This is a genomic window from Paenibacillus sp. ACRRX, from assembly GCF_022346885.1.
GTDB lineage: Bacteria > Bacillota > Bacilli > Paenibacillales > Paenibacillaceae > Paenibacillus_B.
This window is the reverse complement of record NZ_JAKRNK010000002.1, coordinates 288357-346027: the sequence shown is the minus strand read 5'-3', so window position 1 is coordinate 346027 and position 57671 is coordinate 288357. Positions and strand designations below refer to the sequence as shown.

Below are 57671 nucleotides of genomic sequence, written 5' to 3'. Positions count from 1 at the left end.
TGCTGTTCGTTATGTTGACCCCATGCTGCAGCAACGAGCTGTTATTAACTATCCGGTAAATGCTGAAGTCATGGCATTGATTGAGAAAGACCCTAATATAGTTAAGACCTCCAGTGCGGTATTGTCGGCCCAATCTCGTCGTGTATTGGAGTCCCACTTGGATAAGTTGCGAGTAGTTGAACCTGAGCGAAGTAACTTCTCTAACGGGCAAGCGAGTGCTTATGAAGGCAGCCCGAATCCATTCTCGTCCACTCCCAGCAAGATCAGTCAGACTCCAAATGTTCTACCGCTGTCACCATTTACAGGTCATGATTCTATTATGGAATACGATTCTCCATTTACAGGGCAGCAGAAGGATAACACGCTAAATGTGTCTGAAGAAGCCGGGGGCCCTTCCGCAGCTTCCCAGCATCCGAATATACCGCGACAACCCGTTGCTAAACCGAAAACTTCAAATGATGCTGGTCCACACGTACCCAATTCAACTAATAATGAAGTTAGTAAATTAGCGCCGGAGCTTGAAATGAAACAATCTCAATAAGTCTACAAGGAGCTGTAAACTTGATGAAGCTTTCTTATTTTGTGGGTGCATGTGATAAGAGTGACATGCTGCTCGGTATATGTACACTGCTGAGCAGATTGAATCGGCGAGTGTTGTTAGTAGACGCAATGTCGTCACCATGGCTAAAGTATCGCAATCAAACTTGGTTAACGAAAGAAAAATGGTCTCATTGGAATGGTATCGATACGGTGTCTGCCGTGATGAATTGGGATGAGCTTGAAGAATTAGCTAGTGGGTACAATATTCAACTTAGTGAATATGATGATATTTTTATCGATACGGATCGTGTTGCATTTAGTGAAGCTAACCTATTTATAGAGGCACATGCTAGATATATTGTGCAGACGGTTGAAAGTCATTCGTTGCACAGGAACCTGGAATGGTTGACTACTTTTAGCTTGCTGCACGACACAAAGTTGGATGGCAAGCTGCAGTTTATCATTCTGCATGCAGTAGACAAGGAGCAGGATCAGTTATACGTAGAGGGACTTTTACATACTTCAGGTTATCATTCTGTCAGTGAAAGTGTTGTCATACCTTACGATGAATCTGATTGGACAGCAAAGATGCACAACGAAACTGAGGATATGATCAATGTATCGATATACGCACGAGCTACCAAGTTGGCATGGCGAAAGATTGTGGAATCGAATTTCGGACCCCTTGCCGACAAAGTGTGGCGTCATTGCATGAAGCAGCCTCAGAAAGGGACGTGGTTACATAATGCCATGTAAGCATTGGTGTTTATCTACTGCATCTCGCCATGTATTCGGGCAGTCGACTATGGCATCCATCATTGCGGTTAGGTTGGCTGTTCAACACGGGATGCGCGTGTTAATCGTACATAATGACGAGTTAAATAGTGGGTCAGAGCAACTGCTGTGCAGCTCAAAACTTCATTCGAGACACATGATAGCGTCCACTGAGCGATATGGGGATGTGCCTGATGGTTGGACTGCGGTACAACGATATTTAAGGTCACATCAGTTAAATTCCGAGCTGCTTGTGTCGTGTACGACTCCAGTAATTCCAAAGTTGGACATTATTCGAGTTACAGGTCTTGTTCAACCAAGGAAAGAAGATTCAAATGAAACGAATGAGCTTATGCCGAGTTGTATTCAATGGATGACAATTGCTTATGACATTATAATATGGGACTTGAATGTCCGAGACATTCTTATATCTTCTGTAACGAAGAAGGAAGAAGATGAGAGCAGCATATTAAATCAATGTAACTTATTTAACTGGTTTACAGAGGAAACGTACGGCCTAATTCAGATCATGAGTCAGGTGCGTACCGACAAGGACAAAGCTGCGCATGTACTTCGTCTAGATCCAGATCCCTTGGAGCGTGTATCACCAATGAAGTACCGATTAGGCTTAATAAACATGTATGATCCGGAATTGTTAATAAACTTAACGCATATAAGGCGAAAATACAAGTCGCAACCAGTGTTTGCAGTTCCTTACGATTCAGCACTTCGAAATAGCAGTGCGGGTGGCACATTATTACCATATTTAATGAGGCTAAGCTATCGCATGGGGCAAGGAGAGCAAGTACCTTTATTAAGAGGAATCGATAAAGTTGTTGAACATATCATCCTCTGTTCCAATACAGTAGGACGCCAGTCATGGGATGGTGCAAGGCAGTGGGGATAATATTGGGGCCATATGGGGTGCTCTTGATTGTTACTACGACATTGCTTATAACAATTCTCATCATTCGACTGATTCGACGGAAATGGATGCGGAAGCACGAAGCTTACCATTCCCCTACAACAATGTGGAACTGGGAGGAACTGGCCCAATTTGTACGTGAGACGGTCCAGCAATGGACGAGTGATCCACTGCTGGACCATTACGACAGTGATGAGACGTATCGTAGGGTATATACAAGGCGAGAATCTTTGCGTCGTGCATTGCGTGTATGTAATAGCGGGGATCGAACTCAGAAGGAGTTCGTAAAGGATATGATTTCAGAGCTGATCACTACACATGTTGTTTGGTCAGAAGAGCAGTACAATATTTTAATTCCATTCCAGAAGCCATCCGAAATGTGCATTAAAGATAAATTTGATATTTTATTGTTTGTATATATAGATCGATTCGGTGCAGATGCCATGCATGAGCTCATCCAGAAATATAAATGGGATCAAATGAGGCGCCGCTATAGCTCAAGTGGACAATGGGAACCATCTTATGAAATTAGCGAAGAGGATATTAATGATGCTTTTCGTCAAGAACGGTTTCATTTACAGGATGAAATGCGAATTCGCCTTATTTCTCAGCGTATTTACGAACAATATAAAGGTTTGTCCGTAATAGATGAGCTGCGTGATCAACGTGTAGATGGCATATCTGGAGGAGTTAGCGGAATGTCCACCTCAACATTTGAGCAAGTATATGCTAGTGGCTTCCATGTAAACGAGATAGACGGGAAGCAACCTCGTTCAGTTGTTTCACTCTCTTATGACAGTGTGTGGTTGTTCTATAAAGGAAAGTCTATTCGAATGTCATTTTTAAGCTTTGGTAATGAAGCAGAACTTAGACGTGTATGCCATAACATTTACAAGTACCGAACACCAGGGCCTTTAACAGAAGCAGACGGTTATCGAGTTAATGATTTGAAGGATGGCTCAAGGATTGTGGTCATGCGTCCTCCTTTCTCAGAGTCGTGGGCATTTTTCTTAAGAAAGTTTGACCGGACGAACCCTTCTCTGGAGAAGCTTATCCCTGATAAAGGCTCACAGGACGTAATTCAATTGCTGCGATATTTGATGAAGGGAGCTTGCGTAACGGCGATAACTGGCGCGCAAGGCTCAGGTAAGACAACGCTTTTGATGGCAATAGTGGAAGCCATCTATCCATTTTACCCGCTTCGTGTACAAGAACAGGCATTTGAGCTTCATTTGCGTCAACTATACCCGGAGCGCAACATTTTGACATTACGAGAGACGGAACGTATTAGTGGGCAAGCTGGTCTAGACGTTCAAAAGAAGACGGATGGATCTGTTCATATATTAGGCGAGGTGTCTACTGATCCAATTGCGGCATGGATGATTCAGATGGCCCAAGTAGCCAGTTTATTTACTGTGTTCACGCATCATGCCAAGACGTTTCCAGACCTGATAATGTCTTTGCGGAATTCATTGCTGAAGACAGGAATGTTTCATGACGAAAGAATTGCGGAACAACAAGTGGCTTCAATTATTCATGTTAATGTACATTTGGGAAGAGACACTTCAGGCAAGCGTTATATTGAACGTATTACGGAGTGCATTCCACTATCAAAGAGAGGACATACTGCTTCTTTGTTAGATGGAGCTGCAGAGGAAATAACTAGGAACTCTCCGATCAACAGCTGGTCGCCTTTTATTGAGGTGGCAAGCAACTATTACAAACAGTGTTTAAATCAAAATTTGTATGATTATCGTAACATTGTGGAATTTAAGAATGACCAATACATATGGGTGAATGGTTTGACGGAGCAATTAACAACGAACATGCTTAAGGAAATGACAGAGGAAGATAATCAGGCATGCCAAGATTGGTTATCTTCAAGGGGGAAGTCACGTGTCTCTTAACTTAATATTAGTTGTCATCCTCTTATTAAGTAGTATGTGTGCCCTGGTAATGTGGATTAAGATCAAAAGGTTAGAGCGGTCGCCGTGGAATAAGTCTATTTATTTCCAACACCGAACAGAAGTTTCAAGTATACGAAGAGTGATTCGGAAAAGTTATCGTTATTTGTGCCGTATTCCCTTACTTAAGTTCAAAGTAAGAAGTGTACGTCTGAGGCTGAGTGGGTTATATGGTTACAATGAGTTGCTTTTGCGAGAACAGACGGCAAAAGTTATCTGGGGCGTTCTTGGAACTATTGCTGCTGTAATTATTGTGTTCTGTATGTTCGATCAGGACTGGATTTCAATATTGATGCTTCTAATCATACTTAGTGTGGCTGAGAGCTTATATATAGATTTAGTTATAGATAAGGCGGAAAGGAAATTGCTTCATCAATCCATCGGCATGTTATCTTATGTTCGGCATGCCTATCATCGGCATCGTATGATTGAGCTTTCCATTGAAGAGGCGTTACAACGTGCGGCCCCACTAATAAGACCTCATGGCGAGAGGCTATTGCATTGTATAGTCGATACGGAGGATGAGTCTGCATTGGCGGCTTATGATGAAGCGGCGCCGCATCGATACTTTAGATTATTTGCCCGGTTGAGCAGAATGGTCTCCGAATATGGCGATCCTGTGGACGAACATCGATCTGTTTTCTTGCAAGGTATCTCGATGCTGATTCGCGAGATGCACACGGAACAACTTTTGCGTCATAAACTTAACATGCACATGAGTGGACTTAAGGTAATCGCAGTCATCCCTGTACTTTTTGCATCACCAATCGAGCAGTGGGCCAGAACTTGTTTTCCTTCAATGAATGAATTTTATACCAGTAAGTGGGGATGGTTTGTGAAAGTTATTGTAATAGCAATTGTATTAGCATGCCATCGCTTACTTGGAGAGCTGCAATATCACAAAGCTACTACTGTCCGTACACCTTACAAAGTTTTTTCCGCTAAACGCATCCCACAGGCAAGGTGGGTCACTAGTTTTGTCCTAAGTTGGATAGGACACATTCCGAGCCGAACACTTCAGGCAAATGTGCGCTCGCTGCAGGAGTCAAATATAGGGATATCTATCGTTGCGTGGTACAAGCGCCGCCTGCTTACATCAGTTATTTGTCTCGCCGTCAGTTCGATAATATGTATTGGCATCCATGTGAGTATTGACTATGAATTTTGGAATAAGGACAGGAGGTGGACAGCCTTGTTGCCAACAACAACTGCACTTTCGGGATGGCAACCGCCAGTGTCAAGCGTAAACGGCGAAAGTAAACTTACGGATGAAGACAGACAACGTATAAAACAATTCAAACACTTGGTGAAGGACGCAAAACCGTCTTCCTTTACAAATAGTGGGCAGCAACAAGCGCTGCAAGAGCAGATAGCCGTACAATACCCGCAATGGAGTCAGCAGGCGGTAAACAGGCTTAGCGAACGCCTTGTAGAAATGACTACTGAACTTATACGCAACGGATTTAAGTGGTGGGAAGTGCTGCTAGTTATAGCTGCTAGCGGAATGGGTTATTATTTTCCAAGTGTACAGCTTGTTCTTAAAAAGCGTATACGCACGATGGACATTCGTATTGAATTAAGTCAATTTTACTCTTTGACGATGTTATTAAGATCGTTTGAGCGAATGACGGCAGAACAATTAATTGATTGGATGGCCCGAAGCTCAAGCAGTTGCCGTGGGGCTTTGTTACATTGTCAGATCATGTGGGAAAGTGGTGCAGAAGAAGCGCTTAATACGCTTCGGCGTGATATTCCGTACCCCGAATTTGTAAGGTTTGTTGATCAATTGGAAGCGGCGTATGAGCACGTACCATTAAAAGAAGCTTTTGATGATGTGGAGCAGAATTGGCTATTTGACCAAGAGTGGAGACGTCAACAGGAAGAGCAAAGTGTAGAGGTGAAAGCAGTCTGGGGCCAGTGGCTTGGATTTGCTCCGATGTATGCAATTACGTTTTTATATTTAGTACTTCCATTGGTATGGATAAGCGCACGACAGATGAATCAGTCTTTCACACAAATTCAACATCTTTAGGGGATGATGTAAATGAATAATGCACAATCGGCACTTAAAGTGGCGGCAGGCATATTTTTGACTATTGCATTGATTACGATCGTTGTACTGTTGTTTGTTTCAGCACAAGAAGCGACAAAGACAGCACAGAACGAGTTCTCTTCCATACAGACAGAATTAAGCAAAGCTTCATTTACTGTTTATGACAATACAACTGTAAGTGGCTCGCAGGTCGTTAACGCAATTCGAAAATTTAATCAAAAGGAACAGTTCGGTATACGTGTAATTACGGGCAAAAACAAAGTTACTAATGCAGGCCACCCTGGAATCTCCTATGGTTACGATGTAAACCTAGACGGTACGATTAACAATACCATTAATCCGAATAGTACGATGTTGCTGGCAACTACAGAATCATTAGATACATACGTAAATCCAAGCGGTAAATTTAAAGCAAGTCTAATCGTTGATTCATCAAATGTAACTAGAGGAATTGTATTTGAACAACGTTAATATAGACGAGTGGAGTGATTTATGGGTTCTAATGGTAGAGATGCGGTGGAATTGTCTGTTGCTGTGCTGCTGTTTGTATTCTCCTTAATACACGCGTTGTCCTGCGCACAGACATCAGCAAGAACATTTCAGCAATTAAGTGCAGCTAATACAAACAAAGATCACACAGTTCATTCCACAATCGGAATGGTATCTGAGTCAACCTTGACAGGAGCTGACATCGTGATGTCCCTTGCTTTCTTACAGGAGGAAACAATTGAAATAGTCATTGGAAATGAGGTAGTACAGTTAAATGCCAAGGACCTTGAGGAGGTTAATGTATCTATGATCAAGCTGAATAAATCATATAGTGAGACAACATATCGTGATCGTTCAGGCCGGATTGTTCGTATACGTTATTTGTAAGGTGACATGTGATGGTTGATGCATTGTCAAAACTGCTAGGAATCATCATAGCCATTCTTCTCCTATTTATATTTCCATTGCAAGAGTCGTACGCAAGGCAGGCGGATATTCAGTACTTAAATGTGTTTAAGAGTACGACTGAATTTACGGATGCAATCCGGGATAAGGGCTATATTACACCGCGAATGTGGTTAGATTTTCAGGACGAGATTACGCAGCTTGGTATGATGATGGATATTAACATGGAGCATTTTTCGAAGCAGTATGATCCAATTTACGATGATCCATTAGAGCCAGCCACCTTTCACGAGGAATTCCTTGTACGCCACGAAATTACAAATACAGCAGGCATTATGGAGGTGTTATTTCCGAATAATACGGAACCGAAAGAAGCATTAACTCGCCGATACCTGCTGAAGATAGGCGATTATGTACAAGTAATCGTTCATAACCGGCAACAAACAGCAGCTGATGTTATGTTGGAGTGGCTGACGTCCTCATTTGCTGAATGGAAGCGAATTGACGTCTCAGTTGGAGGAATGGTTCGAAATGAAGATTATTAAGCTCGCTCTCCTTATGGTAGCCATCAGTTTTCCGTGGTTTTGGAATAATCGTTTACAGGCCGAGGAGCAGTTACGGCACTTACGTACCGTACAGTCGTATAATTATTTTCTAGACACTGCCGTCGATGATGCGGCGGCAAGCCTCCACGCAAATCCAACTGACATCGATAAGCAAATGGGTTACGAATCACCGAAGCTAATTTCAATTAATAAGGAAGCTGCATTAAGAGCGTTCTTGGAAACGCTTTTCATAAATATTAATATTGTGGATGATCGAATTAGCCAAGATATGCTTATGTCTTATATCCCGGCAATAGCTATTGTGAACTATGATGGACTCGATATCTGGACAGAGGAGGAATATGTTGATAGTACGGGGAAATCACATTTAAAACATGTATGGCTTCCTAAAATCCCCTTTACCTACACCGATCAAAACGGTTACGTTTATGCTTTCACATTAGACGATTATGTTACGGTGTACTTACCGAAGTTGAAGTTATGGATTAAAGGTTATCAGCGAGAGCTTATGCAGCATACAGCGTTACCCCTGTTAAGGGATGGAACCCTATTTGAATCCGTTCGGCGCACGACGATTGTGAATAAGGTGCAGGACGAGCTTGCCTATCGAATAAACAGGCATAATTATTATTCGAAACGGATAGGTACGGCATACAATTTTACGTTTCCTACTATATCAGAAGAGGAATGGAACAATTCTATAAACGATGTTGGTGTGCTGGCTTTCGTACAGGATCTTCCAATGGGTGCTTATAAGTACAACAATTATGCTATTGGTGGTGCGCGGTTAATAAGAAAGGATTTATTATATGGAACCATGCGGGATGGGATTAAGATAGCCCTTCCGGAGAAATGTAAACCACTTGTTGTGGAAGAGGTGCTGTCTAATTCTAGAGAAGCTGTGAAGCGAGGCTATTACGTAAAGTATTGTTCATAACTGCCACGTGTGACCACGACGTACGAGGGCATGTCTCTTTCCAAAATATAAGTTTCGTGATAAACTAGCGTAGCAATCAAATTATTGTCATAGTTATCCATCACTAGGGGGGCCGTATATCGGCTGAGATGAAGCGTAAGCTTCGGACCCTTAGCACCTGATCTGGATCATGCCAGCGTAGGGAAGTGTGGATTGGAATTCTTCAAGTGAATCATGGTGACACTCCGAATTAATGATATTTAGTTGGATAAATATCCCGTTCGAAGTGTATTAGTGCAAACTAATAACTACCTGATTTCACTAGGTGTTCGTTACTTCCAATTGGATTGGGAGTAGGAACCTGAATGAGGCCAATCTTCAACCACTCTCTACGTGAGAGTGGTTTTTTTGTGTTAGTTCATGTGTTGACACTCGGGTAAAAGAAGAGGTGAGAATCGTGTGATTGTGCCATGGCTTCATATTGTTACTCCTGAAGGAGTGTCTGCGAAGGTCATCGTTCAGACCGTGAAGTTAATTGCTCACGAGGTAGATGCTGTTCATCTGCGACAGAAAAAGTGGAGTGCCAATCAAATGTGGAATGTTCTAGAAACAGCGAGATTAGAGGGTATCCCCATGCATAAGTGGATTGTGAACGATCGTGCGGATGTGGCCGCTTCCTGTGGTGTGAGAGGTGTCCATTTAGCGTATCACAGCTTACCTGTCTATACAATTAGACCACTATATCCGCAGCTGACAGTCGGGGTATCTGTTCATAGTCCGGCAGAGATTATGTCTTGTGCGAAGGGCGGCGCTGATTATGCGATGTACGGACATATTTACGAGACGACATGCAAGCAAGGTTTGGCTGGTCGTGGGCTTACGGGATTAATATCATGCAGGCAGCAGAGTGATATTCCTATTATTGCTATTGGTGGAATTACACCGGAGCGAGTTACAAGCGTGATAAACGCAGGGGCATCTGGAGTTGCTGTCATGTCACCAATATGGGAAGCATCATCACCTTTGAATATGGTGCGGCGTTACAGAGATGCCATGCATTCTCTTGTTCATTGAGTAACTATAGATTCCATGATGACCATTGAAAGGAGTGATACACATGCCAGCATCTGTACTTGCAGCTTCAACCATGAGCATAAATCATGCTGATTTGATTGTTGTAGGAGGGGGAGTGATTGGTTGTGCGATCGCTTATGAGGCAGCATTAAATGGGCTGAAGGTAGCTGTATTGGAGAAGGACCGGATCGGAGAAGGAGCTTCTAGGGCTGCAGCAGGGATGCTGGCTCCTGTTGCAGAGCGTATCCAACATGATGAACTCGCGCAATTTGCTTGTACTAGTCATGATCTATTCCCAGGGTGGAGTGAACAGTTGTGGGAACTATCGCAAGTCGATCTTGAACTGCGTTTGAGAGGGATTCATGTTCCTGTGATGAAAGGAAGTGACTGTACAGCAATTGGTCTTCAGCTGCGCAAAGCAGTCGAATCACATCCAAATGGAATTAATTATGGGCTGGAGTGGATCGATAATTCGAGGCTTCAAGCCCTGCCTTATTATCACGACTCCGCCATTGAGGGGGTGTATATGCTTCCTAAAGAAGGCCATCTATCTCCTATAAAATTGATGGAAGCTTTGTTCACAGCCAGTAAAAAACTAGGTGTCCAGTTCCATGAACATGAACAGGTGGTTGACTTCTTAATTGAAAATGGGCGTATCCAAGGAGTTCGTACTGGATCCGGCAGCTGGTACAGCGATCATGTGCTGATCTGTTCAGGATTGGATAGCAATATGTTAACTGATAAATGTGGAATTAGTCTTCCTCTCCACCCAGTGAAAGGTGAATTGGCTGTTGTTCGGTCCAAGTTAACCATGTCTAGTGTGATGTATGGAGATGGTGTATACATTGTTCCAAAGGGTAGGGGACGAATATTTATCGGTGCAACCTCTTATCCAAATCGTTATGACAAGATTGTTGAAGTCGGTTCCGTCATGAAGCTTATGGAAAAGGCGTGTCGTTGCATTCCTGAGCTGGAGCATTCGGAGTGGGAACAAGCTTGGTCTGGTCTTCGACCTGCAACGGCAGATGGACTTCCATTTATGGGACCAATATCTCATATTAAAGGCCTTTGGATAGCGGCAGGCCACTTTCGTAACGGGATTTTGTTAAGTGCCGCTACAGCTATCGGTATGACGAGGTGGCTATTAAAAGGTGAGGTGCCATGGATGTGGATGGAAGCGTTTAATCCTGAACGTAGCAAGGCCACGCAGCTGGTGGGAACGAGTAATTATTAGATAAGGTGGGATTTACGATGGAGCTAAGGGTCAATGGCCATGATATGGAATTATCGATGCAGGAGGCGCATATCCAGCATCTGATTGAACATTTGCATATGACACACAGGATTGTAATTGTGGAACATAACGGCACGATTGTACCAAAACATAAATACGAGGCGACTACTATCATGAACGGTGATCGTATCGAAATTGTACACTTTGTTGGAGGAGGCTGACTAGAAGATGAAAACATCACATTTACAAATAGGATCCCATTGCTTTCAATCACGTTTGCTGTTAGGTACGGGGAAGTTTTCAAGTTTTGAAGTACAGCAGCAAGCGGTTGAAGTATCGGAGACTCAAATATTAACATTTGCCGTACGTCGAATGAACGTGTTTGACCCCAATCAACCTAATTTCCTAGAACAGCTTGATCTTTCCAAATATTCATTGCTGCCTAATACCGCAGGAGCATCCAATGCAGAAGAAGCGGTTCGCATTGCTCGTCTTGCACAAGCTTCGGGATTGTGTGACATGATTAAAGTTGAGGTGATCGGAGATGCAAAGACACTCCTGCCAGATCCGATCGAGACCTATCGCGCATGTGAGATATTGCTGGAAGAAGGCTTTACTGTACTCCCTTACATATCAGACGATGTTATTTTGGCTAAAAGACTGCAAGAGCTAGGGGTTCATGCTATTATGCCGGGTGCCTCTCCTATCGGAACTGGGTTGGGTTTGCTTAATCCTCATTACTTATCGTTTATTATGGAGCAAGCGACTGTCCCAATCATTATTGATGCAGGAATAGGTACTCCCGGAGATGCAGCCAAGGCAATGGAGCTTGGTGCAGATGGTGTATTGTTGAATACGGCTGTGGCGGGAGCGACTGATCCGGTTAAGATGGCGGAGGCGATGAAGCTAGCTGTTCAAGCTGGGCGACTTGGTTACATTGCTGGTCGAATTCCGATGAAACGATATGCATCGGCAAGTAGTCCTGTAGAAGGATTGCCCGTATGATTGTTGTATCTAAAGATGCTCCACACCTCAATGAAAGGACATTATTTGAAGCTGTACAGGATCAAGCGCCGTTTGATGGGGTGGCACAGAGGATTAAAATGGAGAAGTCAGGGTCTTTTGACGCATCTCATTTGTCACTTACGTGTGTTCCGCGAACACTTACAATAGCGGGCTCGGATAGCAGCGGTGGCGCGGGAATACAGGCGGATATTAAGACCTTTCAAGAGTGTGGAGCTTATGGCATGTCAGTCGTTACGGCAATAACTTCCCAAAATACGTATGGGGTTCGAAATGTTCATCCTATACCGCTTGAACATATCACTTCACAAATCGATGCTGTTCAAGAGGATATTGTCCCGGATGCAGTCAAAACGGGCATGCTGGTGGATGAGTTAACGATTCGTATAATCAGCGATAGAATGAGAACCTATGGATGGTCAAATGTAGTGGTAGACCCTGTCATGATCGCGAAGGGTGGGTCCACACTTTTGAGTATTTCAGCAATTGATACGCTGAGAAGGGAGCTACTGCCCCTGACCACAATAGTGACACCAAATATTCCTGAGGCAGAAGCGCTGGCTGAAATGAGGATTCACACATTCGAAGATCGAATTCAGGCGGCTGAGCGTATCCACGCAAATGGGGTTCAATATGTGTATATCAAGGGAGGACACGACAACAAGTTGTCCACTTGCGATGACTTGCTTTACGATGGTTACACAACTTGGTGGTTCTCCAGTGAGAGAAGAATAACGCCTCATACACATGGAACAGGCTGCACGTTATCAGCAGCGATGGCTGCATTTCTTGCAGGTGGCGCGTCCGTTGCTCAGGCAGTATTTCATGCAAAACAGTTTGTGTACGCTGCAATCAGTGAACCGCTGGAGATCGGTCATGGCCAGGGGCCAGTGAATCACTGGGCACATCGACAAAGGTATGCAAAGGAGGGGGATCATGATAAACAAAACAATGAGTAGTGAGCGAACCCTTCGTCATCAATTAAAGCTAATGTTTGTGGCCGGTACTGCCAACTGTCCATTAGGCTTGGAGCATACACTGCTGGCTGCTTTGAAGGGAGGCATAACATCGTTTCAATGGCGGGAGAAAAGTTACGAGTCTGAACTGACAGCAAAGCAGAGAACACTCTTGGGACGTCGTATTCGTAAATGGTGTACAGCTCACAAAGTTATGTTTATTGTAAATGATGATGTGAACATGGCTGTAGAGCTGGAGGCAGACGGTGTTCATCTGGGACAAGAAGATATGTCGGTCTTTCGTGCGAGACAAATATTACCACGGCATGTTATTATCGGAATGTCCGCGCATAATGTTGAAGAAGCAAGACAGGCCGTCGCAGATGGGGCTAATTATTTAGGTGTGGGACCGATGTTTCATACACTTACAAAACCGGACATTCAGCAGGTTTCAGGACCGTCTGTTATTTCCTCCATCCGTGCTGCCAAGCTGACTATACCGATTGTCGGTATAGGTGGCATTCGCAGGGAAAGAGTGAAACAGGTCATGGATGCTGGCGCAGATGGGATTGCGGTAGTACAGGCGATCACGGCAGCAGGAGAAATAGAGCTGGAAGTGGGCGCATTGTACACTTGTGTAAGTAGTATTGGGTAGCGATGTCTCGTTAGAGGAGGAATATGAAGTGTCACTTAGGTGGCGTGCAATAGGTGGAGTATTTGTTACAGCATTAAAACTAGGGTTAACATCTTTTGGCGGACCAGTAGCACATATCGGCTTCTTTCATAAAGAATATGTTGAACGTCTAAAATGGATAAATGAGACGCAGTTCGGTAATTTAAATGCCTTGTGTCAAATTATGCCTGGGCCTTCCAGCAGCCAGCTTGGGATTGGAATCGGTATGCTAAGAGCTGGATGGCTAGGAGGGGCCGCGGCTTGGCTAGGCTTTACATTGCCTTCAGCTCTCTTGTTGATGTCGTTTGCACTTGGTCTAGAATCATGGAGCTCGGGCCAGACCGGATGGCTTCAGGGCCTTTTGTTGGTAGCTGTGGCAGTGGTTGCGCATGCGGTATGGGGAATGGCGAGACACTTTACTCCCGATCGGGAACGGATGAGTATAGCAGTTGCTGCGTTAGCTGCAAGTTATTTCTTTGCTTCGCCCTATACTGGAGTGGTTATTATGATCTTAGCAGCATGTGCTGGCTGTTGGCTCTACCGACATGAAGCAATAACAGTGTCACCTGTTGATAATCATATGATCGCCCCCTTGATATCTCGAAAAAGTGGTCTTGTAAGTTTAATAGTACTTATTAGCGGGTTATGTCTGCTTCCGTGGCTGGTTTCTTTGTTCTCAGGCATAGCTTTAAGTTTGTTTGATATGATGTTTAGAACAGGATCGCTTGTATTTGGCGGAGGACATGTCGTATTGCCACTGATTAAGAGTGAACTTGCTCATATGGGATGGCTGACGGAAGAGACCATTGTTGCCGGTTACGGCGCAGCCCAAGCGGTACCAGGACCACTGTTTACTTATGCGGGGTATATAGGAGCCTCCATCGGAGAAGGGGCTCAAGCAGTTATGTTCGGAAGTATTGCGTTAGTTGCTATCTTCCTTCCTTCTTATCTGATGATGGGAGCAGCGCTTCCTTTTATAGAGAACATTTATCGTATCGTCTGGATCTCTAGGGCGCTGAAAGGCGCGAATGCCGCAGTGGTAGGACTATTGATTGCAGCGTGGTACGACCCTATATTCACTTCGGCGGTTCAGACGCCGCTACAGTTTGTCGTTGCGGTTACAGCATTAGTATTACTCGTATACTGGAAATTACCTCCGTGGAGCATTGTGTTTGTTTCTGCTATAGCTGGATCACTGCTCTTTACACCATAAGCAGTTTTGCAATGATGTTAAGCCAACATTCAGTTAGATGATGGCTGTATAAATCTATCAATAATGTACACAATAGGTGCACGTAGACATTGTAATGTTTATCTCTTATTTTAGAAGATAAGCAGTAAGGGAATATGAATGAAAACGGAACCTGTTGAGGTATGGATACTTGATGATGGAACAGAGCTCGCTGACGAGGCCGCTCTATGGCTCGAGCAATCGGGTACAGATGTGACTCGAATCAAGGAATGGAACGCAAATCTCATTTGTGAGCAGCTTGAGATTGATTTTAACTTATCAGGCGATACAAGCAGCAATTTGATGGTGAAGAGGCGTGTTTTGTTGTTTGTAGAAGGAGCAGGATCGTTATCCTGTCAATGGAAGCAGGTGATCACGGAAATCTCTTCATTATATACAGCGAGAATGAGTACAAGACTGACTTGCAGACAACTTCTAATATGTATGCTGTTTGTGCCTCATCAACCCGAACCGGAAAGTTATACATTTTTACTTTTGGGTGGTGATGATGTCATACAGTTCCCATGTTCCCGCATGGAATGGGAGTGCAGATTACAGCGTACGCAGCTGAATGTATTGACGCAAGACGATGATTCCACAAATATATATCAGATTGGCGATCTGATTATTAATCCGCAATCGCGCACAGTAAGACGGGGCACAACAGAATTGCAACTGACTGCGCGCGAATATGAACTTTTGGTTATTTTGGCTCAGCATCATAGTCGGCCTGTCAGTCGCAAGTTCTTGATGGCACATGTATGGAGCATAGACTTCGATACAACAACCAATATTGTCGATGTATATATTCGATATTTACGGCGCAAGATCGATAAAGGCCGGAACCCTAAGCTAATCCATACCGTAAGAGGCTACGGTTATCAACTTAAAGATCCGACCAGGTAACTTGTTTTCCATCTGCTCAACTAGCGATTTTTGGCATGATTAATTATAGTAATTAGATTCAGGTGTATGAATGATATGTGGATTGTTGTGCAGCAACACGCGGCGCGCAGTTACATATCGATCACTCCACGTATCTGAGTTTAAGTTGGAGTAAGTAACTCCAGGCTTCCCGAAAGTATGCAGGATCTTATTGTTACCTGCATAAATAGCAACGTGAGTGATCTTTCCTTTGCCAGGGCGACCACTAGAGAAAAAGATCAGATCTCCTTTTTGTAGCGCTGATCGTTTAATGTGAGTACCTTTTTTAGCCTGCTCGTAGGAAGTCCGGGGCAGGTCAACACCCTCTTGATTAAATAAGTATTGAACCAGAGAAGAACAGTCAAAGCTGCGCGTCTGGAAGCTTTTCGCACCAAAGACGTAACGTGTTCCTAAGTATTTTTCACCTTTTCTAAGGATATTGCTAGCGGCTTGTGCAGTATAAGTGTTAGTTGTATAGGTTGCTTGTGTCTGCTGCGCTTCAGTATTAGAATCCGTTTGTTGAGTCTGTCTAGTTGAAGTGATGCTTCCGCTATTAGCTGAGTCGGCTAATGCTGTATGTTCAGGCAACATACCTGTAAGAGCAACTGTCATAATGGCGACGACTGCGATGCGGCGATATGTTAAAAGTGTCATCTTTGTCATCCTTTCGTTACTTTTTTGTCAACAAAAGTATAACAAAGTGTATTTACTATGTTTATATACTAAAATATACTAAATGTTCGCAATCTCTTGCCCATTAATATAGTAAGCGTTTACATTAAAAATTGATGAGTGCCATTACTGCGCTTTCATATCCAAATAGGGGCATGCCTTGAGTCGTAAGGACGTTCATGGAGAGCTCTTTTTATCATACTTGTAAAGACCTTTTGTAGAAACCTAAAGAAGCCACCTTGATGGAAAAGCAGTGTCTGCAATCACAGAGAAGGGTGGCTTCTTTTGATATATTACTTACATGACGTTAGACCTACAAATTGATGGGATGGAATCTAATCGTTGCTGCAAATGACAAGCAGCAGACCTTCTCTGATGGACACACTGCCTTCCTCGGCTATCCATTTGTTGCTAATGCCCAGAGATTGACCGATAACAAGTGACGCATCGTGCAATGGATACTGAAACCCAATCAGGTTAATACCATGTACTTCCAACGACAGTGGGAGTAAGGATAAATAGGTGTAATGCTCTTTTTTAACCGTTAACTGTCGATCCGCAAGACGAATGCAGTTATGTCCATCTATAATACGCATGTCGATTTGTAATTCAAGAGCTCGTTTTAACAAGTGAATATTGGCCAACGTGTGATCCAGTCTTGTTCCAGTGCCTGCACATAAAGTGATGGAAGTTGCCTGATGTTCAAGGGCCGCTAGAAAGGCAAGCTCCGTATCCGTATAATTTTTGTCAATGGCATCACAGCCTATGTAGTGATGACTGGAAGTTTGAATATGATCGCGTTCCCATTCGTGAACGGAATCAAAATCACCAAGCGCAAGGTCAGGCGTATATCCAAGTGCAAGAATAACGGCAGCTCCGCGGTCAGCACCAATGATATAATCAGCTTGTGCCAATACAGTAGCGATGTCTGCATCTGGGCTTCCACCCGATACGATTACAATCTCACGCTGATGTGGATCTCTGTGTTGTTTCATTAGTAGACCTTCCTTTAATCCAAAGTTCTTACATTTCTTATCGTAGGAATGTTACATCTTAGTATATCTTGTTCTGCTGGATGTACCAAGAGTTGAAACAGAAATGAACAAACGTTACAATAAAGAAGCTGCTTGTTGAGGGGGAATTGAGATGATCTCTGTACTTTTTGTGTGCTTGGGCAATATATGTCGTTCGCCAATGGCCGAAGCTGTGATGCGTCATCAGGTAGAGGAGGCAGAGTTGTCTACACATATTCAAGTAGACAGCGCTGGAACAGGGGATTGGCATATCGGCCATTCGCCGCATGAAGGAACTCGCCAGATGCTTGATCAAGTGAGAATTTCATATGCAGGAATGAAAGCAAGACAGGTAGAAGAAAATGATTTCACGAATTTTACTTATATAGTGTGTATGGATGAAAATAATGAACGGAATGTTATGGCATGGAAGGGTGCTCATGATCGAACAGCTGAAGTGCTTCGTTTTATGTCGCTGCTGCCTGAAGAGCCGATAACAGACGTGCCAGACCCTTATTATACAGGCAACTTTGATGAAGTATATCGTCTGGTGTCAGAAGGTTGCAAGCAGCTGTTGGCTAAGATTGTTCGTGAACATCACTTGTCAGTTTGAGAACTCATTGCGTTTTGAGAGTTGGTTCTATTGATCGTATTGTAAGTACGGGTTATGACGATATCGATCACAATCGCCATTTAATAAAGAAGTGACATACATCCTTGTATGTCACTTCTTTCATTTGTTTCAATAAGAAGGAACACCATTTGAGAATAGGCACATGTTATTCCAGGAAAAATCGAAGTGCCTGCGGGATATGCTGCTGCCAGAAACCCCATTGGTGTTTCCCGTCGAGCTCCTCGTAGTGGAAATTAGCTGCTCTGTCAGCAAACAAGCTTCTTGCCTGACGGTTCAATTCCACAAAGTTAAAAGTGCCGCGGTCTGTATCAAATGCTGTTTCCTGCAAACCAACAATCATAAACAGATGCAGCCAACTCAGGTCGCGTTGTTCAGTAATGATCGCCTGCGATGCAGCATAGTAGGCACCAGAGAGTGAGATGATTTGTCTAAATTTCTCAGGGTAAAGCAGCGCCAGATGAAGAGATACCGTACCACCAAGTGAATCACCTGCCACGATGATGTTGGTCCAATCGGTACGAACGGGATACAGTTTCTCAATGGCTGGTACGATATATTCAGCAAATGATCGCGTATATGATTCAAACAGCTCTCCATCTGGTGAATATTCCTCTGTTCGTATTTTTTTGTCGACATCGACTCCTACTATAATAAAGGGTTCAATATCTTCATCTAATATAAGCTTGTTGGCGATTGTCGCAATTCGGCCAAAATTAAAGAAGTCTTCTCCATCCTGACAATAGACAACAGGATAGCTGAGTACTGCTTGATATCCTGGAGGTAAATAGACGCGAACGGGACGGCTGCCGCTTGCTAATAGCGGACAGGCTATTTCATGTTTAACGACAGTACGCTTGAGATAAGCAGAATCAGTCATGTTAAGCACCACCTATGCAATATTTTATCCAAATTAGGAAACACTATCGCAGTATGATGTACATACCGCTTGTAATTAAAGGGTTGAAAACATGTGAAAAGGATGAATAAGATTTCAACTATTTTTCACAACTTAGACAATTTTGTAGTACTCTGTTATAGTATTTAAATACGCCTGTTATAACAACAATTCTCAAAATATTCACTTTTTTCGCGATATGTTTTGACCAAACGACTAAAACAGGTGTATAATAATTCTATAACAGAGAAACAAATTCTTCAAACTTTTATTGAGGTGAAAATGATGAGCAAGTTCCCATTTGAAGTTCAGACGGAAGATGTACAACCATTGTCCGTGTTGTCTCCGGAAGGCGAAGTCATCAATCCAGACATGATGCCTGAATTGACTGACGAGCAATTAAAAGAAGTTATGTACCGTATGGTATTTACACGCGCATGGGATGATCGTGCGATTAACTTAGGTCGTCAAGGCCGCTTGGGCTTCTACGCGCCAGTATCTGGTCAAGAAGCTTCCATGGTAGGTAGCGTGTATCCGCTCCAAAAGGAAGACTTTGTTGTTCCTGCATACCGTGACATGCCTCAGATCGTATGGCATGGTTTGCCGCTGTATCAAGCATTCTTGTATTCCCGCGGTCATCAGCACGGCGGACAGATTCCAGAAGGCGTTAATGTTCTTATGCCGCAAATCATCATTGGTGCGCAAATTTTGCATGCCATGGGTATTGCGAAGGGCTTTAAGTTAAGAAAACAGCCACAAGTTGCAATTACGTATACAGGTGACGGTGGATCTTCCGAAGGCGACTTCTACGAAGGCTTGAACTTCGCAGGCGCATTCCAATTGCCTGTTATTTTCTTTGTACAAAATAACGGTTATGCCATCACAACGCCATTTGCTAAGCAAACTGCAGCTAAGTCTATCGCTCACAAAGCGGTTGCAGCTGGTATTCACGGCATGCAAATCGACGGTATGGACGTATTGGCTGTTATCAAAGCCGTTCAAATGGCTGCTGAACGTGGACGTAAAGGCGAAGGTGCTACACTGATCGAGGCGTTGACTTACCGTTTCCGTCCTCACTCCATGGCGGACGATACAACCAAGTATCGTACGAAAGACGAAGAAGCAGAATGGTCGATCAAAGATCCAATCGTTCGTTTCGGTAAGTTCCTGGAGAAAAAAGGTCTGTGGACTGAAGAAGAAACAGCTCGCGTAAAAGACGAAGCGAAAGCGAAAGTCAATGAAGAAATCAAACGCGCTGAGCAAACAGAAAAAATGACAATTGCGGGTCTGATCGACACAATGTTCGAAAAGACACCACAACATTTAGAAGAACAAAAAGCGGATTTTAAATAAATTTCAGAAGCTGATACAGCTTGAACGGGACTGCAAAGCATAAGGACTTTGCGATAACGGTAAGGAGGAAACGAAGCAATGGCTCAAATGAATATGAAAGAAGCGATTCGTGACGCAATGCGCGTAGAATTGAAACGTGACCCTAACGTAATCTTGTTCGGTGAAGACGTAGGTCATGTGGGCGGGGTATTCCGTGCAACAGAAGGTTTGCAAAAAGAATTTGGTGAGGATCGCGTATTTGATACGCCGTTGGCAGAGTCCGCTATTGGCGGTATGGCAGTAGGTCTTGGCGTACAAGGATTCCGTCCAATCGCTGAAATCCAATTCGTAGGCTTTATTTATGAAGCTCTCGACCAAATGTGCGTACAAGCTGCACGTATGCGTTACCGTTCCGGTGGTCGTTACAATTCACCAATCGTTTTCCGTACACCTTTTGGTGGCGGTGTAAAAGCGGCTGAATTGCATACAGACTCCTTGGAAGGTTTGTTGGTGCAAACTCCAGGTATCAAAGTTGTAATTCCTTCGAATCCATATGATGCAAAAGGCTTGCTCATCTCTGCGATTCGTGACAATGACCCTGTCTTCTTCATGGAACATTTGAACTTGTACCATGCTTTCCGTGATGAAGTACCTGAAGGCGAATATACAGTAGAACTAGGCAAAGCTAACGTTGTGCGTGAAGGTAAAGACGTAACGATCCTCTCTTACGGCTTAATGGTTCATACATCAATGAAAGCTGCTGCTGAGCTCGAAAAACAAGGCATCGAAGCAGAAGTAATTGATTTGCGCACATTGATGCCGCTTGATATCGATACAATCGTTGCTTCTATTAAGAAGACAAACCGTTGCATTATCGTGCAAGAAGCGCAAAAAACATCCGGTGTTGCTGCTGAAGTTATTGCCCAAATCAACGAGAAAGCGATTCTTCACCTTGAAGCTCCAGTACTTCGTGTTGCAGGTCCTGATACGGTGTATCCATACGCACAGATCGAAGATCAATGGCTTCCGACTCCAGCGCGTATCGTAGAATCTGTTAACAAAGTTTTGAACTTCTAATATAGAACCGCAACAGATAGAGGAGGTAATTTGCAGTGGCAAAATTTGAATACCGCTTCCCTGAGCTTGGCGAGGGATTGCACGAAGGCGAAATTATTAAAATGCTTATTAAACCAGGTGATAAAGTTACGGACGACGATATCATCATGGAAGTACAAAACGATAAAGCAATCGTAGAGGTGCCATGTCCTGTTAACGGTACAGTACTTGAAGTGCTGGCTAAAGACGGTCAAGTTATGCACATGGGCGAAGTTGTAGCTATTATCGATGCTGAAGGCGACGTGCCTGAGCAAGCTGCACCAGCAGCAGAAGCGGAAGCAGCTAAAGGTGGAGCTGACACAACGGCTTCTCCAGCAGCAGAAGCACCTAAAGCTGATGCTCAAGCAGCGGCACCTGCTGCACCTAATCATGAAGTGTTGGCGACACCTAGCGTGCGCAAACTGGCTCGTGAATTGGGTGTTAACATTGCTGAAGTTCCTGGCACAGGCAACAACGGCAAAGTATCCCGCGAAGATGTAGAAGCATTTGCTAAAGGCGGAGCTCCAGCACCTAAAGCAGAAGCTAACACTTCCGAAGCAGCACCTGCAGCTAAAGCAGCTGCTCCTGTGGCTGCTGCAGATCGCAACGTTGAAGAAGAGCGTGTACCATTTAAAGGTATCCGTAAAGCGATTTCCAACGCAATGGTTAAATCGGCTTATACAGCTCCTCACGTTACGATTATGGATGAAGTGGACGTTACGGATCTCGTAGCATTCCGTACTCGCTTGAAACCGATCATGGAGAAGAAAGGTACAAAAGTAACTTACTTGCCATTTATCGTTAAAGCATTGGTAGCAGCTTGCCGTCAGTTCCCAGCTATGAACGCAATGATCGACGAAGCAGCCCAAGAAATCGTCTACAAAAAATACTACAACATCGGTATCGCAACAGACACAGACAATGGTCTTATCGTACCGGTTATTAAAGACGCAGATCGTCGCAGCATCTGGATGATCGCGGATGATATTAAAGACCTTGCTGGTCGCGGTCGTGACGGCAAATTGGGTCCTAACGAATTAAAAGGCAGCACAATCACGATTACAAACATCGGTTCTGCTGGCGGTATGTTCTTTACTCCAATCATCAACTATCCAGAAGTTGCTATTTTGGGTACAGGCCGTATTTCCGAGAAAGCCGTTGTTAAAAATGGTGAAATCGTTGCAGCACCAGTGATGGCTCTGTCCTTGAGCTTTGACCACCGTCTCATTGATGGCGCAACAGCACAAAACTTTATGAACTATCTCAAGCAATTGCTGGCTAATCCTGAATTGCTTGTAATGGAGGTGTAACCAAATGGTAGTGGGAGACGCATCTTTAAATATTGATACTTTGGTTATTGGCGCAGGTCCTGGCGGTTACGTAGCAGCTATTCGTGCTGCACAGCTGGGTCAAAGCGTAATGATCGTTGATAAGTCCGAAGTTGGCGGCGTATGTTTGAACCGTGGTTGTATTCCATCCAAGGCTCTCATCAGCGCAGCTCATCAATATGAAGTAACACAGCACGCTTCAGCAATTGGTATTACGGCTGAGAACGTAACCGTTGACTTCTCCAAAGTCCAATCGTTCAAAGCAGGCGTAGTTAAAAAATTGACTGGCGGCGTAGGCGCGCTCTTAAAAGCAAACAAAGTTCAAGTTTTCAAAGGTGAAGCAATGTTCATCAATGAGACAGAAGCTCGTTTGTTTAATGACCAAGAAGCACCACGTTACAAGTTCAACAACTGTATCATCGCTACAGGTTCCCGTCCGATTGAATTGAAGGCATTCCCGTTTAGCGGCCGTATCTTGTCCTCGACAGAAGCGCTTGAATTGCCTGAAATTCCAAAAAGCATGATCGTTATCGGCGGTGGATATATCGGCGCTGAGCTTGGTCAAATGTACTCCAAGTTCGGAACAAAAGTAACAGTTATCGAGGGCGCTGACATGGTATTGCCAGGCTTCGATAAAGATATGACACAAATCGTATCCAAAAACATGAAGAAAACTAACGTTGAAATCTTTACGGGTGCTAAAGCGGAGTCCGCTACGCAAACAGACAAAGACGTTACAGTTAAATTCTCTGTTGGCGGAGAAACAAAAGAAGTAACTGCTGAATACCTGTTGGTTACGGTAGGCCGTCGTCCAAACACAGACGGAGAGCTTGGTCTTGACATGATCGGCGTGAAAATGACGGATCGTGGTTTGATCGAAGTTGATCACCAAGGTCGCACAAGTATTCCACACATCTACGCGATTGGCGACATCGTACCTGGTCTTGCGCTTGCGCATAAAGCTTCGTACGAAGGTAAAGTAGCTGCGGAAGCTATTTCCGGAATGTCTAGCGTTGTGGATTATAAAGCGATGCCGGCTGTATGCTTTACAGATCCAGAGTGTGCAAGCGTAGGCTTGTCTGAGTCTGAAGCAAAAGGCAAAGGCTTAAACGTGAAGTCGGGTAAATTCCCGTATGCGGGTAACGGACGTGCGTTGTCCCTTGGCGGCAGCGTTGATGGCTTTGTGAAGATCGTTGCTGACGCTGAGACAGGTGTAGTAATTGGTGCCCAAATCGTTGGACCAGAAGCCTCCAACTTGATCGCTGAGCTCGGCTTGGCAGTAGAGATGGCAGCTACATTGGAAGACTTGGCATTGACTGTACATGCGCATCCAACTCTTGGTGAAATCGTAATGGAAGCGGCTGAGGTTGTGCTTGGCCACCCGATTCACACTGTAAAATAATTGTCTCACTCTTTCTGTAAGGTTCTGTTTGAATTCTGTTTACGGTTCTATATATAATGCTGATACCCCCGGGCTCTGGAGCTGCGGGGGATTTTTTTATCAGACGCCTGTTAAGTGCATGATCAAAGCGTTAATGCAGCATAGTCAATAGCAAAAGTGATTAATTGTTTTTATAGCGGCTACCAAATATACGATTCGTCCAGATTGGTGACTTTTTGAGGTCACCAATGTTAAAATGAAACTCAACCTTGAGGAATTAGAACGGAGTGAAATGTAGAAATGAAAGCTTACTTGGAATTGCTGCAGGATGTGTTGGACAATGGCGTACATAAAGAGGACCGAACCGGAACCGGGACGGTATCCGTATTTGGACGGCAGCTACGCTTTGATTTGCAGCAAGGATTCCCGCTTGTAACGACTAAGCGTCTGCACCTAAAATCAATCGTGCACGAACTGCTCTGGTTTCTTAGCGGAGAGACTAACATTCGTTACCTGAAAGAGAATGGCGTTCGGATTTGGGATGAGTGGGCAGATGAGAACGGCGACCTTGGTCCCGTGTATGGCTCGCAATGGCGACATTGGGAAACAAAGGACGGCAGGGTCATTGATCAGATTACAAACGTAATAGAGCAGATCAAAACGAATCCGGATTCGCGGCGATTGCTTGTGTCTGCCTGGAACGTTGGTGAGGTGGAACATATGAAATTGCCTCCTTGCCATTATGTATTTCAGTTTTATGTGGCAAACGGAAAGCTGAGCTGTATGCTGAATATGCGTTCTGTTGATACGTTTTTAGGGCTTCCATTTAATATCGCAAGCTATGCGCTGCTTACCCATATGGTAGCCCAGCAGTGCGGACTGGATGTTGGAGAGTTTGTTTGGACAGGTGGAGATGTTCATATTTACTCCAATCATATGGAGCAGGTGCACACCCAACTTGCACGAGAACCGTTCCAACTACCTAAGCTTGTGATCAAGCGTCAGCCTGCTTCTATATTTGATTATAAGTTTGAAGACTTTGAGTTTGAGGGATATGAGTACCATCCCACAATTAAAGCCATTGTGGCGGTGTGATAGCATTTTAGGTATATAACTCGTGATTGAGACCACTTCAATCGGATAACGATACTAAGTAGGGAAGGAGGTATCTAGATATGGGTATTAGTATGATATGGGCCATGGATAGTCACCGTCTGATTGGTAAGGACAATGGGCTTCCGTGGCACCTACCGAATGATATGGCGTTTTTTCGTGCGCATACGCGGGGCAAGACGATTGTGATGGGACGAAAGACGTTTGATTCTATTGGTGGCAAGCCGCTTCCGAAACGGCCAAATATCGTGATGACACGCAATTTGGATTGGTCTCACGAAGGAGTAGAGATCGTTCATGGCGTTCAAGACGTGGTTGATAAGGCAGCAGGAGATGAAGAGATTATGGTCATTGGGGGGGCGGAGATTTACCGTCTGATGATGCCTTATGCCGATAAGTTATATGTAACACGGATTGAACATGAATTTGAAGGTGATGATTATTTTCCTGATTACGATGAATCAGAGTGGGAATTAGTAGAGGATATACCTGGTGTAGTTGATGAGTTGAACCGATATGCTCATCGATTTACAATATATCAGCGGAAATGCTAACTCAATGAGCTGTATTCATTGCCGAACGATTCGATGATTATATGCGTATTTCATTCGTCATTTAGTGCAAATGTTAGGACGTTTACTCTATGTCCAATCTACTGTGCTTCTAATAAGATATTGTGAAATAGACTGTCGAAAATCACATAAAATATTGTTGCACAGTGACGCGGTAAGTATATATGGTTAGATAAATTTACATGGGAATAGAGATACGGACAGACGGATGGAGGATAAATACGATGTCAACACCTACTGGCTTTATGGAATATACAAGACAAATCCCGGCTGATCGGGATCCATTGGAACGATTAAAGGACTGGGAAGAGTTTCACAAGCATATGAACGAAGAAGAGCTTCGACTTCAAGGAGCTCGTTGTATGGACTGCGGAACACCTTATTGTCATACCGGTATTGAGATTACGGGTGGAACCTCAGGCTGCCCGATCAACAATCTAATCCCAGAGTGGAACAGTTTGGTTTACCGAGGTCTATGGCGTGAAGCGTTGGAACGCTTGCATAAGACAAATAACTTTCCCGAGTTTACAGGCAGAGTATGTCCAGCCCCTTGTGAAGGCTCATGTACAGTGGGTTTGATTGGCAAGCCCGTCACGATTAAGACAATCGAACAAGAGATTATCGATCGCGGATTTGACGAAGGATGGGTGCGCCCTGAGCCGCCGAAACAGCGGACCGGCAAGAAAGTAGCTGTAGTAGGATCTGGGCCCGCAGGGCTAGCCTGCGCTGCACAGTTGAACAAAGCAGGACATCTAGTTACAGTGTACGAACGCGCAGATCGAATTGGCGGATTGCTGACTTACGGAATTCCGACGATGAAGTTGGAGAAGGATGTCGTTCAACGTCGTGTAGATTTGCTCGAAGCGGAAGGGATTCAATTCATTACGAACACGGAGATCGGCAAGGATATTGCTTCGGAACAACTTACGCAAGATTTTGACGCCGTCGTACTCTGCGGGGGTGCTACCAAGCCAAGGGAGTTCAACATCGAGGGTAGAGAGCTGAAAGGTATCCACTATGCTATGGATTACTTGAACGGCAGCATTAAGAGCTATCTCGATTCTAAGTTGGAGGATGGGCAATACATTAGCGCCAAGGAGCTGGATGTTATCGTCATCGGCGGAGGAGACACAGGTACAGACTGTGTAGCCACAGCTCTTCGTCACGGCTGTCGCAGCATTACACAGTTCGGGACACATAACAAAGCTCCTCTTGAGCGTGATACCGTCAATAATCCATGGCCTCAGTTTCCTAATGTATATACACTTGACTATGCTCATGAAGAAGCAAAGGCACTGTACGGCGAAGATCCGCGTGAATTCTCGATCATGACCACGAAGTTTGTTGGTGATGAGAATGGACACGTTAAAGAGCTTCATACCGTTCAGATTGAACGTATCGTCGATGAGACGGGACGCAAGATATATAAGCCGATAGAAGGTACGGAACGAGTATTCCCGGCGCAGTTAGTTCTGCTGGCAATCGGCTTTGATGGGCCAGAGCAAACGATCATCGAGCAATTAGGTCTGGCAACAGATCGTCGTTCTAACGTTAAGGCTCCATACGGCAAGTACACAACTAATGTAGACAAAGTATATGCGGCAGGTGATATGCGCAGAGGGCAGAGCTTGGTTGTTTGGGCTATTAATGAGGGCCGTGAGGCTGCCCGTGAAGTGGACCGTCATTTGATGGGAACAACGTTGCTGCCTTAATTTTTGATCCAGTATGTTGGACAGAATTTGGATTATTATCAAATGTTCGTTAGTAGCATATAGATGTTCGTTTTGAAGAAGACAGCTGGAAGCTGCGCCTAGTTACTAGTGCGCAGTTTTTTTGTTGGTCGTTGCAATTTATGCCTGACGGGAAGCGCTGCAATCTGATACACTAAGAAAGATGAGCAGAGAGGGGGGCGTGAATGGACAGCCTGAATGGAGGCAAAATTCTTGTCCTTGCAGAGAAACCCGACATGGGACGGACGATTGCGCAAGTGATTGAACCAAGAGCCAGAAAGTATCGTACACATTTAGAAGGTGAACGTTATATCATCACATGGGCAATAGGCCATTTGATTACGCTTGCTGAGCCGGATTCTTATGATCCTAAATATAAACGATGGAATTTCCGTGATTTGCCGATTATGCCTGATGCTTTTAAGATTGTGGCTTCACGCAGGACGATGGATCAGCTTAAAGCGATTGGAGAATTGGGCAAGCAGTGTCACTCGATTGTAAACGCGTGTGATGCCGGACGTGAAGGACAGTATATTTTTGCTTTGATCGAACAGTATTGGAAATGGCGCAAGCCTGTTAAGCGTCTTTGGATATCGGACTTGACACCGGAAACGATTCGGAGAGGGTTTGATGAATTACAGGATGCGAGCGCGTACGCAAATTTGACAGCGGCAGCACGGGCGCGGAGTGAAGCGGATTGGCTAATTGGCATGAATGCGTCGCGCGCCTTTACGACTAGACACAAGACGCTGTTATCAGTCGGCAGGGTGCAGACACCGGTGTTGGCGCTCATATACGATCGTCAGCAGGAGATTGACAAGTTTGAATCGGATTCTTACTTTGAGTTGACTGCACAATTTCAGCAGGAAGAACTCATTTACAAAGGAACACGGGTAGGGGATAGGATTCGCAGTGAAGAGGAGGCTGAACGGCTGAAAGCTAAGTTAACAGGTAAGCCTGGCCGGATTGCGGATTATCAAATCAAAGATGGCAAAGAATTTCCTTATCGATTGTATGATCTTACGTTATTGCAGCGTGAAGCTAATGGAAAGTATGGCTTTTCAGCGAAGAAGACACTTGACATTGCACAGTCTTTGTATGAAAAACATAAAGTAATAACTTATCCGCGTACGAACTCCAACTACTTAACGGAACAGAATGTGGGGTCTATGCATGATGCGCTGCGTATGCTGAACAGTATGGAACAATATCGCGAATGGGTGGCAAAAGCAGAGCCGAATCGCGTTCACACTGGAAACAAGGCCATTTGTCAGCCATCTAAAGTAGAAGATCACCATGCGATTTTGCCAACCAAAAAGAGACCAGGTACGTTGGCACCCGATGAGATGAAAGTATATGATATGATTGTGCGCCGGATGTTGTCTCATTTTTATCCACCTGCAACCTTCACTTTATATACTGTACTTACAGAAGTGGATACAGAAACTTTTAAGACAAATGTGAAGCAGTGGACAGATCGGGGCTGGAAAGTACTTTACGACCAAGATGAACGGACTAAATCGAGCAGCAAGAAGTCGCGCCCAGGATCGCCAGCAGACGATGACGGAGAGAAAGGGCGGCAGGATGAGCCAGAAGAATGGAATGGTGACAAACCGTTTCATGTGAATGCTGCCAATTCGGTAAGTGTCAAGCAGTTGGCGGTAGAAAAGAAGACGACACAGCCGCCGAAGGCATACACTGAGGGTACGTTACTGAAGGCGATGGAAAGCGCAGGCAAGCAGCTGGAAAATGAAGAACTTCGTGATGCCATGAAAGATTCAGGATTAGGTACGCCAGCTACACGTGCGGCAACAATTGAGCGTCTAAAGCAAGTAGGGTATGTAGGGATGACAGGAAAGCGCATCACCTTAACGCTAAAAGGTAAGACGGCAGTGGAACTCATCCGTCATGCAGGTGTTCAGTTGCTAACTTCGCCAGAGATGACTGGACAGTGGGAACGCAGGTTGACACAAATTGCTCGTGGAGAAGCTTCCAACACTACTTTTATGGAAGCTGTACGGAAATTTACGCTTCATGTGATTGATTGTGTGGACAAGCAGCGTCCCTTATCTGGAGAGCTCGTGCAGCAGATGGAAGAGGAAGGCAGCAAGAAACGGGGATCAAAGACTGCTGGCAAGTCTAAAAAAGAGTCAATCTCGAATCGGGCCAAAGGAAAAGGTCAAGAAAAAAGTTCTGTTCAAGCTCCCGAAGGGCTGCCTGAAAGCGATTCTTCCAACTCGTCCCCCTCGCTCCGCACCAATACAGGCTTTGGAGCGTGTCCGCGGTCGGGATGTGGCGGGCTAATTATCGAAGGTCGTAAGGGCTACGGATGCACGCATTTTAAGCAAGGATGCTCATTTGTCATTTGGAAGAAGCAAAAAGCGTCCGGTAAGACGATTTCGGAGACGATGCTGCTGGACTTGCTGACGAAGGGCAGGACGCAACTACTTTCCTTTACTAACGGGGGCAGCAAATTTAAAGGCAGATTGTTATTGTCTAATCCGGCGAATGGCGACCTCAGCATAGAACAAGCAGAAGCTTAATACTGTAGGGAACAAAAAGAAGCACACTCCTCCACGATGAGGGGTGTGCTTTCTGTGAGTAAGAGTGAGCGATATGATCATCGTCCAATCTTTATGTCAGAAAAGTGTCACAATGCATGTCTGCAATCATGAGCAAGATTAAAGGGATAACTTGGGTGTTCCTTGTCCAGATTGCCAATCCAGAATAACCTGGGGTACTTGCACCAGCTTCTCAATCGTTACAAAAGCTCCTTGAGGTTTGACTGTGAGATCCACCAAATTATAAGCCCATTCGGTAGCTTGCTTCAGATAGATAGCATTAAGTCCGTTGATTAATGCAGGCATTACATCTGTACGCAGAGAATTGCCAATCATCCAAGTTTTGAAGCGATCTAGTCTAAGGTGCTCGACAATGGATTCCAATGCCTCAGTTGTCTTATGCTGACGGATAAAAATTCGATCGCCGAAGTAGGTAGACAACTGCATCTGGTCAATCTTGCGCTGTTGAATGACAGCTTCTCCACCAGTGTATAAGAACAACTCGTGTCCTTCGTCACGCAGCTTGTCCAGCGTATCAATCATACCGGGGTACGGCTCTACTTCAGTCTCATACACACTCATGCCGAGTTTCCACAGCAGTTCCATCTCTTGTGGAGAGACTTCTCTTCCGGTCAGCGTGCTGAAATGTATTAATGTGTGTTGTAGTGATTGTGGAAAATGTTCACTTACAAATCCGGTTTTCTGTACTTCTGTGATGTCAAATTCGGATTGAACACGCTGCACATCCTGCGCGTTAACGCGATAAGCTGCAAACCAGGTCGTCATTAAATCAAGGAATTGTTCACTTACAGCGTCAAAGTATTTGTTGCAGTATACAAGTGTATCGTCTAGATCAAACAGTATCGTTTGGTTTGAATGTTTGGATGCGTTAGGCATCACAGTCACCTCCAAGCTTGCTTGACGTTCGATTGGAAATGACTTAGCTTATAAAGCGTATAAAGTCAACTGCATAAACTCGAAAGCGTCAAGGCTGCACGTAATCTTCTAAAAAGACGGATAAGTCCGCCAAACCTTCTTGCCTTAATGCGATTTGTTCTACTTTTCCGCTCCAATAGGTGCGAATATAGCCGGCTGAACGCAGCACAGCTAGATGATGCTGAACCGCGTTTTTGCCTAGATTAAGATGCTCAGACAACTCTGCAAATGTAACAGGGTTAACTGCGATCATTCGTAATATACGCAATCTCGTATCATCTGCAAGGGCTGAGATCATCCTTTTTAACGATTGCGGAGGCGTATCCGCCGTGTCTTCGGGCAAATCGATGGAATACAGCATCAGAGTGGAATGCTTAAACGTACACGTATTGTTAATCGGCCGATAGTGCCACATCGGTGCAAGCACGACCTCTTGAATTTCCCCATCCGTATCCAACACAACACCGTTAGTGGCAATTTCAATCAGATCTGTTGGATTCATTTTGCTCATAAGTCGGCGCTTTTCATTCGCATCCGCAATTAATGCTGGTTCCCATAATGGCACAGACCATCTTAAGTAGTGATCATACCACAGGATGAGGGCGGGTATGTAAACCTGGCGAATCCGATCTATACATGCTTGATCATAAGGCAGACCGTACAATTGAATGATGCGCGACCAGTCATCTTCGGTCATGCAACCCAGTTGAGTCAAAAATAACGGAATGTCGTGTGGGTGTTCTCTTTCCAGGGCGGCTGCAAACAATATATCAAATTCATGCATGGAATATTTTCGAAGCAGGGTGGATTGTTCAATCGCATCTGTCGATAGTTGCGCTTCCACTTGTTGAATCCAATTCGGACCGCCTTCCACGTTACGAATCCATTTCCGATGCACGTACAGCATGTAACTGCCAATAAGCTCATAGATCGGTGAGCAATCGATACGAACATGAAGGGACATGCGTTGGAACCTCCTTAGATAAGGGTTCTATGGTCGGTATTACTTATTCATTATGAATTGAATTGCATACGATTGTCTACTATAATGTTGAAATGCCTCGATATTCTTCTTACAAAATCAAATTTATTGCTATAAAGTGGAAATAGTTTGTCAGAATAGATTTTTGAAGATGATCAGCGAAGTAAGTCATAATAATGCCAATGAGATTGATCAAATGGTTAGAGATATCATGGAAATATTTCTTAAGATAGATTATGTATTATATATAGAAACAAAAAAGAATAACTGAAGTTGGTATAGAGTTTTGGCACATGCAATATATGCATTCAAGCCGATTGTTTATGAGAAACATGGGGATATATTACCTAAACTTGAAATTTGAAAGAAGGTTAATTCAAGCTAAGCAGAAGTTACTGTAGTAGTTATTTACTTTAATTAAGAAAGGATTGGTTATGTGTTGACCGTGACAGTCCAAACGCATGATTCACTCTATCGGCATGTATCAGTTTTCGATAGTAATACGACTTATCAAAGTACAGTAGAAAAAGTTACTAGGACTTTAAACAGGAAGAACTTCTCAATATCAATTAAATCGGATGAGATGGCCTTCTTTAAAAGTATTAACACCGATGAAATTATAAAATGGTCTTTCGACTAATAAACGATGATTATAGGGGAGATTCCTCATGGCTAGAAAGAAATTCAATTCAGTTGCAGAGGCAGCAGCATACATAATTGCAAATGACCTTGATCAAGAAACAAGGGATTTTGTTGTTCAACTGGATAGCAGCGAAATTATCAATTTACATTTTACCTTAGGGATGCATGTACGGAATAAGTATGACGTGATTTTTGATGAGGGTGATTCATTCTTTCCAACTCATAGAGACGACGTTTCATTGATGGTATTAAAAGAAATCCATAGAAAGTTAACTGATAGTGCTTAAAAAGTGGTTTTATGAAATAGAAGGTGACTAAACATGATGTCAAAACACACCTTTGAATGGGGATGAATAAGTTCAAAAAGCAGACGAGAAAGTGATTTTAAATGGATTTATGTTTATATGTGTGATTAATGAAATTCCAAGTAATAAATCGGTTTGTTTTAGGATTTATCCCTCCAATACAAAGACATCCTATTTCGAGGTGTTTTTCTCTTGGGGTAGTAATTGGTTCATAAACCTGCATCATCCACGGACTTGTGCTATTTTAATTGCATATGCCATTGATAAGGGTTGGAAATATTACCGCGAAAAACAACAGATTCGTATTGAACGTGGTGACTTTCTCTTAGATGAGCTGTCAATAAAAATACGATAAATGTAGTGGTGGACTGAGACTTGAGATGTTTACAAATGAAAAATGGCCTCATTATACCTCAAATGCAGTAAGAGTCAGAGGTAAGCGTATACGAAAGCGTGTTTCCGGTTCCGTTTTGACATGCTTCAAATCATTCCACCTTGGCTTTCCCTTCGTCCGTATACCAACCAAAGCGCCCTTATTGAAACACGGAAGAGGCTCCTCTAAGCCTGAACAATAAGGTGGAGACAATTTATAAACCCTATAGTTAAATAATATCTTTTTGGGAGAGATGACAGCATGAATATTAATAATACATTTGAAGTGTCAAAGAAAATTGCAACATTGGCAGACGAGTATAATGAGCTATCTTCGAAAGAAACTGATGAAGTTCTTAGGAACAGGTATACCGAATTAACTTTTCAATTAGATGAGATTTATTCTGAGCTGCTTCAAATCTCTAATTATTATCCAGATGATAAAACAGAGAAGATGGTTACGATAACAAAATCAATAGAGGGACTTTCAGCACATACACAACTTGTATTACTTCACGAGTATGAGAAAGAAAATTTGGCTCTTGTAGAGGATAGCAGTATGGAGGTTTATTTAGTGCCTTTAGATGCACTTAAACAAGAATAAAAGCTGACTTTCTTGGGGGATAGTGAAATCTCAGAATAATCTAAAGGGGAATATTTAATGAAAAAAGATTATTTTGGTAAAGTAGACAAATTTCTTTAAGAAGGAATAGAATCCAAGTCCGTGAGATCCTGGCTGCTTGGATTCTATTCGGTTTGAAAAGTACTAAAGAAACAGGACAGAAATGACTATTTTCCATATGATGTTGTCACTAAGGAGATTTGAGAGAATAGAGAGGAATTGCAATTCGATAAATAAAAGAGAAGAAGGTAAGTCATAAATTAATTATGGAGGCTAAGACGTGATGTCTTACAGGTGATAGGAAGACAAGAGGAATTTGGAGTTCAGAGTTTTGTAATGATTATACTAGATGTAATGTCATTAAATCCATAAGGAACCAAGTCGCTTATTTCCACTCCGGGATAATTGGCTGTGCCCCTGAAACTTAAGCTTCTTCCAGTAAAATCGGCATGCTCATAGATGGTTATGTCATATGCTCCTACAATGCGAATCGATGAAACTTTATCATTGAGTTGAATAGTGTTCGCGCTAGAAAGTAATCTAATCCAATCACCGCTCATTCCAGCATGATCATACAAGTAAACACCAAAAAGATCAGCGTTACTGTCGTAAGCTGAAACCCAGACAGAGGAGACGGTATCGTTTCCAATATACTCATCACTCAGGTCTCGGTCGCTAAAATTATAAGTGGTGCTGCGACCAAGATAAGCTAGATGTTCAAATACAGTAACTTGTGCACGATCACTTTCAAATCTGATAGAAGAAGCCATGTCATTGAAGCCGCGCTCATCCAGTCTATAAATAAGACCTGGAACTAGACCTATGCAATGACCCTGATAGTCTGCATCCGTACATAAATAGGCAACTGGTCGAGGTGGTGGGTCGAATATGCCCGCGGACACTGGAATTGACCCTAGTGTGATAAATACCAGCACAAACGTTGTAAAAGCTCCTATTAACTTAACTACACCTTTCATGTAAATCCCTCCTATTAGCTAATTTTTAATACAGATATACTCTATTACATTTATCAAAATATGGCAATTAAAATTAATGTGAATTGTTCATTTATTTGGGATACTACGTATAATTATAACTTTTACATTGATAGATACCGGTTTTTATGTTTATATTTTGTTTTATTGCTAAACTATATAACTTAAATACGCAATAAAATTGACATATGTTTAATTAAACATTAAAAAGGGCTGATGCTTTACTAATCCCATGCTTTTGTGACTTTTTTGTGATTTTTGTATGTAGTCTCGGGTGGAAACCTTGCTACAAAAGGTTGCTTTGTTAAGCACTCATCATATAATGTTAAAAGGTTGGCTTGTCATTGCATGGGTCAGATCGTATCCATGCTTTTTGTTGTGTAATTTACAGATATAGTGGAGGGAATGAAATGTTAGCATCTCGTCGTCCCACAACATCCTCTACGTGGCAGTTTGTTATCTTAATCGTAGTTGTTATGTTCACAGGGCTGAGCCAAGGCTTATTGCTGCCTTTGTTGACGATATTTTTGGAAAGGATGGGGGTTCCGTCCGATGTCAATGGATTAAATGCCACAGCTTTATATGTCGGTGTTTTTGGCATGATGTTCTTAGTTGAACGTATCCTAATTAAGGTCGGATACAAGCGGATGCTCCTTGGAGGAATGATCGTAGTTACGGTGGCATTGGGATTGTTCCCATTGTTTCCTAGCATAGGCGTATGGTTTGTGTTGAGGATTATCGTTGGCATGGGAGACAGCGCCTTGCATTATGCGACGCAGCTGTGGGCAGTGTCTGTAAGTCCTGCCAATCGTCGCGGCCGGAATATCTCGCTATACGGCATGGCGTATGGAGTAGGCTTCAGCTTCGGGCCGTTAGGTATCAATTTGTTGAAAATCAGCGATGCTGCTCCATTTATCGCGATCGTATGTATGTTCTTCGTTGTCATTTTGATCGTGTGGTGGAAGCTTCCTAGCCAGCAAGCAGATGCAGTTCATGGCGCAGAACGCCCAGAAAAGCGCTACCGCCGCTCATACCAGTGGGCTTGGTTCGCTTTGCTGCCGCCGCTTCTGTATGGATATATGGAAGCATCAATGAACAGCAATTTCCCGATTTATGCGCTCCGCATTGGGCTTGAACAGCACTGGATATCCTATTTACTGCCGTTCTTCGGCATAGGTGGGCTAATTCTTCAATTGCCATTAGGTATGCTGAGTGACCGGGTTAATCGTAAAGCCGTATTAATCAGCTGCGGCTTGCTTGGAGGGGGAGGATTTTTCCTCATCCCACTAGTTGGAGATAACCCTTGGGCTATTCTCGTATTATTTATGTTAGTGGGTGGATTAGTGGGATCGTTCTTCTCCCTTGGTTTGGCATATGCGGCAGATATATTGCCGCGCGCTTACTTGCCATCTTCCAATGTCATAGCGTCCATCCATTTCAGTATCGGAAGTATTATTGGCCCTAATCTCGGTGGTCTGGGTATTCAATATGTCTCGATTGGAAGTATGTTCTACCTGCTTGGCATCTGGTACATTTTATTCTCGGTGATGGGCTTCCGTTTCCGTGGGAAAGTAAGAGAAGCAGCATGATGATTCCGTTATTATCACGATCATAATGTAAACTTTCATTCAGGTCGTTACTTTGTTCAAGAGTTGGAAGACGCTTGCACGAAGTGGCGACCTTTTCTATAATTTAAGGATAGCGTCTAAGTGAAGATAATTACATATAAAGAGGCGCTGGTAGACTTAAGTAGGAATCCATTTTGGTGTATAAAGGAAGAAATCGGCATTGGTGTAAGCATGTGATCATGGATTAGGGTTGGGGAGGAGACAAGGTCATGTTAAAAATAGAGAGGCTGAACAAACAATATCCACCTTCAACGACGGTGCTGCGTAACGTATTTGCAGATATCCATAATGGAGAGTTTATCGGTATTGTAGGTGCTAGCGGAAGCGGAAAGTCGACATTGCTGAAATGCTTGGCGCTGCAGGAGAGTTGGACAAGCGGTAAATATACAATTGATGGTACAGACATTTTTAAGCTTGGATCATCAGGTAAAAGTAAAGTCAAACGAGAATGCGCTTACTTGGAGCAAAATCCAGTACTATCATCTAACCGAAAAGCGTTAAAAAATGTGTTAATTGGCAGAGCGCATCAAACACCGTTATGGCGGATGGTAACAGGGATGATCCGGAACGATGATTATATGGGAGCGATGGATACGCTTGAACAGCTCGGCTTGCTCGATAAAGCGCATATGATTACATCCAATCTCAGCGGTGGAGAAAAGCAGCGAGTAGCTATAGCGAGAGCATTGGTGCATGGCGCGAAGGTGATCTTGGCAGATGAACCTGTATTGGGATTAGATCCGAAATCAGCCGAGTCAGTTCTGAGCACGTTCAAAGATTTGTGTGAACGTGAGCAATGTACGGTCATTGCGGTGTTTCATCAAGTCGAATTAGCAGAGAAATATTGTTCGAGAATTTGGGGACTGGCTGATGGGGAGATTAAAGTTGATATTCGCGGTCGTAGGCTGCTGCATGGTGAAAAGATGAAATTATCACTATAAAAATAACAATCCCGCCCGTTTAAATGGAAGGAAAAACAGCCATTTCAAAGGTGGGATTGTTATTTGTTTATTATGGAGGAAGTGTCCATTCGTTGTTATCGTGAGGATGAATATTATTTTTATCAAATGTAATTGATGGGGATTGTTAATAATGTCCGTTTGCTGTCATATTCTTTTATTAGTATAGTCTAAAGGAGTGTTAAGATGGCTACGACGTTATATCCGCTTCCTGTGCCTATCGTACCTCACAAGATCAATAAACCGAAGTTAGAAGTATATGTGCCGCAAATTTTAAATGCCCAAGCCCCGCTCGCAGCCAAGACGATCAATCAGATGATTCACCAAACCGTCATTGAGCTCATTCGGATGACTGGTTATGAAGAAAACGAACAGACAGAAGTTATGGGGTCTTTTGAAATCAAGCTAAACGAAAGAGGATTGCTCAGCCTAACGTTAACTGTGTACGGATATCCGCAAGGAGCAGCGCATGGCATGACTTATCAGCGTGGCCTGACATTTGATGTTAATACAGGAAAGCTGTATATGTTGTCTGATTTATTTAAGCCAAGCGCCCCTTATGTGGAGTTATTAAGCGCCAATGTGAGTCGACAGATTAAGCAAAGAGACATCCCTACGCTGGAGCCTTTTACTAAAATTAGACCGGATCAGGATTTTTACATGACCGATAAAGCACTGGTCCTTTTCTTTGGTTTGTATGAATTGGCTGCTTATGTTTATGGTTTTTTATATTTTCCGATTTCTATTTATGATCTGAATGATATTAAGGCTGAAAATGGTGTCATAGATACATTGTGGTACTAATATTAAGCAGGTCACGCTGTGCTATTCACGAGGAAGAGCAACTTGCTTTGTAATGGGTTTGTCACCTATTGGTGACATTTTTTTTTTATAATGAGAAAGGTGCGCAGGGAGCAGTATGGGTCTCTAATCCTGATGACTAAGACTGAACTCGGCAACATAAAAGTGAATGTGCGCTTTCAGTTGTAAGTAAATGTTCAGCACAAGGCTAACTAGATATATAGTATATGTATTCTCGTTACTAATTCACCAAATAACTCGTATAATTAAGTATTGTTTGCGAACAATGTAAACAAGAAATGGGTATGAAAAGAGGGATGAGATTGAGAAGCGTGCGCTCAAGACGCAGCGTATGGATAGTGCTCGTTGTGTTCACTTTTCTGCTGAGCGGTTGCGAATGGGTGCAAGACCCCAAATCCTTATTAAGTGTGCCTAGATTGCCTGATGAACAGGCGAGCCTGATGAGCATCATAACTTCGCATCTGCCGGAGGGAGGCGCTATTATTCGTCCAACGAATTCGTCGGATAATAGTGCGATCCGGATTGCCGATCTGAATAACGACGGACAAGCTGAGGCTATCGTATTCTACGAGACACCTGACCGCGAAGTTCGAATACACGGGATGATTCTACAAAGTGATGGCAAGACATGGAGCAAGACGGTTGATTTTGATGGAGAAGGCGTTAAACTGGATCGTGTCGATATCGTGGACTTGACCAATGATAATACGCTGGACCTGGTGATTGGATACAGTTACCCGGAATCAGATTCCAATAAGGGCATGATTATTTATTCATTTAATAACAATCAGTTAACTAAAATATTTGAGCAGCCTTATGCACAATATGTCATTGACGATCTTGATCGGAATATGAAGAACGAGTTGTATGTAGTCACGAACCACAAGTCGAAGCCACCGGTATTAAGTCAGTATAAATACGATGAAGACAAGTTGAAGAAGATGACGGAAAAAGTGATGGACAATGAGATCAATGGGTTCTTGAATGTCATGTCTGGTTATATTAGCAAGGACAAGCGGGGCATTGTTATGGATGCTAACGCGGGTGCTAATTACAGTTTTACAATAGCGGTTACCTTATCAGAATCTGGAGAGCTAAAAGAAGTATTTCCGAAGGATCTAACAATCAAAAAACGAACGATTTTAAGTTCGGATATTAACGCAGATGGTATTATTGAGATCCCCATTCCAGAGCGTCCTGAGGGTTGGGAAGACTATTATGAAGAGTATGAGATCCCATTTTTCCAAAGTTATTATCAATGGGATGGAAAAAATGATTTACGGCTTGTCCAGAAGCAGTTCAGGGATTATATGGAGCGGTTCCATTTTACGATTCCTGTGTCCTGGTATGGACGCGTATCCATTGATACAAAGTCCAATATTAATGAATACTTAAGATTTATTGATTTTAACACCAATGAAACATTAGCGGAGGTCCGCTTCTTCAGTGTCGAGACATGGGAGCGTTACAAAGATAAGTGGACTTATTTAGCTGCTTATGGTGACGAAGTCATCGGTATATACAGCAAAGAACAACTGCGGCTGAACGACGGTACGCCTAAGCTGCCAACCGTAGAACAGACCAAGCCCGAGGAAGCAGTAAAGCCGTAAAGTAGAAAGGAGTCATCAGAAATGACTAAAATATTAATTATGGAAGATGAAGAGTCCATTCGCAGCTTTATTGTCATTAACCTGAAACGAAATGGGTTTGAGGTTGTGGAAGCCTCAAATGGTAATGAAGCGTTGGAGAAACTGTTAGTAGATCCCACCATTGATATTGCTCTCCTGGATGTGATGGTGCCTGGGATAGATGGATTCGAAGTATGTAGGCGCATTCGGGAGCAAAATGAACGAATCGGCATTATATTCTTGACTGCCAAAGTGCAGGAACAGGACAAGGTGTATGCCTTGTCTGTCGGTGCTGATGATCATGTCAGCAAGCCCTTCAGTCCAACAGAGCTTGTTGCGCGTATTCAGTCATTATTGCGGCGTGTGCATTCGTACCAGCAAGCATCTCAGAAAGTGATTTATCATTCAGGACCATTTACGTTGGATCTGATCGCAAAGCGATTTCTCAAACACGACGAGGTCATTGACTTAACACCAACGGAATTTTCCTTAATCCAATATTTTATGGAAAAGGAAGAAATGACACTTAGCAGAGATATTTTATTGGATCATGTATGGGGCAAAGATTATATGGGTGATCCAAAGATTGTGGATGTGAACGTTCGGCGTTTACGTCAAAAGATAGAAGACGAGCCCTCATCACCAAAATACATTGAAACAGTTTGGGGACATGGATACAAATGGAAGGGAACCGTTTCTTCATAAAACCAGGCATTCGGCGTTCTGTCGTAATGCACTATTTTATCGTTGTGTTTTTAACGATGTTGATATTGGAAATTATCTTTATGCTGGCAGTACGGACTTATTATTATGATTCAGTCTCCAATCATCTCAAGTACCACGCTTCTGCGACATCATCTTACTATCAACGATACGTTAGCATTTTGTATTCTGAAGATGATCGAACCTGGCTGCCAGAATTACTGAAGCTGTTTCATCTGGAAAAAGCAGAAGTGCAAATATTGGATAAGAACGGCAATGTGCTCATCTCTTCAAGTGGATTTCAGATCAGTGATGTGATCAAGACATCAGACGTGATTACCGCCTCGCAAGATCTGAAGACTACAAGGTGGGTTGGCAAGCAGATCGGTACGGGAGAAACGGTCATGTCGCTGGCTACTCCGCTAATGGGAAAAGGCGATATACAGTATATACTTAGGCTGGTAACATCAATGGAAACCGTAAACAGCAGGTTAAACAACATCGTATTGTTGTCCATTGTGGTATCTATTTCTGTGCTGGTGTTAGTGTTAATTGTAAGTTTTGGGTTAGCTAACTCAATTGTCAGCCCCATTAATGAAATTACAGCAGCGTCTGCACAGATGGCACGAGGGAGATTTGACATCAAAGTGAAAGAAGGCTATAAATATGAGCTTGGTGATTTGGCCAAGACACTGAATTTTATGGCACACGAGATCGTACGCAGTAATGAATTAAAAAATGATTTTATCTCTTCTATATCTCATGAGCTTCGAACACCTTTAACAGGTATCAAAGGCTGGAGTGAGACATTACAGTCAGGCAGTATGACCGACCAGGAAGAAATGAAGCTTGGGCTGAACATCATTACGAAGGAGACTGATCGTCTTATTGGTCTGGTAGAGGAATTGCTTGATTTCTCAAAGCTCCAGCAGGATCGTCTTCAGCTTCATTGGCAGCCTGTTAAGCTCCATTCTTTGCTGGAAGAGACGCTGTTCCAGGTTAAGATGAAAGCTGATCAGAAGGATATTACACTTAAACTGGAACATTCTGAATCATTCCACTCAGAATGTGAATTGTATGGAGACACGAATCGATTAAAGCAAGTATTTCTTAATTTAATCGATAATGCTATTAAGTTTTCACCTTTGCATTCTACAATCACCGTCAGGCTGGAGTGGAATGATCAACAATGCGAGGTTCGTGTAATTGACCAAGGTATTGGCATAAGTGAAGATCATCTGACTAAAGTGATGGATAAGTTTTATCAGGTGAACCCTGATCGTGGAGGTACGGGACTAGGTCTGGCCATAACAGATGAAATTATTAAAGTTCACGGTGGCGAGATGACGATCCTAAGTGAGGCAGGACAAGGCACAACCGTGCTGGTATCCTTGCCGAGTCGTCATGAGCCGCCTGTTGCGATGAATCGGACAAGCATATAGAAACTAAGCTAGGCTGCAAGCTGGCGTCGGTACTCTATTATCGTATTTCTTGGACGAGCCTGTTGCGCAAATGACTGCAGATTTACGAGATATGTTCGTTCGTATTTGCCTTGGACTGAACAGCGTATTGAAGAATGGTTAAAACTTACGGTTATAGATTAAGCACTCCAGCATTAAACGAGATCATGAATCATCAGCCCTTTCGCTTCCTAATAAGAAGTTGGAAGGGCCTTATTTATGTTTCTTGATATTTCTCATGTAACACTCCTCGAAGTCGTGTAAATATCCTTTACTCCGTGAAAAACACCTACTTCTTATGATGAAATTACTATACTACATAAACAAGACTCGTAAGTGAAAGGAGCAGCAGTATGACGCCCAATGCAGAAACAACCGTTCCCGGCCAAGACAAAAGCGTGGCTTGTTACATGCAATCGTCTGCGACATTTTACAATAATGAAGCTGTGCTTAGGTATTCGTTTATGCCAATCTGCCCTGTTAAGAATACAGTATCCATAGAAGCGAGGAGGCGATTATAATGCCAGTAAAGACCGGCAGCGAGTATATAGAGCGGATAAACCAAAATCTCCCCGATGTCTGGATCGCTGGAGAGCGAGTACAGAGACCTATCTCGGAACATAAAGCCTTCAAAGGACTCATGGCTACACAAGCTTCTATGTATGACATGCAGCATGCCAAGGAATCGCAAGCAACAATGATTTATTGTTCGTCCTTGACAGGCGATCCGGTCGGGTTGTCCTTCAAACAGCCCAAAACCAAAAGAGATCTTGTTATGCGCAGGCAGATGATGCAGTCATGGGCAAGCGTCCATCACGGCTTCCTGGGACGTTCTCCAGACTACATGAACACCGCCATTATGGCTTTCTCCGCTGCAGCGGGGGTACTTGAAGAGAAGTATCCCGAGTATGCTTCTAACCTGAAGCGGTATTATGAATATTGCAAGGAGAATGACATTACGCTTTCTCACGTGTTCATTCAACCTAAAGCAGGAAGAGCCTCTACTTTCCTTCGGACATTCGAGGAGCCGGAATCCGCTCGAGTAGTAGAGAAAAATAAAGATGGGATCGTAATTCGTGGAGCTTTTCTTTTAGATACACAAGGAGCAACTTCGGACGAGATTTTTGTGTTTCCTCCGCCATTCTCATTGTCAGTAGCTGAGGAAAGCCCTCATTCATTTGCCTTTGCTGTTCCAAGCAATCTTAAAGGTGTTAGTTATGTGTGCAGGGAGAGCTTTGTAGGCGGAGAATCCACTTATAATTATCCGCTCAGTTCTAGATTTGAAGAAATGGATACGCTTGTCCTGTTTGATGATGTAACAGTTCCTTGGGACCGTGTCTTTGTGTACGGTGATGAAAATATGTCGTCCCGATTAATGGAAGAAAGTCATTTTCATACCCATGCAGGCACACAGATTATGTGCAAAAATATTGCCAAAACGGAGTTTTTGTTGGGGACTATAGAAATGATGGTTGAAGCTGCTGGATTGGATAGTCATGACCATATTATCGAGAAAGTTACCGAGGTAATCGTAGCTTTAGAGACACTTAAAGCATTTCAGCTTGCGGCAGAGAATGGAGCAGCTCTAGATCGATGGGGATCTATGCTTCCTAATAAGAAGCCGCTGCTGGCTGCGAATGTATATTTTCAAAAGATATATCCACGTTTAATTGAAATCGTTCAACTAATTGGTGCCAGTAATTTGATTATGATTCTGGATGAAAAAGAATTTAATACCGATATGAGTAATCAATTGAATCGATATATGAAGAACATAGACATTTCAGCCAAAAAAAATGTGCAGTTGTCCAGATTAGCATGGGAGCTAAGTGTCAGTTCATTTGGTGGTCGGCAGACTGTCTATGAGCGTTTTTTCTTTGGAAATTCCTCTATGGTGAACAAGCGTCTCTATACAGATTACCAAGGTGGCAGGCACAAGTATATGGATCGGATCAAAACCTTTTTGTCATAACTGAGGTATCATAATTATATGGGCATTAAGATAAACTGAAACAGGCAATATTATGTGTTTATACCTATAACAAGTTAGATAAGAAAACAAAGAGCGCGTTGATTCCGGTTCTTTTTATTTTGGGCTATGGCAGGTAAGCAAGCATGGGGGAAGGCGCGTGTACGCAAAATACTCATCACACATCTACTGCTTTTGCTCTTCTTACTGAGCTGAATAACGTTAACGATAGTACACTTGCTGTAGCTTGTTCTTTAGTGTTGATATGTTCCAATTTAAGAAAATAGTGGTGAACACAAAACCAATCTCCATGAGGGGGTTCATACTCAACTCCAAGCACTTCACAGGCGATTCAATGACATAATAAAAAATTTACGGTTCATTTATGATGTAGGCGACGTGCTGGCACTGGACCAAATAATTGACGCTTCAGCACAGCACGTTGCAGCTTAGCCCGATATGGTAAGCTGCAATGGAACGATTACTCATCGATTAGTGATTGGATATCGAAAATGCAATCCTCACCTGTAATGCAGCAATCGTTTATCGTCTGCAGTCAATTCCATAAGACATCCTTCAATTTGCTCATCCGTTATACGTGTACCTCGTTTTTGATAGGAATAGTCTGGCTGCAAGGGTTCCTCACTTCCCATTTTACTTCGAAACTTCTCGGTTTTGATCATCATAATAGCTGGAGCTTGGGCGATTTACCATCATTAAAACAAGCTTAATCTCTTATACTTGTTTGATCTGGAAGTCTGCTATTTCCATTTGGTCAGCAAATGAGAGGGCTTTCTTGTTAATGTTTCTATCGTTGCACTCGTATAGAGTGCATAGGAGTGATTATGAGGATGTTAAGCGCTCTATCATTTCCTATCCATGCACTCATGTAGAGTGCGACCTGTCAAAAAGGAGAGACTATGAAAGTATTAGAGTTTCTATCCACGCACTCGTGTAGAGTGCGACTTCGGGCAATTTGTGATCATTACGATATGGACCTGTTTCTATCCACGCACTCATGTAGAGTGCGACCTGGACGCATCTAATATCAGCGTTTGACTCTAAGTATGGTTTCTATCCACGCACTCATGTAGAGTGCGACACTCACCTCCGCTAGGTTCATCCGTCCGGAATGGGTTTCTATCCACGCACTCATGTAGAGTGCGACTCTGTTAACAACGCAGTTATTCGGACAACCTCATCGTTTCTATCCACGCACTCATGTAGAGTGCGACTGCGAAATTTGATCATTAAAATCCAAAATTACAATAAATATGAGTAAAAACATCAAAATAAATAACAAAACATTTAATTAGATCAACCAGAGACTTGTGAAATCTATTATAAATGGTACAAAATAGAAAATATTTGGTGCGGATCTCCCGTGGATTTCATGTGCACCTCACATTCGCACCATAACAAACTGATATTAGATACATAATTCACTTATTATAATTATCGCTTATTAAATAGTAGAATACAATTCCAAAAAGTAATCTCTGGGTACACTTAAGATTCACACCAAAACACTTTTTCCGTGCTAAGCGATTACTAATCATAAGATTTATGCCTGCAACTTCTTCAGCATACAGTCGCGTGAATAGATATCCCTCCAGTGATACTGTTATAGGATAGGATAATCAACAATTACGATACTACATATTTAGCTTTTAGAATATATGTACTAAAAATGAAAGTAAAATTAAAAAAGGAGATTCCAAATGATTAAGATAAACAACAGCACCGTTCCATTATATGTTATATGTATATCCGTCCTCGTTTTAACCTTGATGTTTACTATTCACCCTCAAAACTCCACTGCTAGAATTGTTCTGAACTATGATCAAAACTGTCTGGAAGACAGCTTAAAAGTAGCCGAAATAAATGCACATACGTTGGCTTTCTGCCACAAACGTCAATCAAATAATATTTATGCCTTTACTCTTTATGAAAATAAAATCCTATCTTCAATCATTATCCCCCAGCCAACACAGCAAAAGATGAATTGGAACTTTTCTAGAAATCGAATGTACTCCGTAATTACAGGTGAGATACAGGATGCAAACATTAGTAAGGTTGCAATAGACTCTATTGACCAGAGCAGCATTATCATCCTAACGATGAATGACGATCGTAGAATCTTTTTTACTGTTACAGACCTATTGCATTCGCCCGTTATTCGAGGGTTGGATTTTCAAGAAAACGTATTATATTCTAGTATAACCGCTGCATCACCTTAAAATCGTATGGCAGAGTAATAGATTGCAATAAGCAGCCAATTTGGCGGGGAATAAATTTGAGCAGCAGCTTGAAGCTTGATGAAAGGTTTAATTTGTATTACATTTGATTCTCAGGTGTGGTAATTTTAAGAAACTACATAAAGAAAGGATTATATAACCATATGACTAATTATCAACTTATCAGTGATTACAAGGACATCAATAGATATAAGGAAAGCTTTAATGAATTAGCACAAATCGTATTTGAGCTCGACTTCAAAAAATGGTATGAAAAAGGGTGCTGGACCGACAATTATATATGCTACTCATACCTTGATGGAGATAAAATAATTGCAAATGCTTCCATAAACAAAATGACATTTGTATCAAATGGTAAAGAGTATAACGCTATACAAGTGGGTACAGTGATGACACACCCTGATTACCGCAATCAAGGATTATCAGGAAAATTGCTAAACCATATTATTGAGAAATATGAACAAGATTATGATTTTATCTACTTATTTGCCAATGAATCGGTGCTAGACTTTTATCCTAGATTTGGGTTTGTTAGTGTGCAAGAAAGTAGTTTCTCGCTGAACATGTCAGAACTGGCACTACAACCTGCAACAAGACATACGATGCGTAGGTTAGAGATAAACAATACAGACGATTTCCGAATGATGGAGCAGTTTGCCGCTGAAAGAATACCTGTATCTTCAATAATGGGTGTGAAGAATAATGAGCATTTATTAATGTTTTATTTTATCGTCGCCTTTCACGATTCGATTTATTATATTAAAGAGATGGATGTTATCGTCCTTATTAGGGAAGAGGATAGGCAGCTTCATATTTATGATATCATCAGCAAACAAAAAGTGGAGTACAACAAATTGTTACCTTACATTGTTACTGCGGATATAGAGAGCATTCATTTTTATTTTACACCTGATTATGATTATGAACTCCTGCATAAAGCGTTCATAACAGAGGCGGAAGATACTTTGTTTATTCGTCCGTTTTTTGAAATAGGGGAAAAACACTTCTTCATGCCACTCACTTCACATTCATAAGGAAGCAGTTGGAATAGGAATCAAGTGCGTAAAAAGGGCCGACAGCATCTCAATGCGATGCTGTCGGCCCTATTACAGTTATGGATGACACACAGGACCTAAGAGATTACTTTCCACACGTCAGCTCCTGAGGTGCCTGGTGTTTCACCTTGTGTCCACCATTTTGCTTCGTAATTTACGCCATTATGTGTAACTTTATTTCCAGCTACGTACACTGCCGCTGCGCTCCAAGCTGGATATGTAGTTGGAGCGGGCGGTGTAGTAACGTTCAGGACATTGCTTGCAGGTGATACGTTGCCAGCAGCATCGATCGCTTTAACGGAGAAAGTATAAAGCGTGTTTGCCGTCAAACCATTTACAAGGTATTCGACTGTTGATCCAGAGACTGTTGCTATCAACGTCGTGCCTTTAAATATTTGGTATCCCGTTACACCAACATTATCTGTGGAAGCATTCCACATTAATGGTACCGTTGTAGAAGTTGAGCTTCCCATGACATGAAGACTGTTTGGCGCTGTAGGCGCTGCTGTATCCGGTCCAGTCACAGGAAGTGTTGTGAAGCTTACCGTATTGCTTGCTGCGGATAGATTACCTGCAGCATCGACCGCTTTTACCGTAATGGTATACAAGGTATTGGAAGTCAGACCAGTCAAGTTTGAAGTTAACGGTCCTGTTGTTGCTCCGATTTGGTTGGAGCCACTAAAGATCCGGTAGCCAGTTACGCCAACGTTGTCCGTGGAAGCGCTCCATGAGATGGTTGCGCTTGTCGACCCAATATTGGATACTGCCGCTCCTGTTGGGGCAGTAGGAGCTACATTGTCGACGTCTCCCCCAAAATTAACATCAATTACGTTATAGAAAGCATTTAAGGTATCCGAAATTTCCCAAACTGCAAGAATAACTTGGTACCCGGTCCGGCTCGGAACGTTACACGTGTCGGAGTATGTGTTGCCAGGCATTTTACCGTTGTATGGTACATTGCAAAATGGTGTTAAATCGAACGAGTCACGAGTAAGGGGGGCGTCAGGATTCCAGTTTTGTTTTGTAATGTAATATTTCCAGCTAGCTGTTGCGTGTGGGACTTTAATCTTCCAATTAAATGTAGTAGGTCCTGAGCTAATATTAACTTTGGACCAGCGGGTCGCTGATTGTTGGTCAAGTGGCGCAAATGCACCATTTGCACTAGCAATCTTCCCATCAGCAGGGCCGCCGGCGGGGAATCCCTTAAGTGCTTCCAAACTATATGGTTCATAAATAATCAGTCCACAGTTCTTATTAACGCCATCTGCACAAAGACCTGCACGGCTGTTGGTCACGTTACCGTGGGCAGAAGCTGTATCCGCGAGTGTAAGGGACATCACAAAAAGAAGTGCGAGCATGGTACCGCCAGTAATCAGAAATTTTAGCCTTTTTGCATCGGATAAACATACATTAAACATCATAAATTCCTCCACTTCATTCATTTTATTGGTAATCCCTTATTTAGTTCTGTTCTGATAACACCTCCTGTGTAAGATAAATGTATATATAAACTCGTATAGGAGCTTATAACAGTATCTATCAAGACCAAATGAATCGCTTGATCAGACTACTAATGAAGAAATGTATGAATGGAATTGTCGAATTGTCAGCGGTGTAATCTAGAGCACAAGAAGCGGTATCATGCAGATGTAATTCATATCATAGGGTAGTTATCTGGAGGACTATCGTAATCAAGTTGAACTTGCAGCGAATATAGCTATGCTGCTTAATCGTTGATTATTAGGTAAGATCGCGTGTAAACGGATACATTTGTGTGGATAAAAGTGATTCGTGTGAAAGTATTATATCAATAACCAAAATATTACTATGCAATAAAATATATCATTATACGTTTTCAGTAGCAACTAGTTTTGAACATGTTTGATTGTAAATTTTATAGAATTAAGATGGGATTACGTTCGACAAACCTGTAAAATACATAGGTCATAGTATGTTTTTATGCGAATTTCGTTATAATGGACACACAATGAGTTCAGAAAGGAATGTCATCATGAAGAAAGTCATCATAGTGGGAGCAGGGATTCTTGGAGCATCGACTGCATACCATTTAGCCAAAATGGGGATGGACGTCCTAATAGTTGACCGCAATGATAATGGACAGGCTACGGACGCTGCTGCCGGAATAATCTGTCCATGGCTATCACAGCGACGTAATCAAGTTTGGTACAAGTTGGCAAAGGCAGGGGCACATTTTTATCCTAAGTTGATTCAAGAACTAAGCAGCGAGGGAGAAACAGAGACAGGCTATGCCCAAGTTGGAGCTCTGTGTATTCATAATGATACGGAGAAGCTCAGCAAGATAGAGGAACGAGCACATGTACGAAAAGCTGATGCATCGGAAATTGGTGAGATTACCTTGCTTGATGAAGAAGAAACTCGAGAACGATTTCCGCTGCTAGCAGAAGGTTATCACTCCGTACATATTAGCGGTGCTGCACGAGTGGACGGTCGTGCACTGCGCGATGCGCTGCTGCGATCCGCACAACGAAACGGAGCAATCCGTATGAACGGGGATGCCTCGCTTCAATATGTGTCTAACCGAGTGACCGGAGTAAGTGTGGGAACAAAAAGTTTTTCATCTGATCATGTCATTGTTTGTGCGGGGGCATGGGCAAATTCACTGTTTCAGCCTCTGGGTATTCACTTTCAGGTTAGTTATCAAAAAGCACAAATTATGCATTTACAGGTTCCTGGTCCGCAAGACACGGGTACCTGGCCCTTAATTATACCTCCAACTGATCAGTATTTGCTTGCTTTTGATCATCAAAAGATCGTGCTCGGCGCAACTCATGAAAATGAGGTAGAAGGCTATGATACGAGAGTCACAGCAGGGGGGATACAGGAAATTCTGAATAAGGGGCTAGCAGTAGCACCCAAATTAATTAGTAGCACCGTGCAGGAAATAAGAGTCGGATTCCGTCCATTCACACCTGGTTTTCTTCCGGTGATCGGCACTGTCCCAGGCTGGGAGGGGCTTATTACAGCAAATGGGCTGGGATCATCCGGATTGACAGTAGGCCCATTTCTAGGCTGCCAACTTGCAAAATTGGCACTTGAAATGAAATTGGATATCGATCTTGATGATTACGATATTCGAAAGGCAATGGATGAAAGTTGATCAATTAGGTTCAATTCGATTCAGCATGCAAAAAGAAGCGCCGCTAACTTCCTAACGTAAGAATGATTCGTTTCTCGCCATCCACTAATAGAGAAATTTGCTTTGCCATGTATTGAGGGCAGTATGGAGTAACGCTGCTAAGAACGATGGTATGGCTTGTTATTATGATGGCCTTGTGATTGGCAAAGCAAATCGGACAGATTTTGTACTTGTAGAAGAGGCGATCAATTTTATTGATTAACGACTGCCTAGAAATAATGGTCTGGATGGAGTGTTCAACATAGTATGTATGCAATAATGTGGTTGGTTCCGATCGTATTGCTTGTTCTTTTCCTTTGGTTCTACCTAAGAGATCCGAGAAGAACGATTAATGGCTTTTTATTTAATATTCTTATTTGCTCGACTGGATTGTTAGGCATTTCTGCAGCTTTCTTATCCGGTAATCCTTTTCTTATGATACTTGCGATCGTTCCAATTATTCTGTTTGGACTCATGTTAACCTTTGGGGGATATGCATTAGTAATTGCACTTCTGCTCAATGCCAAAATATTGATTCGTAAAGAAGGAAGAAAATTTTCGAATTATCTCACGTTATTATTGGGGATTTGTATTTTGATCTTTATTACGTTCTCATTTATGAAGCCAGTTCGATACTTGCCACAGGAAATACAGCTGTTTTATTCCGGGGTCATGTTCATACTACTCTATTTTCTTGTAAATTTATTTAGCTTTTTATCCGCGTATTTCTTGTATCAGTTCAACAAGCCGAAATTAAATCAAAACTTCATTATTGTGCTTGGAAGCGGGTTAATGGGCGACAAGGTCCCTCCACTACTCGCAAATCGAATTGATAAAGCGATTGAATTTTACCGTAGGCAGGAAGCAGTGACAACACCGCCTACCCTCATTTTATCCGGTGGAAAAGGGTCAGATGAGCTAGTGTCGGAAGCTGAAGCGATGCAAGCTTATGCAGTGGACAAGGGGATCCCGATCCAACATACGATACAAGAGAATCGTTCGACGAATACTTTTGAGAATATGGTGTTCTCCAAGAAGATCATGGACAATATGTATGAAGATAGATACAACAGTATTTTCGCAACTAATAATTTTCATTTGTTCCGTTCTGGATTGTTTGCGCGAGCAGCAGGATTGTCCAGTCAAGGTATCGGGGCTAAGACGGCTCTGTACTATTGGCCGAACGCGATGATTCGCGAATATATTGCCGTTGTAGTCATGAATAAAAAGCGTCATGGTACCGTAGTCGGAATAGTACTAGGTTTATCACTAATTGGTATGACGATATTATATATCACCAAGTAGAAAATAAGGATGGGTTATTGTGCTTGTCGCATATAGCCCATCCTTTATTATTCTTTGGTTGAAAAGCTTGTATCTAATCCTCGATTGCTGCTTTTTTCGTATTAATCGCGCGAATAATCTTCGGATCAAATTTAGATGTTCTATCGTAAGTGTATAAACCATTGACTTCCTGTTCCACGTCATACAGCTGTGTGTAGCAGAAGCCGAACATCTTTGGATTATCGAGCAAAGTTGTCGTGAGGCCAGCGTAACGCGCAATAAATTCCTCTTCACTCTGCGGGCGGTCTCCATACCCCCAGGATTTCTGATCCAGTTGGCTCGGATTCCACCAGATGCCGCCATATTCGCTGACGAAATAAGGCTGTCCTCCGTAAGTTTGGCGATCGGGGTAAGTGTTGTACACTTCGCCGTCTTCAGCCATAGGTGCATAACGAGCACGGAACGTATCTACATTTTGATCGTAGTCGTGCACATCATATATATCGGTCACAACATGGAAATTACCGCTCGTATCAATTACAGGCCGAGTCGGATCAAGTGCTTTGGTCGTTTCGTATACAATCCGCAATACTTCATTATCTTGACGTGCACCATTACCTGAATCCCATGTTTCATTGAAAGGACACCAGCCGATCAAGCTCGGATGATTAAAGTCACGTTCAACGCCTTCTATCCACTCCGGCAAAAATCGCAAGAGTCCTTGCGGAGTAGAAATATCCAATCCCCAGTTAGCATGCTCACCCCATACTAGGTAGCCTAGCTTGTCAGCCCAATATAGGAAACGGGGTTCGAACATCTTCTCATGAAGTCTTGCACCGTTGAAGCCAAGTCCAATCGATATTTCGATGTCGCGCTTTAGATCATCATCGCTTGGAGCGGTATAAATACCCTCCGGATAGAACCCTTGGTCAAGGACAAGCCGCTGAAACACCGATTTGCCATTAATTCGGACAGCCATTCCATCGAGATGGATAGAACGTAGACCAAAATAGGAGATGGCGGAATCGATGATTGAACCATCGCAAACGAGACTTAAATTCAAACCGTACAGGTTGGGCGAACCTACTTGCCATAGGTGAACATCTGTTAATGAAAGTGTCAACTTTGCCAATGAGCTTCCGATGTTCACAGATGCTGAACCCATTGGCTTGTCCTCGAAGGAAGCATCGCAAGTAAGTTGAAGCCCCTTCACAGCGCCGTTTATTTTTGCTTCCAAATGTATGCATGCGTTCTCAGGGTCTGGCGTTATGCGGAAGGATGAGATATAGGTCTGGGGTACATATTCGAGCCATACCGTCTGCCAAATGCCAGTTGTTCTCGTATAATCACAACCATGGGAATGATACTCGCCAGATTGCTTGCCGCGCGGCTGGAGACCAGATCTAATATGATCCTCAGCATATACCGTTATGGTATTATCACCATGCTTCAAGGCGTGCGTGATATCGAACGAAAACGATGAGTAGCCCCCACGGTGTGACCCGACAAGTTTCTCGTTAATCCACACCTCTGCTTTGTAATCAACAGCTCCGAAATGAAGCAGTTTTCTGCCGTTGGACCACGCTTCAGGCGTTGCGAAGCTGCGTTTGTACCAGACGGCATTCATAAAGTCGGTATTGCCAATGCCGGATAGGCTGCTTTCTGGACAGAAAGGCACAACGATCGACTGGTTTAATGTGACGTCATCCTTTTGTAAACCGCGTGCCTTCCCACTGCATCCATGATCTATCTCGAACTGCCAATGTCCATTCAAATTTATCCACTGTTCACGTATAAATTGTGGTCTTGGATATTCAGGACGGGGTAACTTGTTTGTTGGCATAAGAATCCTCCTTGTTTTATGATTAACTAAAAAGTTAATTAATTAACGTGAGATAACGATACACCATCATAATAGTGCCGTATTCATCATCTGTCAATGTGATTCTCGCCCTAATTAAATAGAATGTATAGCAGGGATACAAATTTTGTGGATTGGTTAACTTAAAAGTTATATAATAGATGTAAGAAATGAGGAAATGGGAGGAACATCATGCAATCCATTGAAGTAAGCATTGATAACATGTCGTTTCTTGAGTGCTTATCGTCGGCTACTCGGGTTAGAATCATCGAAATGTTAAACGATAGACCCATGAATATTGGAGAGTTAGCCGAGGCGCTTGCCGTTTCTTCTGCGATTATCACGAAGCATATTCAGAAGATGGAGCGTGCGGGGATCATAGCGTGCGAAAGTACTGTTGGCAAGCGAGGCATGCAGAAGCTGTGTTTTCTCAAATTGGATTGTATTCATTTGCAATTCAGATCAAGGCAGGCGCAGCCTAAAAAAAGCTACGTGGCCTCGATACCAGTTGGTCACTACACCAATTTCGATGTGAATGCGACATGTGGTCTTGCTTCGGCATCTAAAATGATTGGTATGGTTGATGATCCTCGTTATTTTGCCGATCCAGAACATGTGCAGGCGAATCTTCTATGGTTTGGCAGCGGATGGGTCGAATATTGTCTTCCAAATTTTTTGCTGAGCAATCAGGAGCTCAAACGGTTAGAAATTTCATTTGAAATATGTTCGGAGGCGCCTGGATTCAATGAGCTGTGGCCATCGGATATTAGTTTCTTTATCAATGGAGTCGAAGTTGGTATGTGGACGTCACCAGGCGATTTTGGTAACAAACGTGGCTTATACACACCGGACTGGTGGAATCACGGCACGCAGCATGGCCTGCTCAAGACGATCGCTGTTATGGAAGAGGGCACTTACATGGACGGGGTTCGGATTTCGGATGTGTCGATACACATGCTCGGCATTGAATTTAACAAAGAGGTAAGACTGCGAATAGCATCGCCAACAACAGCGGACAATTGCGGAGGAGTAACACTATTTGGTGCGGGATATGGTAATTACGACCAGGACATCGTGGTGAATATGTATTATTAATCGTTAATGAATGAAAAGCAGCTGTGACCTTCCAATCGTGAGGGCGTTTTAACGCAAAAGTGATGAGATGATTGAAGTGACCCGACTGAATAGCGAGTTCTGAGAAGAAGCGAAAAAATGGCCGACAGCAACTCGAATGAGATGCTGTCGGCCATTTGCATCGATGGAATGCCGGTTATTAAGGGGTTACTTTCAGTTTTCCTGATAGCTCTGGTTTATTACTTTCTAAACGTAAGGGCAATGTTTTTTAACAGAGGCAAGAACAATCCAGAAAAAAAATGATTACATCTCATGCAATAAGATTACTTAAGAGCAGTACAGAAAATGATGGAGTATAATAATGACACTAACTTAAAAAGAATGAATCTCATTAAAGAGTAGGAATGATCTAATTTATGAAGATTTTAGTCGTTGAGGACGATAAAACAATCGCAACCGGTCTGGAATATTCGCTGCAGCAAGATGGCTTTTCTACGATCCTGTGCCATGATGTCGCATCAGCTCAAAAGGAGCTCTCCGAAGGCATCGAGCAGATTACATTATGCCTGTTTGATTTATCGCTTCCGGATGGGAGCGGATATGAGCTGTGCAAGCTGGTAAAGGAGCGAAGAGATATTCCGGTTATTTTCTTAACCGCTATCGACGATGAAGTCAATGTCGTGATGGGACTGGATATGGGGGCTGATGATTATATTACGAAGCCTTTTCGAATTCGTGAGCTTCTCTCTCGAATCAAGTCTGTCTTGCGGAGATACCAAAAGCCATTCCAGGCGAAAACAATCATGGATATCGGCAATGTACGCATTAACACTATGGAGGGAACGGTGTCTAAAAACGGAGCTGAAATTCTGTTGACGGCACTAGAGTACCGCTTGCTGCTGATCTTCGGCAACCATATTGGTCAAGTTCTCACGAGGAATCAGCTTTTAGAACAAATCTGGGATGTGGCAGGCGATTTCGTAAACGACAATACGTTAACCGTTTATATTAAAAGGCTGCGGGAAAAGCTTGAGGATGATCCGCAGAGCCCAACCTTGATCAAAACGGTCCGTGGTCTCGGATATAAGGTCGGTGACTAAATGCTGCGTAATCGAGAAATTCAACTATTACTGCTCATCATGAGCTTGATCAGCTTAACGGCACTCGTTACCGCTGCTTATATATCACCTGCTGCGGTGGTGCTCGTTGTTATCCTGTCACTTTTGCTTATAGGAAGTTGCTTTCTATTTACAAGCTGGAGATACCGCGAACTTGAGAAGCTATCCGTCTATTTACGCGAAATTAGCAGCGGTAATGACAAACTTGACGTTCGCGATAATCAAGAAGGCGAGCTTAGCATCTTAAAGAATGATATTTATAAAGTGACGCTTATGTTATCTGAACAGCGTTCGCTTCTAAAGCGAGACAAAATGCAACTGACGGACGCCATTTCTGATATTTCGCATCAGCTCAAAACGCCGCTTACCTCCATGACGGTTATGGCGGAATTGTTAAGCGGATCTGACCTGCCACCAGCCAAAAGAATGGAATTCACTCACAACATTCGGATACAACTGGAACGAATTGATTGGCTTGTGTCGTCGCTGTTGAAGCTATCGAAGATCGATGCCAAAACAATTCCATTCAAAAGAGATCGAATACTAGTAAAAGAGCTTATCCGGAAGGCGTTAGACCCTGTCTTGATTCCGATGGATATTAAGGAACAGACGGTATCGATCAAAGGAGATGAGGGCGTCTCTTTTATAGGGGATTTTAATTGGACTGTTGAAGCGGTCATCAACATTTTGAAGAACGGTGTCGAACATACCCAAGAGGGCGGAGCAATTTCCATTTCTTTTACCGAGAACGCGTTATTCACTGAAATCATCATTGCTGACAACGGAAAAGGCATTCCAAAAGCAGATTTGCCCTACATTTTTAAACGGTTTTATAAAGGGAAGCATGCTGCTGAGGGGAGCATCGGCATCGGTCTTGCAATGGCGCACAGCATTGTGGCCAATCAGAACGGAGTGATTGATGTAAGAAGCAGCAGCGTAGATGGCACGGAGTTTCGGATTAAATTTTATAAGCAAGTGATCTAACCGTAAGTGACTAAATCGTCACTTTCCAAGTCACTTGAAAGTCATGTTGGACAGATAAAATGATATCCATCAGCGATGCTATGGAGGTTATAACTATGGAAATTTTACGAATCGAACATCTGTCTAAACAATACGGGAAAGACGAATCTGCGGTAAAAGCGCTTGATGATATTTCTTTTTCAGTACGAAAAGGGGAATTCGTCGCCATCATCGGCCCGTCCGGATCGGGGAAATCGACACTTTTGCATATGTTGGGGGGTGTAGATCGACCGACTAGTGGGAAAGTATTTGTAGAGGATACGGACATGTATACCTTGGACGAAACGCAGCTGGCCATCTTTCGGCGCAGACAAATCGGTCTGATTTATCAGTTCTTCAATCTCATTCCTGTCCTGACAGTGGAAGAGAATATGACGCTGCCGCTTCTACTGGATAAACAGAAGGTAGATCAAAAACAATTGGACGTGCTGGTTCAGACATTGGATCTGAAGCATCGGCTAAACCATCTGCCTAATCAGTTATCTGGCGGGCAGCAGCAAAGGGTTTCGATTGGCAGAGCACTCATTAGCAATCCTGCGATTATGCTTGCAGATGAGCCGACTGGGAATTTGGACAGCAAAAATAGCAGTGAGATCGTTGAGTTATTAAAGATGCTAAATAAGACCTATCAGCAGACGCTGATCGTGATTACACACGACGAACAAATCGCCCTGCAGGCCGATAGGATCATTTCCATTGAAGACGGAAGAATTGCCAAGGACGAGGTGATCCGTCCATGAACATCG

The 57671-nt window shown here is 43.0% G+C and carries 54 protein-coding genes, 1 CRISPR repeat array and 1 riboswitch (2 of these 56 cut by a window edge); of the genes, 45 read left to right on the top strand and 9 right to left on the bottom strand.

The window, feature by feature from the left end; translation table 11 throughout:
- The 17 genes from MH117_RS07010 to MH117_RS06930 form a co-directional block, all read left to right on the top strand.
- Positions 1 to 541, top strand: the 3' end of a protein-coding gene (locus MH117_RS07010; protein ID WP_239327967.1) for an SAF domain-containing protein. 650 nt of this gene lie to the left of the window's left edge; the window shows 541 of its 1191 coding nt (coding positions 651-1191); its start codon lies beyond the left edge, outside the window; its stop codon occupies positions 539 to 541.
- Positions 542 to 564: 23 nt separating this feature from the next.
- Entirely contained in the window at positions 565 to 1296 is a 732-nt protein-coding gene (locus tag MH117_RS07005) for a hypothetical protein (protein ID WP_239327966.1), read from the top strand.
- The gene (locus MH117_RS07000) at positions 1286 to 2221 is read left to right on the top strand and encodes a hypothetical protein (RefSeq protein ID WP_239327965.1); all 936 of its coding nucleotides are present in this window, start codon (positions 1286 to 1288) and stop codon (positions 2219 to 2221) included. Before MH117_RS07005 ends, MH117_RS07000 begins: the two co-directional genes overlap by 11 nt.
- Entirely contained in the window at positions 2194 to 4146 is a 1953-nt protein-coding gene (locus MH117_RS06995) for an ATPase, T2SS/T4P/T4SS family (RefSeq protein ID WP_239327964.1), read from the top strand. Before MH117_RS07000 ends, MH117_RS06995 begins: the two co-directional genes overlap by 28 nt.
- A 247-nt stretch (positions 4147 to 4393) precedes the next feature.
- Complete coding sequence (locus tag MH117_RS06990) at positions 4394 to 6235, top strand: GTPase SAR1 (protein WP_239327963.1); 1842 nt, start codon at positions 4394 to 4396, stop codon at positions 6233 to 6235.
- Positions 6236 to 6247: 12 nt separating this feature from the next.
- Positions 6248 to 6727: an ABC transporter permease gene (locus MH117_RS06985; RefSeq protein WP_239327962.1), complete on the top strand. Its 480-nt coding sequence runs from the start codon at positions 6248 to 6250 to the stop codon at positions 6725 to 6727.
- Between the two features lie 21 nt (positions 6728 to 6748).
- Positions 6749 to 7132 (top strand): hypothetical protein, encoded by a 384-nt coding sequence (locus MH117_RS06980; RefSeq protein ID WP_239327961.1) that lies wholly within the window; start codon positions 6749 to 6751, stop codon positions 7130 to 7132.
- Between the two features lie 11 nt (positions 7133 to 7143).
- Positions 7144 to 7695, top strand: a complete 552-nt coding sequence (locus MH117_RS06975; RefSeq protein ID WP_239327960.1) for a hypothetical protein — start codon at positions 7144 to 7146, stop codon at positions 7693 to 7695.
- Positions 7682 to 8653 (top strand): hypothetical protein, encoded by a 972-nt coding sequence (locus MH117_RS06970; RefSeq protein WP_239327959.1) that lies wholly within the window; start codon positions 7682 to 7684, stop codon positions 8651 to 8653. The genes MH117_RS06975 and MH117_RS06970 overlap by 14 nt, the downstream gene beginning before the upstream one ends.
- A 95-nt stretch (positions 8654 to 8748) precedes the next feature.
- Positions 8749 to 8854: riboswitch (TPP riboswitch) on the top strand.
- A gap of 237 nt (positions 8855 to 9091) precedes the next feature.
- Positions 9092 to 9706, top strand: a complete 615-nt coding sequence (locus MH117_RS06965) for a thiamine phosphate synthase (RefSeq protein WP_239327958.1) — start codon at positions 9092 to 9094, stop codon at positions 9704 to 9706.
- A gap of 43 nt (positions 9707 to 9749) precedes the next feature.
- Entirely contained in the window at positions 9750 to 10940 is a 1191-nt protein-coding gene (gene thiO, locus MH117_RS06960; RefSeq protein ID WP_239327957.1) for a glycine oxidase ThiO, read from the top strand.
- A gap of 17 nt (positions 10941 to 10957) precedes the next feature.
- The gene (thiS, locus tag MH117_RS06955) at positions 10958 to 11161 is read left to right on the top strand and encodes a sulfur carrier protein ThiS (protein WP_239327956.1); all 204 of its coding nucleotides are present in this window, start codon (positions 10958 to 10960) and stop codon (positions 11159 to 11161) included.
- A 7-nt stretch (positions 11162 to 11168) separates the two neighbouring features.
- Positions 11169 to 11945 (top strand): thiazole synthase, encoded by a 777-nt coding sequence (locus tag MH117_RS06950; protein WP_239327955.1) that lies wholly within the window; start codon positions 11169 to 11171, stop codon positions 11943 to 11945.
- Complete coding sequence (gene thiD / locus MH117_RS06945) at positions 11942 to 12922, top strand: bifunctional hydroxymethylpyrimidine kinase/phosphomethylpyrimidine kinase (protein WP_343224447.1); 981 nt, start codon at positions 11942 to 11944, stop codon at positions 12920 to 12922. The genes MH117_RS06950 and thiD overlap by 4 nt, the downstream gene beginning before the upstream one ends.
- Complete coding sequence (gene thiE, locus MH117_RS06940; protein ID WP_239327954.1) at positions 12900 to 13574, top strand: thiamine phosphate synthase; 675 nt, start codon at positions 12900 to 12902, stop codon at positions 13572 to 13574. Before thiD ends, thiE begins: the two co-directional genes overlap by 23 nt.
- A gap of 28 nt (positions 13575 to 13602) precedes the next feature.
- The gene (chrA, locus tag MH117_RS06935; protein ID WP_239327953.1) at positions 13603 to 14805 is read left to right on the top strand and encodes a chromate efflux transporter; all 1203 of its coding nucleotides are present in this window, start codon (positions 13603 to 13605) and stop codon (positions 14803 to 14805) included.
- A gap of 138 nt (positions 14806 to 14943) precedes the next feature.
- Positions 14944 to 15729 carry a winged helix-turn-helix domain-containing protein gene (locus MH117_RS06930; RefSeq protein ID WP_239327952.1) on the top strand — a complete coding sequence of 262 codons (786 nt, stop codon included), beginning with the start codon at positions 14944 to 14946 and terminating at the stop codon, positions 15727 to 15729.
- Between the two features lie 39 nt (positions 15730 to 15768).
- On the opposite strand, the gene MH117_RS06925 is transcribed toward MH117_RS06930, so the two are convergent.
- Together MH117_RS06925 and MH117_RS06920 are read right to left on the bottom strand one after the other, a co-directional pair.
- On the bottom strand, positions 15769 to 16401 hold the full coding sequence (locus MH117_RS06925) for a C40 family peptidase (RefSeq protein WP_239327951.1): 633 nt from the start codon (positions 16399 to 16401) through the stop codon (positions 15769 to 15771).
- A 353-nt stretch (positions 16402 to 16754) separates the two neighbouring features.
- A complete protein-coding gene (locus tag MH117_RS06920; RefSeq protein WP_239327950.1) occupies positions 16755 to 17414 on the bottom strand; it encodes a thiamine diphosphokinase in 660 nt (219 codons plus the stop codon).
- A 151-nt stretch (positions 17415 to 17565) separates the two neighbouring features.
- On the opposite strand from MH117_RS06920, the gene MH117_RS06915 reads away from it, so the two are divergent.
- Complete coding sequence (locus tag MH117_RS06915) at positions 17566 to 18045, top strand: low molecular weight protein-tyrosine-phosphatase (protein ID WP_239327949.1); 480 nt, start codon at positions 17566 to 17568, stop codon at positions 18043 to 18045.
- Positions 18046 to 18211: 166 nt separating this feature from the next.
- Here the strand turns inward: MH117_RS06915 and MH117_RS06910 are convergent, their stop codons facing one another.
- Positions 18212 to 18943 (bottom strand): alpha/beta hydrolase, encoded by a 732-nt coding sequence (locus MH117_RS06910; protein ID WP_239327948.1) that lies wholly within the window; start codon positions 18941 to 18943, stop codon positions 18212 to 18214.
- 303 nt (positions 18944 to 19246) lie between these two features.
- Between MH117_RS06910 and pdhA the strand changes: the two genes are divergently transcribed.
- The 8 genes from pdhA (at position 19247) to MH117_RS06870 (ending at position 30055) form a co-directional block, all read left to right on the top strand.
- The gene (gene pdhA / locus MH117_RS06905; protein ID WP_239327947.1) at positions 19247 to 20314 is read left to right on the top strand and encodes a pyruvate dehydrogenase (acetyl-transferring) E1 component subunit alpha; all 1068 of its coding nucleotides are present in this window, start codon (positions 19247 to 19249) and stop codon (positions 20312 to 20314) included.
- Positions 20315 to 20392: 78 nt separating this feature from the next.
- Positions 20393 to 21370, top strand: a complete 978-nt coding sequence (locus MH117_RS06900; RefSeq protein ID WP_239327946.1) for an alpha-ketoacid dehydrogenase subunit beta — start codon at positions 20393 to 20395, stop codon at positions 21368 to 21370.
- 35 nt (positions 21371 to 21405) lie between these two features.
- Positions 21406 to 22698, top strand: coding sequence for a dihydrolipoamide acetyltransferase family protein (locus tag MH117_RS06895; protein ID WP_239327945.1), 1293 nt, complete (start codon positions 21406 to 21408; stop codon positions 22696 to 22698).
- 4 nt (positions 22699 to 22702) lie between these two features.
- On the top strand, positions 22703 to 24118 hold the full coding sequence (gene lpdA / locus MH117_RS06890; RefSeq protein WP_239327944.1) for a dihydrolipoyl dehydrogenase: 1416 nt from the start codon (positions 22703 to 22705) through the stop codon (positions 24116 to 24118).
- Between the two features lie 279 nt (positions 24119 to 24397).
- A complete protein-coding gene (thyA, locus tag MH117_RS06885) occupies positions 24398 to 25192 on the top strand; it encodes a thymidylate synthase (RefSeq protein WP_239327943.1) in 795 nt (264 codons plus the stop codon).
- Between the two features lie 80 nt (positions 25193 to 25272).
- Positions 25273 to 25764 carry a dihydrofolate reductase gene (locus MH117_RS06880; protein ID WP_239327942.1) on the top strand — a complete coding sequence of 164 codons (492 nt, stop codon included), beginning with the start codon at positions 25273 to 25275 and terminating at the stop codon, positions 25762 to 25764.
- A gap of 242 nt (positions 25765 to 26006) precedes the next feature.
- Positions 26007 to 27494 (top strand): glutamate synthase subunit beta, encoded by a 1488-nt coding sequence (locus MH117_RS06875; RefSeq protein ID WP_239327941.1) that lies wholly within the window; start codon positions 26007 to 26009, stop codon positions 27492 to 27494.
- A 203-nt stretch (positions 27495 to 27697) separates the two neighbouring features.
- Complete coding sequence (locus MH117_RS06870) at positions 27698 to 30055, top strand: type IA DNA topoisomerase (protein WP_239327940.1); 2358 nt, start codon at positions 27698 to 27700, stop codon at positions 30053 to 30055.
- Between the two features lie 138 nt (positions 30056 to 30193).
- Here the strand turns inward: MH117_RS06870 and MH117_RS06865 are convergent, their stop codons facing one another.
- Together MH117_RS06865 and MH117_RS06860 are read right to left on the bottom strand one after the other, a co-directional pair.
- On the bottom strand, positions 30194 to 30970 hold the full coding sequence (locus MH117_RS06865) for an HAD family hydrolase (RefSeq protein ID WP_239327939.1): 777 nt from the start codon (positions 30968 to 30970) through the stop codon (positions 30194 to 30196).
- 88 nt (positions 30971 to 31058) lie between these two features.
- On the bottom strand, positions 31059 to 31973 hold the full coding sequence (locus MH117_RS06860; protein ID WP_239327938.1) for an ArsR/SmtB family transcription factor: 915 nt from the start codon (positions 31971 to 31973) through the stop codon (positions 31059 to 31061).
- Between the two features lie 686 nt (positions 31974 to 32659).
- Here MH117_RS06860 and MH117_RS06855 point away from each other — a divergent pair.
- On the top strand, positions 32660 to 32920 hold the full coding sequence (locus MH117_RS06855; RefSeq protein ID WP_239327937.1) for a DUF6794 domain-containing protein: 261 nt from the start codon (positions 32660 to 32662) through the stop codon (positions 32918 to 32920).
- A 652-nt stretch (positions 32921 to 33572) separates the two neighbouring features.
- Positions 33573 to 33914, top strand: coding sequence for a hypothetical protein (locus MH117_RS06850; RefSeq protein WP_239327936.1), 342 nt, complete (start codon positions 33573 to 33575; stop codon positions 33912 to 33914).
- Between the two features lie 341 nt (positions 33915 to 34255).
- On the opposite strand, the gene MH117_RS06845 is transcribed toward MH117_RS06850, so the two are convergent.
- On the bottom strand, positions 34256 to 34909 hold the full coding sequence (locus tag MH117_RS06845) for a hypothetical protein (protein ID WP_239327935.1): 654 nt from the start codon (positions 34907 to 34909) through the stop codon (positions 34256 to 34258).
- A 428-nt stretch (positions 34910 to 35337) separates the two neighbouring features.
- Here MH117_RS06845 and MH117_RS06840 point away from each other — a divergent pair, with 428 nt between their 5' ends.
- The 7 genes from MH117_RS06840 (at position 35338) to hpaB (ending at position 44098) form a co-directional block, all read left to right on the top strand.
- Positions 35338 to 36516 carry an MFS transporter gene (locus MH117_RS06840; protein ID WP_239327934.1) on the top strand — a complete coding sequence of 393 codons (1179 nt, stop codon included), beginning with the start codon at positions 35338 to 35340 and terminating at the stop codon, positions 36514 to 36516.
- Positions 36517 to 36764: 248 nt separating this feature from the next.
- The gene (locus MH117_RS06835) at positions 36765 to 37496 is read left to right on the top strand and encodes a phosphonate ABC transporter ATP-binding protein (RefSeq protein ID WP_239327933.1); all 732 of its coding nucleotides are present in this window, start codon (positions 36765 to 36767) and stop codon (positions 37494 to 37496) included.
- Between the two features lie 204 nt (positions 37497 to 37700).
- Positions 37701 to 38318, top strand: a complete 618-nt coding sequence (locus MH117_RS06830) for a DUF3298 and DUF4163 domain-containing protein (protein WP_239327932.1) — start codon at positions 37701 to 37703, stop codon at positions 38316 to 38318.
- A 329-nt stretch (positions 38319 to 38647) separates the two neighbouring features.
- On the top strand, positions 38648 to 39946 hold the full coding sequence (locus tag MH117_RS06825; protein ID WP_239328671.1) for a hypothetical protein: 1299 nt from the start codon (positions 38648 to 38650) through the stop codon (positions 39944 to 39946).
- Between the two features lie 21 nt (positions 39947 to 39967).
- Positions 39968 to 40669 carry a response regulator transcription factor gene (locus MH117_RS06820; protein ID WP_239327931.1) on the top strand — a complete coding sequence of 234 codons (702 nt, stop codon included), beginning with the start codon at positions 39968 to 39970 and terminating at the stop codon, positions 40667 to 40669.
- Positions 40645 to 42108: a HAMP domain-containing sensor histidine kinase gene (locus tag MH117_RS06815; RefSeq protein ID WP_239327930.1), complete on the top strand. Its 1464-nt coding sequence runs from the start codon at positions 40645 to 40647 to the stop codon at positions 42106 to 42108. The genes MH117_RS06820 and MH117_RS06815 overlap by 25 nt, the downstream gene beginning before the upstream one ends.
- 538 nt (positions 42109 to 42646) lie before the next feature.
- Complete coding sequence (gene hpaB / locus MH117_RS06810) at positions 42647 to 44098, top strand: 4-hydroxyphenylacetate 3-monooxygenase, oxygenase component (protein ID WP_239327929.1); 1452 nt, start codon at positions 42647 to 42649, stop codon at positions 44096 to 44098.
- A gap of 518 nt (positions 44099 to 44616) precedes the next feature.
- On the opposite strand, the gene MH117_RS06805 is transcribed toward hpaB, so the two are convergent.
- The gene (locus tag MH117_RS06805) at positions 44617 to 44781 is read right to left on the bottom strand and encodes a hypothetical protein (protein ID WP_239327928.1); all 165 of its coding nucleotides are present in this window, start codon (positions 44779 to 44781) and stop codon (positions 44617 to 44619) included.
- Positions 44782 to 44964: 183 nt separating this feature from the next.
- A CRISPR array of direct repeats spans positions 44965 to 45330; the repeat unit is 32 nt; unit sequence GTTTCTATCCACGCACTCATGTAGAGTGCGAC.
- Between the two features lie 486 nt (positions 45331 to 45816).
- Between MH117_RS06805 and MH117_RS06800 the strand changes: the two genes are divergently transcribed.
- Together MH117_RS06800 and MH117_RS06795 are read left to right on the top strand one after the other, a co-directional pair.
- On the top strand, positions 45817 to 46335 hold the full coding sequence (locus MH117_RS06800) for a hypothetical protein (protein WP_239327927.1): 519 nt from the start codon (positions 45817 to 45819) through the stop codon (positions 46333 to 46335).
- A 161-nt stretch (positions 46336 to 46496) separates the two neighbouring features.
- Positions 46497 to 47387 carry a GNAT family N-acetyltransferase gene (locus tag MH117_RS06795; protein ID WP_239327926.1) on the top strand — a complete coding sequence of 297 codons (891 nt, stop codon included), beginning with the start codon at positions 46497 to 46499 and terminating at the stop codon, positions 47385 to 47387.
- Positions 47388 to 47485: 98 nt separating this feature from the next.
- Here the strand turns inward: MH117_RS06795 and MH117_RS06790 are convergent, their stop codons facing one another.
- A complete protein-coding gene (locus MH117_RS06790) occupies positions 47486 to 48826 on the bottom strand; it encodes a lytic polysaccharide monooxygenase (RefSeq protein ID WP_481857248.1) in 1341 nt (446 codons plus the stop codon).
- A gap of 593 nt (positions 48827 to 49419) precedes the next feature.
- Here MH117_RS06790 and MH117_RS06785 point away from each other — a divergent pair.
- From MH117_RS06785 to MH117_RS06780, 3 genes are all read left to right on the top strand, one after another.
- Complete coding sequence (locus MH117_RS06785) at positions 49420 to 50547, top strand: NAD(P)/FAD-dependent oxidoreductase (RefSeq protein WP_239327925.1); 1128 nt, start codon at positions 49420 to 49422, stop codon at positions 50545 to 50547.
- 112 nt (positions 50548 to 50659) lie between these two features.
- Positions 50660 to 50788, top strand: coding sequence for a hypothetical protein (locus MH117_RS26495; protein ID WP_275444555.1), 129 nt, complete (start codon positions 50660 to 50662; stop codon positions 50786 to 50788).
- 44 nt (positions 50789 to 50832) lie between these two features.
- Complete coding sequence (locus MH117_RS06780; protein ID WP_239327924.1) at positions 50833 to 51870, top strand: YdcF family protein; 1038 nt, start codon at positions 50833 to 50835, stop codon at positions 51868 to 51870.
- A 73-nt stretch (positions 51871 to 51943) separates the two neighbouring features.
- Here MH117_RS06780 and MH117_RS06775 read toward each other — a convergent pair whose 3' ends face one another.
- Positions 51944 to 53692: a glycoside hydrolase family 2 protein gene (locus MH117_RS06775; protein WP_239327923.1), complete on the bottom strand. Its 1749-nt coding sequence runs from the start codon at positions 53690 to 53692 to the stop codon at positions 51944 to 51946.
- Positions 53693 to 53902: 210 nt separating this feature from the next.
- Between MH117_RS06775 and MH117_RS06770 the strand changes: the two genes are divergently transcribed.
- The 5 genes from MH117_RS06770 to MH117_RS06750 all read left to right on the top strand — a co-directional run.
- A complete protein-coding gene (locus MH117_RS06770) occupies positions 53903 to 54805 on the top strand; it encodes an ArsR/SmtB family transcription factor (protein ID WP_239327922.1) in 903 nt (300 codons plus the stop codon).
- Between the two features lie 395 nt (positions 54806 to 55200).
- Positions 55201 to 55884 carry a response regulator transcription factor gene (locus MH117_RS06765; protein WP_239327921.1) on the top strand — a complete coding sequence of 228 codons (684 nt, stop codon included), beginning with the start codon at positions 55201 to 55203 and terminating at the stop codon, positions 55882 to 55884.
- Positions 55885 to 56886 carry a sensor histidine kinase gene (locus MH117_RS06760; protein ID WP_239327920.1) on the top strand — a complete coding sequence of 334 codons (1002 nt, stop codon included), beginning with the start codon at positions 55885 to 55887 and terminating at the stop codon, positions 56884 to 56886.
- A gap of 95 nt (positions 56887 to 56981) precedes the next feature.
- Positions 56982 to 57665 carry an ABC transporter ATP-binding protein gene (locus MH117_RS06755; RefSeq protein WP_239327919.1) on the top strand — a complete coding sequence of 228 codons (684 nt, stop codon included), beginning with the start codon at positions 56982 to 56984 and terminating at the stop codon, positions 57663 to 57665.
- Positions 57662 to 57671, top strand: the 5' portion of a protein-coding gene (locus MH117_RS06750) for an ABC transporter permease (protein ID WP_239327918.1). Its footprint extends 2582 nt past the window's final position; the window shows 10 of its 2592 coding nt (coding positions 1-10); the start codon lies at positions 57662 to 57664; the stop codon falls past the right edge of the window. Before MH117_RS06755 ends, MH117_RS06750 begins: the two co-directional genes overlap by 4 nt.

Bases quoted from the DNA above. Each gene is read 5' to 3' on its own strand.
- thiS (WP_239327956.1), top strand. From the start codon at position 10,958: ATGGAGCTAAGGGTCAATGGCCATGATATGGAATTATCGATGCAGGAG.
- MH117_RS06835 (WP_239327933.1), top strand. From the start codon at position 36,765: ATGTTAAAAATAGAGAGGCTGAACAAACAATATCCACCTTCAACGACG.
- thiD (WP_343224447.1), top strand. From the start codon at position 11,942: ATGATTGTTGTATCTAAAGATGCTCCACACCTCAATGAAAGGACATTA.
- MH117_RS06855 (WP_239327937.1), top strand. From the start codon at position 32,660: ATGGCTAGAAAGAAATTCAATTCAGTTGCAGAGGCAGCAGCATACATA.
- MH117_RS06830 (WP_239327932.1), top strand. From the start codon at position 37,701: ATGGCTACGACGTTATATCCGCTTCCTGTGCCTATCGTACCTCACAAG.
- MH117_RS06910 (WP_239327948.1), bottom strand. From the start codon at position 18,943: ATGACTGATTCTGCTTATCTCAAGCGTACTGTCGTTAAACATGAAATA.
- MH117_RS06755 (WP_239327919.1), top strand. From the start codon at position 56,982: ATGGAAATTTTACGAATCGAACATCTGTCTAAACAATACGGGAAAGAC.
- MH117_RS06815 (WP_239327930.1), top strand. From the start codon at position 40,645: ATGGAAGGGAACCGTTTCTTCATAAAACCAGGCATTCGGCGTTCTGTC.
- MH117_RS06925 (WP_239327951.1), bottom strand. From the start codon at position 16,401: ATGACACTTTTAACATATCGCCGCATCGCAGTCGTCGCCATTATGACA.
- MH117_RS06875 (WP_239327941.1), top strand. From the start codon at position 26,007: ATGTCAACACCTACTGGCTTTATGGAATATACAAGACAAATCCCGGCT.
- MH117_RS06950 (WP_239327955.1), top strand. From the start codon at position 11,169: ATGAAAACATCACATTTACAAATAGGATCCCATTGCTTTCAATCACGT.
- MH117_RS06805 (WP_239327928.1), bottom strand. From the start codon at position 44,781: ATGATGATCAAAACCGAGAAGTTTCGAAGTAAAATGGGAAGTGAGGAA.
- MH117_RS07000 (WP_239327965.1), top strand. From the start codon at position 1,286: ATGCCATGTAAGCATTGGTGTTTATCTACTGCATCTCGCCATGTATTC.
- MH117_RS06850 (WP_239327936.1), top strand. From the start codon at position 33,573: ATGAATATTAATAATACATTTGAAGTGTCAAAGAAAATTGCAACATTG.
- MH117_RS06840 (WP_239327934.1), top strand. From the start codon at position 35,338: ATGTTAGCATCTCGTCGTCCCACAACATCCTCTACGTGGCAGTTTGTT.
- hpaB (WP_239327929.1), top strand. From the start codon at position 42,647: ATGCCAGTAAAGACCGGCAGCGAGTATATAGAGCGGATAAACCAAAAT.
- MH117_RS06780 (WP_239327924.1), top strand. From the start codon at position 50,833: ATGTATGCAATAATGTGGTTGGTTCCGATCGTATTGCTTGTTCTTTTC.
- MH117_RS06870 (WP_239327940.1), top strand. From the start codon at position 27,698: ATGGACAGCCTGAATGGAGGCAAAATTCTTGTCCTTGCAGAGAAACCC.
- MH117_RS06995 (WP_239327964.1), top strand. From the start codon at position 2,194: ATGGGATGGTGCAAGGCAGTGGGGATAATATTGGGGCCATATGGGGTG.
- MH117_RS06770 (WP_239327922.1), top strand. From the start codon at position 53,903: ATGCAATCCATTGAAGTAAGCATTGATAACATGTCGTTTCTTGAGTGC.
- MH117_RS06985 (WP_239327962.1), top strand. From the start codon at position 6,248: ATGAATAATGCACAATCGGCACTTAAAGTGGCGGCAGGCATATTTTTG.
- MH117_RS06880 (WP_239327942.1), top strand. From the start codon at position 25,273: ATGGGTATTAGTATGATATGGGCCATGGATAGTCACCGTCTGATTGGT.
- MH117_RS06930 (WP_239327952.1), top strand. From the start codon at position 14,944: ATGAAAACGGAACCTGTTGAGGTATGGATACTTGATGATGGAACAGAG.
- MH117_RS06800 (WP_239327927.1), top strand. From the start codon at position 45,817: ATGATTAAGATAAACAACAGCACCGTTCCATTATATGTTATATGTATA.
- MH117_RS06975 (WP_239327960.1), top strand. From the start codon at position 7,144: ATGGTTGATGCATTGTCAAAACTGCTAGGAATCATCATAGCCATTCTT.
- MH117_RS06775 (WP_239327923.1), bottom strand. From the start codon at position 53,692: ATGCCAACAAACAAGTTACCCCGTCCTGAATATCCAAGACCACAATTT.
- MH117_RS06765 (WP_239327921.1), top strand. From the start codon at position 55,201: ATGAAGATTTTAGTCGTTGAGGACGATAAAACAATCGCAACCGGTCTG.
- MH117_RS06785 (WP_239327925.1), top strand. From the start codon at position 49,420: ATGAAGAAAGTCATCATAGTGGGAGCAGGGATTCTTGGAGCATCGACT.
- MH117_RS06980 (WP_239327961.1), top strand. From the start codon at position 6,749: ATGGGTTCTAATGGTAGAGATGCGGTGGAATTGTCTGTTGCTGTGCTG.
- MH117_RS07005 (WP_239327966.1), top strand. From the start codon at position 565: ATGAAGCTTTCTTATTTTGTGGGTGCATGTGATAAGAGTGACATGCTG.
- MH117_RS06760 (WP_239327920.1), top strand. From the start codon at position 55,885: ATGCTGCGTAATCGAGAAATTCAACTATTACTGCTCATCATGAGCTTG.
- MH117_RS06915 (WP_239327949.1), top strand. From the start codon at position 17,566: ATGATCTCTGTACTTTTTGTGTGCTTGGGCAATATATGTCGTTCGCCA.
- MH117_RS06900 (WP_239327946.1), top strand. From the start codon at position 20,393: ATGGCTCAAATGAATATGAAAGAAGCGATTCGTGACGCAATGCGCGTA.
- MH117_RS06795 (WP_239327926.1), top strand. From the start codon at position 46,497: ATGACTAATTATCAACTTATCAGTGATTACAAGGACATCAATAGATAT.
- MH117_RS06865 (WP_239327939.1), bottom strand. From the start codon at position 30,970: ATGCCTAACGCATCCAAACATTCAAACCAAACGATACTGTTTGATCTA.
- MH117_RS06970 (WP_239327959.1), top strand. From the start codon at position 7,682: ATGAAGATTATTAAGCTCGCTCTCCTTATGGTAGCCATCAGTTTTCCG.
- MH117_RS06820 (WP_239327931.1), top strand. From the start codon at position 39,968: ATGACTAAAATATTAATTATGGAAGATGAAGAGTCCATTCGCAGCTTT.
- MH117_RS06920 (WP_239327950.1), bottom strand. From the start codon at position 17,414: ATGAAACAACACAGAGATCCACATCAGCGTGAGATTGTAATCGTATCG.
- MH117_RS06860 (WP_239327938.1), bottom strand. From the start codon at position 31,973: ATGTCCCTTCATGTTCGTATCGATTGCTCACCGATCTATGAGCTTATT.
- MH117_RS06790 (WP_481857248.1), bottom strand. From the start codon at position 48,826: ATGTTTAATGTATGTTTATCCGATGCAAAAAGGCTAAAATTTCTGATT.
- thiE (WP_239327954.1), top strand. From the start codon at position 12,900: ATGATAAACAAAACAATGAGTAGTGAGCGAACCCTTCGTCATCAATTA.
- thiO (WP_239327957.1), top strand. From the start codon at position 9,750: ATGCCAGCATCTGTACTTGCAGCTTCAACCATGAGCATAAATCATGCT.
- MH117_RS06845 (WP_239327935.1), bottom strand. From the start codon at position 34,909: ATGAAAGGTGTAGTTAAGTTAATAGGAGCTTTTACAACGTTTGTGCTG.
- lpdA (WP_239327944.1), top strand. From the start codon at position 22,703: ATGGTAGTGGGAGACGCATCTTTAAATATTGATACTTTGGTTATTGGC.
- pdhA (WP_239327947.1), top strand. From the start codon at position 19,247: ATGAGCAAGTTCCCATTTGAAGTTCAGACGGAAGATGTACAACCATTG.
- thyA (WP_239327943.1), top strand. From the start codon at position 24,398: ATGAAAGCTTACTTGGAATTGCTGCAGGATGTGTTGGACAATGGCGTA.